Origin of the sequence: Streptomyces sp. A2-16 (assembly GCF_018128905.1) — a bacterium.
Lineage (GTDB): Bacteria > Actinomycetota > Actinomycetes > Streptomycetales > Streptomycetaceae > Streptomyces.
In genome coordinates this window covers 9,507,512-9,565,182 of the sequence record NZ_CP063808.1, presented here as the reverse complement: position 1 = coordinate 9,565,182, position 57,671 = coordinate 9,507,512, and the positions used below count along the sequence as shown (strand labels likewise).

Sequence of the window (57,671 nt, the reverse complement as noted above, 5' to 3'; positions counted from 1 at the left end):
CCGCAGCCCCAAGGTGCCGCTGCGAGCCGATCGTGGCGGCACCTATCCGCAACACAACCGGCATCCGCCACAGATCCAAGCCGCTGACCTGCAATGTTGCGGCGTGGCGGATGTTGCGGATTCCCCGGAAGGGAGCCGGGAGGCTCTCTCTTCGCGCCGCGAAGGAGTCGAGACCTTGATAGGTGACCAGACCCGCCAGCTCTCCGTAGTCCGTACCGACATCAGCCCCTCTGACGCCGACTTCGACCCCACCCTCCTCGCGGTGAGGGTGGAGGAAGCCGCCCGTCGTCTGAGCATCGGCCGAACCACGATGTACGCCCTCATCCGCGATGGCGCGGTGCAGACCGTGCCGATCGGTCGGAGCCGTCGAGTCCCAGTGCAGGCACTCAACGACTACCTCGCCCAGCGCATGCAATCGCGATCCAAGAACGCAGTCGCGTAAGGAGTCCAATGGCCAAGCGCGCCAAGCGCCCTGACGGCGCATCGTCCATCTACTTCGGCAAAGACGGTTACTGGCACGGCCGCGTCACGGTCGGCGTGTGCGACGACGGGAAGCCTGACAGGCGTCACGTCAGTAGCAAGGTCAGTGAAGCGGAGGTCATCAAAAAGGTCCGCGCGCTGGAGAAGCAGCGTGACGAGGGGAAGGTTCGTAAGCCTGGCCGGCCGTGGACCGTCAAGGCGTGGCTGTTGCACTGGGTGGAAGAGATCGCCAAGCCCTCGGTACGCGAGAACACCTATGCCGGGTACGAGGTAGCCGTGCGGGTGCACCTGATTCCTGGCGTAGGCGCTCACCGACTCGACAAGCTGGAGCCTGAGCACCTGGAGCGCTTCTACACGAAGATGCAGCTCAACGGGAGCAAGGCTGCGACGGCTCATCAGGTCCACCGCACGATGCGCACGGCCCTGAACCACGCGCTTCGCCGCGGCCACGTGACCCGGAACGTCGCCACCCTCGCAGTGCCTCCGAGGATTGAGGAAGAGGAGGTGGAGCCGTACGACATCGAGGAAGTGCAGCGCCTCCTCACAGAGGCTGCCAAGCTGCGCAACAGTGCCCGCTGGTCCATCGCTCTCGCCCTGGGGCTGCGGCAGGGCGAAGCTCTGGGCCTGCGCTGGTCGGATGTCGACCTTCACAACGGCATTCTCCGCGTGAGAAAGAACAGGCTGCGGCCGAAGTACCTGCACGGCTGTGGGGGAGACTGCGGCCGAAAGCCCGGGTACTGCAAGCAGCGTGTTCGGAAGAACGAGGACACGGCCAACACCAAGTCGCGGGCCGGGCGCCGCGTGATCGGTGTCCCTGGTGAGCTGGTCCGACTGCTTGAACTGCACCGAAAGGAGCAGGACCGGGAACGTCGGCTGGCCGCTCACGAGTGGCGTGAGACCGGTTTCGTCTTCACGTCTCCCATGGGTGAGCCGCTGGTCCCCAGCACGGACTACGACGTGTGGAAGCAGCTCCTCACCGATGCCAAGGTGCGGGACGGCCGGCTGCATGACGCCCGGCATACCGCCGCCACGATCCTGCTCATCCTCGGAGTTCCGGAACGGGTGGTGATGCAGATCATGGGGTGGTCATCGACCGCGATGGCGGCCCGCTACCAGCACGTGACGAGCGGGATCATGGCAGACGTGGCGCAGCGGGTCGGCGGTCTCATCTGGGAGGTGGCCAAGGCTGCCGACGAAGGCGGCCCGGACGGCTCCGCAGGAGCGCGTTGAGACTGTAGATGAGACTGCAACCGTCGAAGGGCCCCACCGCGAACGGTGGGGCCCTTCGACATCGTGCCCGGTGAGGCACTGGCGGAGGATACGAGATTCGAACTCGTGAGGGGTTGCCCCCAACACGCTTTCCAAGCGTGCGCCCTAGGCCTCTAGGCGAATCCTCCGCCGCAAACAATACAAGACGTTGAGGAGTGCTCGCGAACTCGTTCCCACCCCTCGCCATCGGGTACTGTTTGGGCAGCCCCTCACGCGGCGCTATCTGACTGAACTCCCCCAGGGCCGGAAGGCAGCAAGGGTAGGTTGGCTCTGGCGGGTGCGTGGGGGGCGTTCGCGTTCCCGGACCGCGGGCCCGCGCGGGGTCGGGTTGTCAGTGGGCGCCTATAACCTCGTATGCGTGTCGTCTCTCGCGTTGTACCGCCGCTACCGCCCGGAGTCCTTCGCCGAGGTCATCGGGCAGGAGCATGTCACCGACCCGCTGCAGCAGGCGCTGCGGAACAACCGGGTCAATCACGCGTACCTGTTCAGCGGTCCGCGCGGGTGCGGCAAGACGACCAGCGCGCGCATCCTGGCCCGCTGCCTGAACTGCGAGCAGGGACCCACCCCGACCCCGTGCGGCGAGTGCCAGTCCTGCCAGGACCTCGCGCGCAACGGCCCGGGTTCCATCGACGTCATCGAGATCGACGCCGCTTCCCACGGTGGTGTGGACGACGCCCGTGAGCTGCGCGAGAAGGCATTCTTCGGCCCCGCCTCCAGCCGGTACAAGATCTACATCATCGACGAGGCCCACATGGTCACGTCGGCCGGTTTCAACGCGCTGCTGAAGGTCGTCGAGGAGCCCCCGGCGCATCTGAAGTTCATCTTCGCCACCACCGAGCCCGAGAAGGTCATCGGGACGATCCGGTCGCGGACCCATCACTACCCCTTCCGGCTCGTGCCGCCCGGCACCCTGCGCGACTACCTCGGCGAGGTGTGCGGCAAGGAGAACATCCCGATCGAGGACGGCGTGCTGCCGCTCGTCGTGCGCGCCGGGCAGGGCTCCGTGCGTGACTCCATGTCCGTGATGGACCAGCTCCTCGCCGGAGCGCGGGAGGAGGGTGTGACGTATGCCATGGCCACCTCTCTCCTCGGCTACACCGAGGGCTCCCTCCTCGACGCCGTCGTCGAGGCCTTCGCCACCGGTGACGGCGCCGCCGCCTTCGAGGTCGTCGACCGAGTCATCGAGGGGGGCAACGACCCGCGCCGCTTCGTCGCCGACCTGCTGGAGCGGCTGCGGGACCTGGTGATCCTCGCCGCCGTTCCCGAAGCCGCGGAGAAGGGGCTCATCGACGCCCCCGCCGATGTCATCGAGCGCATGCAGGCCCAGGCCGGCACCTTCGGCCCGGCCGAGCTCAGCCGCGCCGCCGACCTCGTCAACGAAGGCCTCACGGAGATGCGCGGCGCCAACTCGCCCCGCCTCCAGTTGGAGCTCATCTGCGCGCGCGTGCTGCTCCCCGCGGCCTACGGGGACGAGCGCTCGGTCATGGCCCGCCTCGACCGCATCGAGCGGGGCGTGAACTTCTCGGCCGCCGGCGGCGCCCCCGCGATGGGTTACGTGCCGGGGCCGGAGGCCCACGGGGGAGTTGCCCCGGGGCCGCTGACAGGCGCCGTCCCGCCATCGGCTCCGGTGCCGTCGTCGGCCCCGGTCCCGTCCGGCGGCGGTCCGGCCGCGGCCCGGGCGGCGGTGCGGGCCACCGGCGTGGGTGCAGGCCCAACCACAGGTCCGGGCTCGGGTGCGCCTGGCGGCGGAGGACCCGGCAGCGGCATCCAGGGCGGCGGCATGCCCGGCGGCAACGCCCAGGGCGGCGCCGTTCCGGGCGGATTCCCCGGCGCTACGGCCGACTCGGCGCCGTCCGCCGATGCGGCCACGCCCGCCGGTCCGGTCCCGGGCTCCTCCAGCGGGCCGGCGCAGGGCTCTCCCGCCGGCCAGGCTCCCGGTTCTCCGGCCGGGCCGGGCTCCGACGAGTCCCCGGCCGGTCACCCGGGCCAGCCCCACACGCCCCACCAGCCGTCCGGCACACAGTCGGCACCCCCTACCTCGGCCCAGGCGCAGGCCCCTGCCTCCGCCCCCGGCGCCTGGCCCACCGCCACCCCCGCCGGTGGCGGCCGGCGTCCCGGTGGCTGGCCCACCGCGACCCCGGCGGGCGGCGGTCAGCCCCAGGCGCCCGCGGCGCACCGGCCCGCCGCCACCCCGGCACCGGCCCAGCCCGCCCCCGCGGCCTCCGCGCCGGGTCCGGCCGCCTACGCCCCGCCGGCCGGCGGACTCGACCCCCGCCAGCTCTGGCCCAACATCCTGGAAGCGGTCAAGAACCGCCGCCGCTTCACCTGGATCCTGCTCAGCCAGAACGCCCAGGTGGCCGGCTTCGACGGCACCACCCTCCAGCTCGGCTTCGTCAACGCCGGGGCCCGCGACAACTTCGCGAGCAGCGGCAGCGAGGAGGTGCTGCGGCAGGCGCTCGCCGAGCAGTTCAGCGTCCAGTGGAAGATCGAGGCCGTCGTCGACCCGTCGGGCGGCGGCGCGGCACCCCCGGCGCCCGGCGGCTTCAACGGCGGCGGTGGTGGCTACGGCGGAGGCGGGACCCCCGGCGGCTACGGCACCGGGAACACGGGAGGCTACGGCGCCCCCGCCCCCCAGGCCCCGGCCTCCCCCCAGCCGACACCCGCCCCGAGTGCCCAGCCCACGCCGACGCCCGCCCCGGCCCCCGCTCCACCACGGTCCGCGCCGGAACCCCCGCCGGTCTCCATCGAGGACGACATCCCCGAGGACGACGACCCCGACCTCAACGAGTCGGCCCTCTCGGGCCGCGAACTGATCGTGCGGGAGCTCGGGGCGACCGTGGTGGAGGAAATCTCGAACGAGTAGCGGCTGGGAAAGGGGGCGGTGGGTGAGGAAAGGGGAGAGAGCAAGGCGCCTCATCCGAAGGCGCCTTGGAGGAATCTACGACTCCGCTCCCTCCACCCCTTAGGAAGCCCCCACAAAAACCCCGTTAGGCTGACCCCCGTGAAGGTCCTCGTCATCGGTAACGGCGCCCGCGAACACGCCCTGTGCCGCTCCCTGTCCCTCGACCCCGACGTCAGCGCACTGCACTGCGCACCCGGCAACGCCGGTATCGCCGAGGTCGCCGAGCTGCACCCGGTCGACGCCCTCGACGGCGGGGCGGTGGCCGCGCTCGCGCAGCGACTCGGCGCCGACCTGGTCGTCGTAGGCCCGGAGGCCCCGCTGGTCGCGGGGGTCGCCGACGCCGTGCGCGAGGCAGGCATCCCGGTCTTCGGCCCGTCCGGGGAGGCCGCGCAGCTCGAAGGCTCCAAGGCCTTCGCCAAGGACGTCATGGCCGCGGCCGGAGTCCCGACCGCCCGCTCCTACGTCTGCACGACCCCCGAGGAGGTCGCCGAGGCCCTCGACGCCTTCGGCGCCCCGTACGTCGTCAAGGACGACGGTCTCGCCGCGGGCAAGGGCGTGGTCGTGACCAGCGACATCGAGGCCGCAGCGGCGCACGCCAACGCCTGCGACCGGGTGGTCATCGAGGAGTTCCTCGACGGCCCCGAGGTCTCCCTCTTCGCCATCACCGACGGCGACACCGTGCTCCCGCTGCAGCCCGCCCAGGACTTCAAGCGCGCCCTCGACGGCGACGAGGGGCCGAACACCGGTGGCATGGGCGCGTACTCCCCGCTGCCCTGGGCCGACCCCAAGCTGGTGGAGGAGGTCCTGGAGACGGTTCTGCAGCCGACGGTCGACGAGATGCGCCGCCGCGGCACCCCGTTCTCCGGCCTGCTGTACGCCGGTCTCGCGATCACTTCCCGGGGCGTACGGGTGATCGAGTTCAACGCCCGCTTCGGCGACCCCGAGACCCAGGTCGTCCTGGCCCGCCTGAAGACCCCGCTGGCCGGTGTCCTGCTCGCCGCCGCGAGCGGCAACCTCGAGGACCTGCCGCCGCTGCGCTGGAGCGAGGACGCCGCGGTCACCGTGGTCGTCGCCTCCCACAACTACCCCGCCACTCCGCGCACCGGCGACCCGATCACCGGCCTCGACGAGGTGGCCGAGCAGGACGCCCCGCACACGTACGTCCTGCACGCCGGGACCAGGAAGGACGGTGACGCGGTCGTCAGCGCCGGCGGCCGCGTCCTGTCGGTCACGGCGTCCGGCAAGGACCTCACGGAGGCCCGCGAGCGCGCCTACCGGGCGGTGGGCCGTATCCGGCTCGACGGCTCGCAGCACCGGACGGACATCGCGGCGAAGGCGGCGTCCGAAGCCTGAGAAGTGCTGAGAACCGGGGCGAATCACCCGCCCCGGAACAACCTGACCGGCCCCGGATCCGTCTAAGGATTCGGGGCCTGATCTTTGCTGTATGTCATCGTCCTCTCCCCAAAGCCATTCCATCGAGTGACCGGGGCTCCATACGGCTGACGGGGGCCCGGGGCCCAACTAGGGTGCGGCGCAAGCGGTCCGGCACTTGGCCCACCGGCATTGCGATGTCGGTGGTGGGTGCCACAGTGGGGGAGTGAGCAACACCAGGACAGCTGGGCATTCAGGACGGCAGGGAGGGGGTGAGGTCCGGTCATGACCGGTATCGGTGCGGAGGCGGGCGCGCAGGTCGCGCGCTCCCGGGCCCTGGCCGTGCTGCGCATCCGCAGCCGTGCGCTGGCCGTGGCGCTGTTGCCCGCGGCGGTGGCCGTGGTGCTGCTCGCCGGAGGTTCCACCAGGCATCTCGTGGGCGGGTTCTGGGACACCGCCCGGCTGGTCATGAGTGTGCTCGGGGCGGTGGTGCTGCTCGCCGCAGGGGCGGTGGCCCTGGTCGTCGCCCGCGCCCGGCCCGCCGTCAGCCCGACCGTCGCGATCGCCGAGGAGTCCGCGCCCGACCTGTACCGCATGGTGCGCGACCTCGCCGACCGCCTGGACGTCCCCGCCCCTTCCGCGATAGCGCTGACCCCGGACTGCGACAGCTGGCTGGAGGACCGCACCCACCCCGCCCACGGCCCGCCCCCGCAGGAGGGCCGCGACGACGAGATCGCGGGCGTCCGCGGCTCCCACCGCCGTGTGCCGGCCGCACCGGTGCTGGTCATCGGCTCGCCGTTCCTGTGGTGGATGCGTGTCGGCGAACTGCGCGCGGTCCTCGCCCCGGTCGTCGCCGGTACGGGCCCCTCGGCCCACCCCGACATAGCGGCGGCCCGCCGTTTCGTGCGCGGTCTTGACGCTGCGGTGGCCGTCGGCTCAGCCCCCGGCCGCTGCCCGCTCACCCGTGCGGGATGCGCGGGTGTCGCCTGGGTGGCCCGCCTCCTGCTGCGCAGCTGCCGGGAGCACGCGACCCAGATGGAGCGCGGGGTGGCCGCCGCGGCCGCCGAGCGCGCACAGGCTGTGGACTACGGCCTGCGGATCGTGGCCCAGGAGCAGGTGGGCCTGGCGTACGCGGGCTGGGACCGGCTGCTGACCCGGGTCGCGCTCCCGGCCTGGCGGATGGGTCGCTGGCCCTCCCGTCTGGACGCGGGCGTGGTGGCCGCGCTCACCGAGCTGTCGCGCCGCGACCGCCTGGCCGAGGGCTTCGCCTCACGGCTGGGGGAGCGCCCCGCGTGCGACCTGCTGGAGGAGCCCGGCACGATCGACGAGGCCGCCTCCCTCCTCGCCGCCCGCCTCTTCCACGGCGGCCCCGCGGAGACCGGCCCTGACTGGTCCCCGGTGGACTGGCAGGAGTACCCCGAAGAGGTCGTGGACCGGAAGTGGCGCCTGGACGCGGCCCGCCTCCACCGAGTCCTCGACGCACAGGGCGTCAGCCGCACCCCGGGCACCACCTCACCGGACTCCGACGCCCCCACCCTCTCCCGAGTCCTGACTCACCTCTCCGCCCCCCACCACACGGACGAGACACCCCACTCCACGGCCCCCGCGCGGCCCACCGACGTGGCGCCCCTCGGCACGCCCGCCGACGGGCCCGCCGACCAGACCTCCGCCAGGCCCACCGGCCCGACCTCCCTCACCACGGCCGACCGGCCCGCACCGGACGTGCCCGCGGTCACGCCGGACGCGGAGGCCGCCGCACCCGCGCTCTCCGACGAGGACACCACCCCGCAGGACCACACCCCCGCCGGCGAAGGCACCCCGGCCGGCACCAGCGCTGATACAGCCGCCGATACAAGCGCCGGTACAAGCGAACACCCGGAGATCCAAGGCGAAGCCGAGACGCTCGCCGCCGCTCTCACCGCCGAGCTCGCCCGTGAGGAAGCCGCCGCACCCCCGTCCCGCACCACCCCCGACGCCACCCCGTGGGACGACACCGCTCTCCCCCTCTTCCCGCTGCAGCCCCCTCGCAGCGCCCGCGAGCTCCTCACCGATCACGTCACCGCGATGGTCTGCTGCGCCGCGATCGACACCGCCGGGGCCGCCCCGGGTCTGGACTGGCTCGACGGCCCGTCACTGCTCATCAACGGCGAACGAGCCGCGGACCTCGCCCCCCGTGTCCTGAGCCTCGTGGAGGACGGCGACCCCGCTCCGCTGCGCGCCTGGCTGGTCAAGTCGGGGATACGTCCCGAGAAGCCGGTCCGTCTCGTCTGACCGAGACGGAATGCCCGCTTCCACTTTCGGCCAATTCGCAACGAATAGTGACAGCCTGAGTGCGGAATGTGATGTGCTGGGACCGATCGCGCACCTGGCAAGGGCACGCGCCATAGGACAGACGCACGACACCCGCACGACCACCCGCACGACCACGCGGGCAACCAGGCGCACGACCAGGCACACCGCACCGCACCGCGCACGACGAACAACGGGGGCACGAGGGAGGGGAGCGACCATGGGGCCAGGACCGGAGCACATCCGCCGCTGGGAGTCGGGAGCACTCGCGCACGCCGTGACGGACCCCTTCGGCCAGGGCCCCGTCCCCTGGCTGCGGGGGAGTGAGACGTACTTCGACGACACCGGCCAGGTGGTGCCCTGGTACGTCGAGACGGACCCGGCGCACACCCCGAAGCAGGGCGCCCCGCGCGTCCCCGCCCCGCGCAGCTCCCCCGGCGGCGGCCCCCGCTCCGCGGACGACGTCCGCCGCCAGATCAAGGGCTTCACCTCGACCGGCGCGGTCGCCCCCGGCGAGGCCGTCGACTTCCACATCACCGTCGACCCGCCGCAGGAGTTCGGCGTCGACATCTACCGCATCGGCCACTACGGCGGCGACGGCGCGGCGAAGATCACCACCAGCCCCCGTCTCTCCGGCATCGTCCAGCCCCCGCCTCTGACCGCCGACCGCACGGTCTCCTGTCACCACTGGTGGCTGTCCTGGCGGCTGCAGATCCCGTCGTACTGGAGCAACGGGGCGTATGTGGCCGTCCTCACCACCGTCGACGGCTACCGCTCGCACATCCCCTTCACGGTCCGGGACAATCACCCGGCGGACCTGCTGCTCCTGCTGCCCGACGTGACCTGGCAGGCGTACAACCTCTACCCGGAGGACGGCCGTACCGGCGCCAGCCTCTACCACGCCTGGGACGAGAGCGGTCGGCTCCTCGGCGAGGCCGACGCGGCGACCACGGTCTCCTTCGACCGGCCGTACGCGGGCGCGGGCCTGCCGATGCACGTGGGCCACGCCTACGACTTCATCCGCTTCGCCGAGCGCTACGGCTACGACCTCTCCTACGCCGACGCCCGCGACCTGCACGCCGGCCACCTCGACCCCACCCGCTACCGCGGCCTGGTCTTCCCCGGCCACGACGAGTACTGGTCGACGGCCATGCGCCGCACGGTCGAGCGAGCCAGGGACAGCGGCACCTCGCTGGTCTTCCTGTCCGCCAACACCATGTACTGGCAGGTCGAGTTGAGCCCCTCCCCGTCCGGCGTCCCCGACCGCCTGCTGACCTGCCGAAAACGCAGGGGGCCGGGAAAACCGGTGCTCTGGCGCGAAGTCGACCGCCCCGAACAGCAGTTGGTCGGCATCCAGTACGCGGGACGGGTGCCCGAACCCCACCCCCTGATCGTCCGCAACGCCGAGCACTGGCTGTGGGACGCGACCGGCGCGCACGAGGGCGACGAACTCGCCGGCCTGGTCGCGGGCGAGGCCGACCGCTACTTCCCGCGGGCCCCGCTCCCCGAGCACGACGACCGCATCCTGCTCGCCCACTCGCCCTACGCCGACAGCGAGGGCGCCCTGCGCCACCAGGAGACGTCGCTCTACCGTGCTCCCTCCGGCGCCCTGGTCTTCGCCGCCGGCACCTTCGCCTGGTCCCCGGCGCTGGACCGCCCGGGCCACCGTGACACCCGTGTCCAGCGCGCCACCGCCAATCTCCTGGACCGCATCTGCAAGCGTGACTGAGCTCACGCCGAGCACCCGACAAGCCGCAACAGACCCCAAGTCCAAGGTCAGCAGCCTGTACGGGACAATTGACCCGTTGGACATACCCACGGGGAGGAACCGTGTCCGGATTCGTAGAAAAGCCCGAGCCGCTCCAGGTTCCGGGCCTGGTGCATCTGCACACCGGAAAGGTGCGCGAGCTGTACCAGAACGAGGCGGGCGACCTCGTGATGGTCGCCAGCGACCGCCTGTCCGCCTATGACTGGGTGCTGCCGACCGAGATCCCCGACAAGGGCCGCGTCCTCACCCAGCTGTCGCTGTGGTGGTTCGACCAGATCGCCGACGTGATGCCGAACCACGTCCTGAGCACGGAGGTTCCGGAAGGCGCCCCCGCCGACTGGGCCGGCCGCACCCTGGTCTGCAAGTCGCTCCGGATGGTCCCCGTGGAGGCCGTCGCCCGTGGCTACCTCACCGGCTCCGGCCTGCTGGAGTACAACGAGTCCCGCACGGTGTGCGGCCTCGCCCTCCCGGAGGGCCTCACGGACGGCAGCGAGCTCCCCGCCCCGATCTTCACCCCGGCCACCAAGGCCGCTGTCGGCGAGCACGACGAGAACGTCTCCTACGAGGAGGTCGCCCGCCGGGTCGGCGCGGACACCGCCGCCCAGCTCCGCCAGGCGACCCTCGCGGTGTACTCGCGCGGCCGGGACATCGCCCGGGACCGCGGGATCATCCTCGCGGACACCAAGTTCGAGTTCGGCTTCGACGGGGACACCCTCGTCATCGCGGACGAGGTCCTCACCCCGGACTCCTCCCGCTTCTGGCCGGCCGACCAGTGGGAGCCGGGGCACGCGCAGCCGTCGTACGACAAGCAGTTCGTGCGCGACTGGCTGACCTCGGCGGAGTCCGGCTGGGACCGCAGGAGCGAGCAGCCCCCGCCGCCGCTGCCGCAGGAGGTCGTGGACCGCACCCGCGCCAAGTACGTCGAAGCGTACGAGCGACTGACGGGCACGAGCTGGTCGTAATGCGAAAGGCCCCCGGTGAGAACCGGGGGCCTTTGCCGAAACAGAGCGAACGACGAGGTTCGAACTCGCGACCTCAACCTTGGCAAGGTTGCGCTCTACCAACTGAGCTACGTTCGCATGCGCCGTGGCGCGAGAACCACTATACCCAACCTCGCTCGCGTGCGAGCCGCACGGCCGCGTGACGGTTCTCGGCCCCGAGCTTGGAGACGGCGGACGACAGGTAGTTCCGTACGGTCCCCTGCGACAGCGCGGCCCGTTCGGCGATCTCCGCGACGGGCGCGCCGTCGGCGGCGAGTTCCAGCACCTCGGCCTCCCGGGCAGTCAGCGGCGAGTCCCCGGCGGAGATCGCGTCGGCGGCCAACTCGGGGTCGACGTAACGGTTTCCCGCGTGCACCGTGCGGATGATCTCCGCGAGCCGCTGGGCGCTCACGGTCTTGGGGACGAACCCCCGCACACCGGCCGCCAGAGCCCGCTTGAGATGCCCGGGCCGTCCATGACTGGTGACGATCAGGACCTTGCACTCGGGCAGTTCGGTCCGCAGGGATGTGGCGACCTTCACACCGTCCGCGCCGGGCATCTGGAGATCCAGTACGGCGACGTCGGGTCCGTGCGCCCGGGCCATCGCCAGCGCCTCGGGGCCGGTGGCCGCCTCCGCGACGATCGCCAGGTCGTCCTCCAGCGAGAGCAGCGCGGCCAGCGCTCCCCGGATCAGATGCTCGTCATCGGCGAGCAGCACCCGCAGGGTCACGAGACCACTTCCCGCGACTCGACCCGCGCGCTCATCCGCGACTCGACCCGCGCGCTCATCCGCGACTCGACCCGCGCGCTCACGAGGTCGCCTCCGTCGCCGGCAGCGGCACCTGCGCCACCAGCCGGAACACCCCTTCGCGGGCAGGTCCCGCCTCCAGCGTCCCGGCGACGGCCGCGAGCCGTTCCCGCAGTCCGGCGAGCCCGGACCCGCCGGCACCGCCCGACGATCTCAGCACCCCGTCGTTCTCCACGGTCAGCTCCACTCGTTCCTCCTCCGTCCGTACGGCCACCGTGCACCGCTTGGCGTCCCCGTGCCGCAGGACGTTCGTGGTGGCCTCCCGGACCACCCAGCCCAGCGCCGACTGCACCTCGGCGGGCAGCTCGCCCGGCTCCCCGGTGATCTCGCAGGCGATGCCCGCGGCGATCAACACCCCGCGCGCTCCCGTGAGTTCGACCTCGAGATCGGCCTCACGGTAACCGCGCACGACATCGCGCACCTCACGCTGTGTCTCCTGCGCGATCCGCTGCACCTCGGTCATCTGGTCCACGGCCTCCTCCCGTCCGCGCCGGGCGAGCTGCACGGCCAGCTCGCTCTTGAGCGCGATCACCGCGAGGTTCCGCCCCATCACGTCGTGCAGGTCCCGCCCGAACCGCAGCCGTTCCTCGGCCACGGCGAGCCGGGCGCGGGTCTCGCGGGCCTCGTCGAGCTCGTAGACGGCGGTGAGCAGCCACACCGAGAAGACGGAGGTGAAGGCGAGGAACCCGGCACCGAGCAGGACGGCCACCATCGCCGCCAGGGTCGCAGGACCGGGCAGCCCCAGCGGGAAGGCGATGACCCCGGCGCCCGTCGCGAACCCGCCGACGAGGGCGAAGATCCGTTTCCGGTCGCGCAGCCCCAGCGCGATGACTCCGGCACCGAAGATCAGCACGACGGCGAAGATCCCCCCGGCCGCGGTGTCGACGTCCTCCCCGCGGGGCCCGTGCTCGGTGATCGCGATGGCCGTCACGGCGACGGCGACGGTGACCGCGCCGAGTGTCCACAGCATGTGGAGGGGCTGCTCGCGACGGCCGCGCGTCCAGTCCAGCGCCCGGGACGCGGTCAGGGCACAGAGTCCGGCGTGCCCGCCCAGCAACACCAGCAGCAGGACGGACAGCCAGCCCGGCATCGCACCGAACAGCGGCAGTCCGACCGCGGCGACCTCGGCCAGCGCGAAGAAGTGGAACGACCACCGCGTGTACGTCTCGATCTTCGCCGGTGTGCTCTTCCGCCGCCACCAGCCCCCCGGCTCGCGCATGTTCTCCCCGTACGTCAGCGCCTCGGCTCCCACCGGAACCACCGTCCCACAGCAAACACCGCCAGGACGGTCCAGGCCAGGGCGGTCGCGAGGGCGCCCAGTGCCTCGTACGTCGACAGGGCGCCCGTCCAGCCGCCGCGGACCAGGGTGATCACGGGGGAGAGCGGCAGCAGCTCGCACATCGACGCGAACCGGTCGGGCAGCAGCTCCAGGGGCACGGTGACGCCCGAGAGGGTCATCGAGATCAGTACGAACGGCAACGTGGTGACCTGGGCGCTCTCCACGGTCCGGGTCACGGCGGCCGTCACGGCCGCGAGGGCCGCGCACATGACCAGCCCCAACAGCAGTCCCAGGACCGCGAGATGGGGCGCGTGCGGCGCGGGCAGGTCGAGCAGGACCGTGCTTCCCGCCACCAGCACCAGGGACTGCACGATCCCGGTCGCGCCGACCGGCAGCGCGGTCCCGCACAGGATCTCGACGTCCCGCAGCTCCCCGCTGCGCAGCCGCTTCAGCACGAGTTCCTCGCGCCGGGTGGTGTAGATCCCGACGAGGGCGCTGTAGACGCCGAACAGCAGGGCGAAACCGATCGCGGCAGGCAGCAGCACCAGACCGACGCTCAGCCCGACCTCGTCGACCTCCATGCCGTCCACGAAGGTCTGCAGGCTGAAGGGCAGCACGAGCGGTATCAGAACGGCCGTGAGGAGCGTGGCCTTGCTGCGCCCGAGCAGCGTGAACTCGGCCCGGGCGAGGGAGCCCAGCCGTCCGGCGGGAGTGGTGAGGGTGCTCATGCCGCGACCTCCTCGCGCGCCGCGATCCCGAGGAACGCCTCCTCCAGCGAGGCCGAGCGCACATCGAGCCGCCGCAGCTCGACCCCGGCCCGCTCGGCCCAGATCAGCAGCCCGGTGGCCGCCCGCTGCAGCTGATGCGTCCGCAGCCGTACGACCCTCCCGGCGACCTCGTGCCCACAGATCCCGAGCTCCCCGAGCGGCGGCAGATCCCCCACGAAGTAGCCCTCCGGAAGCTCGAACGAGATCCGCGACGGCTGCGCGGCGGTCACCTCGTCCGGTGTCCCCGTGACCGCGACCCGCCCCTCGTGCAGGATCGCCAGCCGGTCGGCGAGATCCTCGGCCTCCTCCAGGTAGTGCGTGGTGAGCAGCACGGTCGTCCCGCGCTCCCGCAGTGCCCGCACCAACTCCCAGGTGTCCCGGCGTCCTTCGGCGTCGAGCCCGGTCGTCGGCTCGTCGAGGAAGAGCACCTCGGGGTCGCCGAGCAGTGCGAGCGCCAGGTCGAGCCGTCGCCGCTCGCCTCCGGACAGCTGCTTGACCCGTACGTCGGTCCGCCGGGCGAGCCCGACGAGTTCCAGCACCTCCAGGGGCGGCCGGGCCCCGCTGACGCAGCCGGCCCACATCCGCGCGGTCTCGCCCACGGTCAGCTCGGAAGGGAAGCCGCCCTCCTGGAGCATCACCCCGGTCCGCGGGCGCACGACGGCGCGCTCGGCGTACGGATCGTGTCCGAGGACACGGATGCGGCCCTCGGTCGGCCGGGCGAGCCCCTCGAGGAGTTCGACGGTGGATGTCTTGCCGGCGCCGTTGGTGCCGAGCAGGGCGAAGACCTCTCCGCGTGCCACGGAGAAGCTGATCCCGCGCACGGCCTCGAACCCGCCCCCGTACACACGCCGGAGGTCGGTGACCTCAATCACGTGTTCGCGTTCGTCGATGTTCATGAACCCAGCGTCCCGGCGGACGGGATGCGACAGCAGTGCGCGCTGTCACCACTCCGTATGACAAATGTCAGACGCCGGTGGATCATTCGGACATGAAAAAGCCCCCCGGCCGAAACCGGAGGGCTTGATTCAGAGCGGACGACGAGGCTCGAACTCGCGACCTCAACCTTGGCAAGGTTGCGCTCTACCAACTGAGCTACGTCCGCATTGCATCCGACCGGCTCTCACCGATCGGCGCGAGCACCAGCCTACCTGATCCACAAGGGTCCAGACCGGCGGTGCAGAGCGGGTGACAGGAATTGCACACTGCGCCTTCCCCCTGGAAGGGGGATGTTCTACTACTGAACTACACCCGCGTGTACTCCGTGAGCTGGGCCTTTTCGGCCTCGCCCCTCGGCGTGCTCCAGACTCTAGCTGACCAGGTGGGGTGCAACGCAAGTCGGTTGTCCCGAGGGGCGGGTGACCCGGCGTCGACGGGGACCTACTGCGCCTCGGCGAACGCCTCGTAGACCTTCTTGGGGATCCGTCCGCGGGCGGGGACGTCCATCTTGTTGGCCTGGGCCCAGGCCCGCACCGCCGCCGGGTCGGGAGCGACCTCGGTCTGCTTGTACGCCTTGCCCGACCTGGACCGCTTGCGGCCGGCCTCCACGTAGGGCTCGAGCGCCTTACGCAGTTTCTTGGCATTGGATTGATTCAGGTCGATCTCGTACGACTTGCCGTCGAGCCCGAAGGCGATCGTTTCCGCTGCTTCCGAGCCGTCGATGTCGTCAAAGAGAGTGACCACGACCTTCTGCGCCACGAATATCGGTCCCTTCGTACGGCACGTTGCCAATTCATTTGTACAGTGCCCGACAATGCATTGTGAAGCTCGACTAAATCCTTCCGCGTGTCCGAGCGCAATAGGTATCGGGTGTCGATCTGGGATCTTTCCCGGAAATTTTCGCGGACGCCCGCGTCCGTGATGCGCCGTGATGGCCGTCACGTAGATTCCTACAACTCAACGCGCGTAGAAATTTTGTGCGGGTAGTCTGAAGGAACCTGCTCAGCACCACACCACCGGGAGTGCCAGTGGCACGCGTCGTAGTCGACGTCATGCTCAAGCCGGAGATCCTCGACCCCCAGGGCCAGGCGGTCCAGCGCGCACTGCCGCGACTGGGTTTCGAAGGCATCTCCGACGTACGTCAGGGAAAGCGATTCGAACTGGAAGTTGACGGACCGGTCGACGAGGCCGCGCTCGCCCGCATCCACGATCTTGCGGAATCCTTCCTCGCCAACACCGTGATCGAGGACTTCACCGTCAAGGTGGAGGAAGTCGCGGAGGCCGCGAAGTGACCGCTCGTATTGGCGTCGTCACTTTCCCCGGCAGCCTCGACGACCGGGACACCCAGCGCGCGATCCGCCTCGCGGGTGCCGAACCGGTCGCTCTCTGGCACAAGGACAAGGACCTCCACCAGGTCGACGCGGTCGTGCTCCCCGGTGGTTTCTCCTACGGCGACTATCTGCGGGCCGGCGCCATCTCCCGCTTCTCGCCGGTGATGGAGACGGTCATCGAGCAGGCGAAGGCCGGGCTTCCGGTCCTCGGCATCTGCAACGGCTTCCAGATCCTCACCGAGGCCCACCTCCTCCCGGGCGGAATGCTCGGCAACGACCACCTCCACTTCATCTGCCGCGACCAGAAGCTGCGGGTGGAGAACGCGGAGACCGCCTGGACCGCCGACTACGAGTCCGGCCAGGAGATCCACATCCCGCTGAAGAACATGGACGGCCGGTACGTCGCCGACCAGTACACGCTGGACAAGCTGGAGGCCGAGGGCCGGGTCGCCTTCCGCTACCTGGACTTCAACCCCAACGGCTCGCTCAACGACATCGCCGGCATCACCAACGAGGCCGGGAACGTCGTAGGCCTCATGCCGCACCCGGAGCACGCCGTGGAGCCGCTCATCGGCTCCGGCCGCACCGACGGCCTCCCCTTCTTCACCTCGATCCTCAAGAAGCTGGTCAACGCATGAGCCGGACGCCTCTGGACACGGTCGAGCACGCGGCCGCGACCCCCGACGTCGAGCTGCCCTGGGCCGAACTGGGCCTGAAGAAGGACGAGTACGAGCGGGTGGTGGAGATCCTCGGCCGCCGCCCGACGGGCGCCGAGCTCGCCATGTACTCGGTCATGTGGTCCGAGCACTGCTCGTACAAGTCGTCGAAGGTGCACCTGCGCCAGTTCGGCGAGAAGGCCCCGCAGAGCGATGCCCTGCTCGTCGGCATCGGCGAGAACGCGGGCGTGGTCGACGTCGGCCAGGGCTACGCGGTCACCTTCAAGGTCGAGTCCCACAACCACCCGTCGTACGTCGAGCCCTACCAGGGCGCGGCCACCGGTGTCGGCGGCATCGTCCGCGACATCATCGCGATGGGCGCGCGCCCGGTCGCGGTCGTGGACCCGCTGCGCTTCGGCGCGGCCGACCACCCCGACACCAAGCGCGTCCTCCCCGGTGTCGTCGCCGGCATCGGCGGCTACGGCAACTGCCTCGGTCTGCCCAACATCGGCGGCGAGGTCGTCTTCGACGCCTGCTACCAGGGCAACCCGCTGGTCAACGCCGGTGCCATCGGCGTCATGCGGCACGAGGACATCCACCTCGCGAAGGCGTCCGGCGCGGGCAACAAGGTCATCCTGTACGGGGCCCGCACGGGCGGCGACGGCATCGGCGGCGCCTCGATCCTCGCCTCCGAGACCTTCGACGACGCCAAGCCGTCGAAGCGCCCCGCCGTCCAGGTCGGCGACCCCTTCCAGGAGAAGCTCCTCATCGAGTGCACCCTGGAGGCCTTCAAGGAGAAGCTGGTCGTCGGCATCCAGGACCTCGGCGCGGCCGGCCTGTCCTGCGCCACCTCCGAGCTCGCCTCCAACGGCTCCGGCGGCATGCGCGTCACTCTGGACGACGTACCGCTGCGCGACTCCACGCTCTCGCCCGAGGAAATCCTCATGAGCGAGTCGCAGGAACGCATGTGCGCGGTCGTCGAGCCGGAGAAGGTCGACCGGTTCCTCGAGATCTGCGACAAGTGGGACGTCATCGCCACCGTCATCGGTGAGGTCACCGACGGCGACCGGCTGGAGATCTACTGGCACGGCGGCAAGATCGTCGACGTCGACCCGCGCACGGTCGCCCACGACGGCCCGGTCTACGAGCGCCCCTACGCCCGCCCGTCCTGGCAGGACGAGCTCCAGGCGGACGACGCGAACAAGCTGCCCCGGCCCTCGTCCGGCGAGGAGCTGAAGGACCAGGTCCTGAAGCTCGTGTCCTCTCCCAACCAGGCCTCCAAGAAGTGGATCACCTCGCAGTACGACCACTTCGTGCAGGGCAACACGGTGCTGGCCCAGCCGGAGGACTCCGGCATGATCCGCATCGACGAGGAGACCGGCCTCGGCGTCGCCATCGCGACCGACGGCAACGGCCGTTACGCCAAGCTGGACCCGTACGCGGGCGCCCAGCTGGCGCTCTCGGAGGCCTACCGGAACGTGGCGACGACCGGCGCCAAGCCGCTCGCCGTCTCCGACTGCCTGAACTTCGGCTCGCCCGAGGACCCGGCCGTCATGTGGCAGTTCGCGGAGGCCATCCGCGGACTCGCCGACGCCTGCCAGCAGTTGGGCACTCCGGTCACCGGCGGCAATGTCTCCCTGTACAACCAGACCGGCGAGGTGGCGATCCACCCGACCCCGGTCGTGGCCGTGCTGGGCGTCATCGACGACGTCGCCCGCCGCACGCCGGTCGCCTTCCAGGAGGAGGGGCAGCTGCTCTACCTCCTCGGTGACACCCGTGAGGAGTTCGGCGGCTCGGCCTGGTCCCAGGTCGTCCACGACCACCTCGGCGGCCTGCCGCCCAAGGTCGACCTGGAGCGCGAGCGCCTGCTGGCCGAGATCCTGATCTCGGCCTCCCGCGACGGCATGATCGACTCCGCGCACGACCTGTCCGACGGCGGTCTGATCCAGGCGGTCGTGGAGTCGGCGCTGCTCGGCGGCAAGGGCGCGCGTCTGGTCGTACCGGACGGGCTGGACGCGTTCACGCTCCTCTTCTCCGAGTCGGCGGGACGCGCGGTCGTCGCCGTACCGCGCTCCGAGGAGCTCCGCTTCAACGACATGTGCGGTGCGCGCGGCCTGCCCGTCACCCGCATCGGTGTCGTGGACGGCGACACGGTCGAGCTCCAGGGCGAGTTCGAGCTGTCGCTGGAGGAGCTGCGCACGGCTCACGAGGAGACGATCCCCGCGCTGCTCAAGTAGGCGGTCGTACGACTGAGCAGGCCCCGCCCGGCACCCGACGGGCGGGGCCCGCTCGCGTTCCGGGGCCGACTAGGCTCACCGCCATGCCCACGGCCAGGAAGCGCGCCCGCACCTACGACCCCGTCAAGATCCGCACGGCCGTGCAGGCCCAGCTCGGAAACGTACGGGCAGCCGTACGCACCCTGACCCCCGAGCAACTGGAGTGCCGCACGCGGCTGGGCGAGTGGACGGTGCGCGAGCTGGTCGCGCACATCGGGATGGCGGTCACGGCCGTCCACCGGAGCCTGGACCGGCCCGCGCCCCCGCGGCAGGACGCCACGCTCCTCGACTGGCCCTTCGCCACCGCCGCGAGCGCCGCGGCCATCGACGACTTCACCCGCGGCCTCGCCGAACGGCACCCCGACCTCGACGCCTACCTCGGCGACGTCGAGCGGACCCTGGCCGAGCTGCTGGACGCACACCCCGGCACACGGCTTCTGGAGACCAACGCCGGAGCGCTGCCCCTCGCCGACTACCTCGTCACCCGCACCGTCGAACTCGTCGTCCACACCGACGACCTGAGCGCCGCCGTGCCCGGCCTCGACATCCCGCACGACCGTCAGGCCCTCGCCGCCTGCACCCGGCTTCTCGCCGACGCCCTCGCCGTCAAGGCGCCCGGCGGCTCGACCGAGGTGCGGGTGCCGCCGTACGCCGTCGTGCAGTGCGTCGAAGGGCCCAAGCACACCCGTGGCACCCCGCCGAACGTCGTGGAGACCGACCCGCTGACCTGGATCCGGCTCGCGACCGGCCGGCTCACCTGGAAGGACGCGCTCGACGAGGCCAAGGTGAGCGCCGGCGGGGAGCGGGCGGACCTCGGCGGACTGCTGCCGATCATGACCTGACGGCGAACATGACAACGGACTGATAACAACCCCGAACCCACCGCCCGCCTCATGCGTCAAAGAGTCATGAAGCGGACGACATACGCCAAGTACGCGGCCGCGGCCCTGGCCGGGACCACCGTCCTGGCCGCCTGCGGCACGGAACCGGCGGGGTCCGGGGCCAAGGACGTCGCCCCCCTCGCGGACACCATCACGGACGCCTCCTGGGTGCCCAAGAAGGTCACCGTCGACGGCAAGGACTACGTCCTGCCCGGGAAGGCCGCCCTCAAGAAGGCCCGGATCACCTTCGCGACCGGCACCCCCGATCCGGACACCGGCGGTGGTGAGTCGGGCGGTTCCGTGGGCTGCAACAACATCGGTGCCGATGTGGACATCCGCGGCGACACCGTCAGGGTCACCGACCTCGTCAGGACGCTGATCGGCTGCCCGGGTGCCCTGGGGGAGTTCGAGGAGAAGTTCGTCGGCGTCTTCGACAACGACCTCAAGGCCCGCCTGGACGGGCCCCCGGGCGCCAGGACCCTCACCCTCACCAGCCCGGAGGACGACACCATCACCCTGCGTGAGGAGAAGCCCCCCGCCCTGAAGGGCACCCGCTGGTCCCTCGGCGAGAACGCCCATCTCATCCTCACCAAGAACAACACCGTCACCGGCAGCCTCGGCTGCAACACCTTCAACGGCAAGGCCACGGTCAAGGACGGCACCATCGAGTTCGGGCGTCTCGCGACCACGCGCAAGATGTGTGCGGGCCCGGTGATGAAGACCGAGCGCGAACTCGCCGAGATCCTCTCCGGAAAGGTCTCCTACCAGCAGGAACACGATTCGCTGAAGATCACCAAGGCGCCTGGCAGGAGCGTTACGGCCCGGGCGGAGTAAGAAAGCCCACTCTCCGCGAATTCGGACCAGTGGTCGATCTCGCCTACACTCGGAGCCGTGCCACGTGGTGACGGTCGACTCAGTCATGATCTGCTCCCCGGCGAGAAAGGTCCTCAGGACGCCTGCGGCGTCTTCGGGGTCTGGGCTCCCGGTGAAGAGGTCGCCAAGCTCACTTACTTCGGGCTCTACGCCCTCCAGCATCGGGGCCAGGAATCCGCGGGAATCGCGGTCAGCAACGGCTCCCAGATCCTCGTCTTCAAGGACATGGGCCTCGTGTCCCAGGTCTTCGACGAGACCTCTCTCGGTTCGCTCCAGGGTCACATCGCGGTCGGTCACGCCCGCTACTCGACCACCGGCGCCTCCGTGTGGGAGAACGCCCAGCCGACGTTCCGTGCCACCGCGCACGGTTCCATCGCGCTCGGCCACAACGGCAACCTGGTCAACACGGCGCAGCTCGCCGAGATGGTCGCCGACCTGCCCAAGCAGGAGGGCCGCAGCCCTCGTGTGGCCGCCACCAACGACACCGACCTGCTCACCGCGCTCCTCGCGGCCCAGGTCGACGAGGACGGCAAGCCGCTGACCATCGAGGAGGGGGCCCATTCCGTCCTCCCCAAGGTGCGCGGAGCGTTCTCGCTCGTCTTCATGGACGAGCACACCCTCTACGCGGCCCGCGACCCGCAGGGCATCCGCCCGCTGGTCCTCGGCCGCCTGGAGCGCGGCTGGGTCGTCGCCTCCGAGTCCGCCGCCCTCGACATCTGCGGTGCGGCCTACGTCCGTGAGATCGAGCCGGGCGAGTTCATCGCCATCGACGAGAACGGACTGCGCAGCTCCCGATTCGCGGATGCGAAGCCCAAGGGCTGTGTCTTCGAGTACGTCTATCTGGCGCGCCCCGACACCGACATCGCCGGCCGGAACGTCTACCTCTCCCGCGTGGAGATGGGCCGCAAGCTCGCGAAGGAAGCGCCCGTAGAGGCCGACCTCGTCATAGCGACTCCGGAGTCCGGCACCCCGGCGGCCATCGGTTACGCCGAGGCGTCCGGGATCCCCTTCGGTGCGGGTCTCGTGAAGAACGCCTACGTCGGCCGTACGTTCATCCAGCCCTCGCAGACCATTCGCCAGCTCGGCATCCGCCTGAAGCTGAACCCGCTCAAGGAAGTCATCAAGGGCAAGCGTCTGGTCGTCGTCGACGACTCGATCGTCCGCGGCAACACCCAGCGCGCCCTGGTCCGCATGCTCCGCGAGGCGGGCGCCGCCGAGGTCCACATCCGGATCTCCTCGCCGCCGGTCAAGTGGCCCTGCTTCTTCGGCATCGACTTCGCCACCCGCGCCGAGCTCATCGCCAACGGCATGACCATCGACGAGATCGGCACCTCGCTGGGCGCCGACTCCCTGGCGTACATCTCCATCGACGGCATGATCGAGGCGACCACCATCGCCAAGCCGAACCTCTGCCGCGCCTGCTTCGACGGCGAGTACCCGATGGAGCTCCCGGACCCCGAGCTGCTCGGCAAGCAGCTCCTGGAGACCGAGCTGGCCGCCGGGCCCGCCGCCACGGCCGCCGCCGACGCGATCCGTCGCCCGTAGGCAGCCCGTCCCACCTGCCGTACGACACGAAAGTTCTCTACTGCCATGTCTGAGACAACTGGTGCCAGCTACGCAGCCGCGGGCGTCGACATCGAGGCGGGCGACCGCGCCGTAGAACTCATGAAGGAGTGGGTGAAGAAGACCCAGCGCCCCGAGGTCCTCGGCGGCCTCGGCGGTTTCGCCGGCCTCTTCGACGCCTCCGCCCTCAAGCGCTTCGAGCGTCCCCTGCTCGCCTCCGCCACCGACGGCGTGGGCACCAAGGTCGACATCGCGCGCCAGTTGGGCGTCTACGACACGATCGGCCACGACCTGGTCGCGATGGTCATGGACGACATCGTGGTGTGCGGTGCCGAGCCGCTGTTCATGACCGACTACATCTGCGTCGGCAAGGTCCACCCCGAGCGCGTCGCCGCGATCGTCAAGGGCATCGCCGAGGGCTGTGTGCTCGCGGGATGCGCCCTGGTGGGCGGCGAGACGGCCGAACACCCCGGTCTGCTGGGCCCGGACGACTTCGACGTCGCCGGCGCCGGTACGGGCGTGGTGGAGGCCGACCGGCTGCTCGGCGCGGATCGCATCCGTAAGGGTGACGCCGTCATCGCGATGGCCGCCTCGGGTCTTCACTCGAACGGGTACTCGCTCGTGCGGCATGTGCTCCTGAACGAGGCGGGCCTCTCCCTGGACGCCCGGATCGAGGAGCTCGGCCGCACCCTCGGCGAGGAGCTCCTGGAGCCCACCAAGATCTACTCGCTGGACTGCCTGGCCCTGATCCGCACGGCCGAGGTGCACGCCTTCTCGCACGTCACCGGCGGCGGTCTGGCGGCCAACCTGGCCCGGGTCATCCCCGACGGACTGCACGCCGTCGTCGACCGCGGCACCTGGACCCCGGACCCGATCTTCGACCTCGTCGGCAGGACGGGTCAGGTCGAGCGCCTGGAGCTGGAGAAGACCCTGAACATGGGCGTCGGCATGATCGCGATCGTCCCCGAGGAATCGGCGGACGTCGCCCTGGCCACCCTGGCCGACCGCGGGGTCGAGTCCTGGGTCGCGGGCGAGATCACCGACCGCGGCGACAAGGAGACCGGCGCCGAGATGGTGGGCGACTACAGCGCCTGAGCCTGACGGGCAGCGCAAAACCCGGTCCGGTGGTGTGGACCACTCGGACCGGGTTGAGCACAGCTAGAGCGTCAAGCGCCGCGGCGGTGTTGGGACGACGGACCGGACTCGTCGTCCTCGTCCTCGTCGTCGTTGTAGAGATCCGCGTACTGGGCGTACGGGTCGTCTTCCTCGTCGTCGTCCTCGAACGGCTCGCCATTCGGCGGCTGGCTCGAAGTCGAAGCGCCCAGCTCATTGGCCAGACGCGACAGATCAGTCCCGCCGCTGCTGTACTTCAGCTGGCGGGCGACCTTCGTCTGCTTGGCCTTTGCCCGGCCGCGCCCCATGGCTCGACCCCCTCGGATACGGGGCTCGGTGGCCCCAGAGTCTTGACACGCGTTCATGATCTGGAACGGGCTCTCCGCAGAGAGACCGGTCCGTAGGGCTTCCACGGTACCTGAGCCCACGCCCATACGGTACGTCGCCCGCAGCACGGGCCCGGCACCGGCACCCGCGGGGAGCCCCGTCCCCGCTGGTCAACCGCGATTTTAACCACTTCTTCGCGGCCGACCCGCCGACGAACGTGAGAGTTCTCTCTAAGTGTGCGCCGACGGGTACCGGTCAAACGTCAGTGCGCCCGTTCCGTGGCCGCCTCATGCATCCGCTGCTCGGCGATCCGGTCGGCCGCGGCAGCCGGCGGAATCCCGTCTTCCTTCGCACGTGCGAATATGGCGAGCGTGGTGTCGTAGATCTTCGCCGCCTTCGCCCGACACCGCTCGAAGTCGAACCCGTGCAGTTCGTCGGCGACCTGGATGACCCCGCCGGCGTTCACCACGTAGTCCGGCGCGTAGAGGATCCCGCGGTCGGCGAGGTCCTTCTCGACGCCGGGGTGCTCGAGCTGGTTGTTGGCCGCGCCGCAGACGATCCGCGCCGTCAGCACCGGCACGGACGCGTCGTTCAGGGCCCCGCCGAGCGCGCAGGGGGCGTAGACGTCGAGGCCCTCGGTCCGGATCAGCGCCTCGGTGTCGGCGACCGGGGAGACGGCCGGGTGGCGGCCGACGATCCGCTCCACGGCCTCCTGCCGTACGTCCGTGATCAGGACCTCGGCGCCCTCCTCGAGCAGGTGTTCCACCAGGTGGTGCCCGACCTTGCCGACGCCCGCGACGCCGACCTTGCGGCCGCGCAGCGAGGGGTCGCCCCACAGGTGCGCTGCGCTGGCCCGCATGCCCTGGTAGACGCCGAAGGCGGTGAGGACGGAGGAGTCGCCCGCGCCGCCGTTCTCGGGGGAGCGTCCGGTCGTCCAGCGGCACTCACGGGCCACGACGTCCATGTCGGCGACGTAGGTGCCGACATCGCACGCGGTGACGTAGCGCCCGCCCAGCGAGGCCACGAAACGGCCGTACGCGAGGAGGAGTTCCTCGCTCTTGTCGCGCTCCGGGTCGCCGATGATCACGGCCTTGCCGCCGCCGTGGTCGAGCCCGGCCATGGCGTTCTTGTACGACATCCCGCGCGCGAGGTTCAGCGCGTCGGCGACGGCCTCCTGCTCGCTCGCGTACGGGTAGAAGCGCGTCCCGCCGAGGGCGGGGCCGAGCGCGGTGGAGTGGAGGGCGATGACGGCCTTGAGGCCGCTCTTGCGGTCCTGGCAGAGCACGACCTGCTCATGACCGCCCTGGTCCGAGTGGAAGAGGGTGTGCAGCACATCGGCAGCGGCGCCGGTTACGTCGGTCACTGTGGTGACTCCTGGGTACATTGCGGCGATGGGACACAGGCGCCCGTAAGGGTGGCGGGGCCTGCTGGGCACGAGATTAGGGCTTGAGGCGGCCCCTGACCGTGCAGTGCTCAGGATCACCTTCACGCGGCGTACGGGCGTGCGACGATTTGCATAGTTTTCCCGCATGTTTGTGTGCGGGTTTCGCAGGTTTTCCCGGCAGGCGGCGGGGGAGAGAGCAGGCGTGCCCAAGGTGTCCTCGGTGATCGTCCCGTACGCGACCTATCTGCGCGTGTACGAACCGCTGGCCGCCTTCCCGGAACCCGAGCGCAGCCACTGGGCGCGCTACGCCCGCCGCCCGGACCGTCCCTCGTACCAGGACGAACTGCGCCGTTCCCTGGCCGATCTGCTGCCCGTCCCGCCCGTCCCGGTGCCGGTGCACGAGAGCAGCGACGCCTTCGTGCTCGACGTGGACGGCGTGGTGTGCGTGTGCCCGTGGCGCACCCGGCTGCGCGGCTGGCTGGCGCTGGAGGAGCTCGGGGAGGAGCTGCCGGGGCCGGTGCTGGACGCGGTGCTGCCCGAGGTCGTACGCCGCCAGACCGCGCAGGACTACGAGCGCTGGCTCGCCCGCAACCCGGACGCCCGGCCCTGGATCCGCACCGCGACCTGGCAGGTGCCGCTGAACTGGTTCGTGCTCGTCTCCGACGAGGAGCGGCGCTTCGACAAGGGTTCCGGCGAGATCCCGCCGATGCTGCGCTACCGCACGCCCATGGTGCAGGCCCGGCGGCGCGTGGCGCGGGCTCTGCGGGCCCTCAAGGACGGCGTCGACGAAGGGCCGCTCATCGACGGCCTGATCGATGTCGGACGCTGGCTGGAGGAGTTCCACCCGCGTTCGCTGGTCGAGCTCGACTACGGCGGTCTGGTGCATGTGCTGCCGACGGGCGAGCTGGAGGACGACCACTCGGCGGCGGACGTGGCCGAGGGCATCGAGGCGCTCAGGCACGGTGACGGGGTGGCGGCGGGCGAGGCCTACGGGCGGCTCGTGGAGCGCTGGCGGTCCGTCAGGGACCGGCGCTCGGCGAACTGAATGTGCGCCACGTCACGAACAGGCGTTTGACCTGACGCCCGTTTTGGGGTTTCGTCCTCGCTCAAGGTGTTCAACTTCCCCTGAAGTCTCACCGACAAGGGACGTAGGTCCCGATCCGGGCGTACGCCTCACGGAGTGTCAAGCGTGACGGACCGCACGTACCCGGCTCTTGCATCTCTTGCCCCTCCTCATGCCAAAATAGGACAAGGGGCCCGGGGGAGGTTCCGCTTTGGGGGGTCTGGTGACTCCTGATCGCCTGTGTGACTGATCGTCACAGAGGCGTGACTGTCCGCTATGGCATGGTCCATCGGCTTCCGTCGCCGATGAACACCTGGGGGGCAATTCCATCGGTTTGGCCGACGCGGCTGGACAGATGGTGTAGTTGTAGTGCCGAGGACAAGCCGTTCGTCCTATAACCGACTCGACCCGCATCCGCCATTTCGGGCAACGCGGGTCAAGGTGCAGAATTTAGAGGAAAGAACCGAGAAGGTTCGGTTCTCCCGAGGAGGCCGCTCATGACCGCTCGCACCCCTGATGCCGAGCCGCTGCTGACCCCGGCTGAGGTCGCCACGATGTTCCGCGTGGACCCGAAGACGGTCACGCGGTGGGCGAAGGCCGGCAAGCTCACGTCGATCCGTACGCTCGGCGGGCACCGCCGTTACCGCGAGGCTGAGGTCCGCGCTCTGCTCGCGGGCATCCCGCAGCAGCGCAGCGAGGCCTGAACAACTGAATAACCGGGCAAACCGGTCGGCCCCCCAGTCGGCTGCGGCGCCCGAACACCAGCTACAAGCGACGCGGGTCCTGCCCCAACAGGGCCCATTCTCAAGCTCGTCGTCGATCGCGCTGGACTCCGCCGAGTCCAGCGCGATCTTTTTTGTGCGCGCACCGTGGGTGGCCGGCGAGCCTGTGAGCGGGCTTGTCGGAGTCTGGGGAGGGGTGTCGGATCTCCTGTGAGGCGGCCCTCGGGGAGCGCCTGGCGGGGGTGCGATCCTGGGTGCAATTGCACATATTAAATTGACCTGTTGTAGGGGAGGGGTAAGTTCCACGGTTTCAAAAACTCATGCGGTGACTCCCGTCACATGCCAGAGTCCTTGTTGCCGTAGCGCCCGGTGCGCTAGAGGGAGTTACGTCGAGGAGGGGGTCTCGTCCTCCGTGACCTCCTCCGGGGCCGTGGCGGCTCCGGGGGCGGAGTCCATCGCCAGCCGCAACAGGCGGTGGCAGATCGGGCAGTGGCGGGTCAGATGCCGGTAGGACGACGCGGCCGACAGATGTGCACGGAGCAATGCCCGCGTCTCGTGCCTGACCGATGCCGCCATACGCCACCTCCGGGCTCCGCGGGGAACGGGGGCCTGGTTTCTGGGTACCGGGGCTTCGGGACGCCGTCAAGATGGCGTGGCGCGCCACGGGGCTCTCCGAGGGCTTCGGAGGGGCGCCGTGGCTCGCCTGAACTTCCGCCGTGCCGCTCCCCGGCGCTGCCGTGCCCGTCCTGGGGGCTGCCGCCCCCCAGCCCCCCCGCTTCGGCCCTGAAGGGGCCTCGTCCTCAAACGCCGGACGGGCTGGGACGCCTGGACCGGCGTCCACACATGAAGAAGGCCCGCGTCCGGTCGCCGGGAGGCGGGCCTTGGCGTCTGTTGCGGGCCTGACGGGATTTGCTGTGTCTGATTGCGGCTCCGCCGCGGGCGCGGCCTTCGGTGCATGAAGAAGGCCCGCGTCCCGTAGCCGGGAAGCGGGCCTTGCTTTTTGCTGCGGTCCTGACGGGATTTGAACCCGCGGCCTCCACCTTGACAGGGTGGCGAGCACTCCAAACTGCTCCACAGGACCAGGTTTCGCGGCGCTTATTGCTGCGTTGCGCTGCGAGAAGGACTGTACAGGAGCAGGGACGTCCTGGTCGAACTCACCCTGTGTACAGGTGCTGTCACGGTGCGAGCGTGTCGATCGCCTTCACGATCCGCTTGTCGGAGACGGGGTACGCGGTGCCGAGCGCGTGGGCGAAATAGCTGACCCGCAGTTCCTCGATCATCCAGCGGATGTCCAGGGCCTGCTGGGGCACGGGCCGGCCCTTGGGGAGCTGCTCCAGGAGCCAGGCGTACTCGTCCTGCATCTCGTGGACCTTCTCCATACGGGTCGTGTCCCGCTGGACGTTCGTCGGCATCTGCTGGAGACGCCGGTCCGCCGCGACCAGGTAGCGCATGAGGTCGGGCAGGCGCCGCAACCCCGTCGCCGTCACGAACCCCGGCTTCACCAGCGCGTCCAACTGCGCCCGTACGTCCGCCAGGTTCGCCAGCAGCACCGGGCTCCGTACGGTCTTCAGGCGCCGCTCGCAGGCCTGCCAGGCGGCGAGCACCTGCTGCACCTGCCCGACCGTACGGACCGTCGTGTCGACGATCTCGGAGCGCACCTTGTCGTACAGCTTCCGGTACGACTCCTCGTCCCACGCCGGCCCCCCGAAGTCCCCGATGAGCTTGTCCGCGGCCGCCGTCGCGCAGTCGTCGAACAGGGCCTGGACCGAACCGTGCGGATTCGCCGACAGGGCCAGCTTCTGGGGGTTGGTCAGCTTCTCGGACGCGAACTTCGCCGGGCTCACCGGGATGTTGCGCACGATCAGCCGCCGCGTGCCCTTCCACATCGCCTCGGCCTGCTCGGCCTCCGTGTCGAAGAGGCGGACCGAGACCGTGTCGCCGTCGTCCACCAGCGCCGGGTACGCCTTCACCGGCTGGCCCGCACGACGGGTCTCGAAGACGCGGGTGAGCGTGCCGATCGTCCAGTCCGTCAGCCCCTTGCGCTCCAGGGACTCGCCGCCCTCGCGGGAGGCGGTCGCGGCCGCCGCCTGCGAGAGCGCCTGGCGGGCCTTCGGCTTCAGCTGGAGCCGAAGCGCCTCCAGATCCTTGGCCTCCGCCAGCTTGCGCCGCCGCTCGTCCACGATCCGGAAGGTGATGCGCAGATGCTCGGGGACCCGGGACCAGTCGAAGTCCTCGGCCTCGAACGGCACTCCGACCATCCGCTTCAGCTCGCGGGCCATGGTCACCGGCAACGGCTCCTGCAGCGGCACCGCCGTGTCCAGGAACCGCTTCGCGAAGTTCGGGGCCGGGACGTAGTTGCGGCGGATCGGCTTGGGGAGGGAACGGATCAGCTCCGTCACCAGCTCCTCGCGCAGGCCCGGGATCTGCCAGTCGAAGCCCTCGTCCTTCACCTGGTTCAGGACCTGGAGCGGGATGTGGACCGTCACACCGTCGGCGTCCGCGCCCGGCTCGAACTGGTACGTCACCCGGAACTTGAGCGGACCCTGCCGCCACGAGTCGGGATAGTCGTCCTTGGTGACCGCCTCCGCCGACTCCCGGATGAGCATCTCCCGCTCGAAGTCCAGGAACTCCGGCTCCTCGTGCCGCTTGCGCTTCCACCAGGAGTCGAAGTGCGCACCGGAGACGACGTGTTCGGGCACCCGCTGGTCGTAGAAGTCGAACAGGGTGTCGTCGTCGACCACGATGTCCCGTCGCCGGGCGCGGTGTTCGAGCTCCTCGACCTCGCTCAGCAGCTTGCGGTTGTCGGCGAAGAACTTGTGGTGGGTGCGCCAGTCGCCCTCGACGAGGGCGTTGCGGATGAAAAGCTCCCGGGAGGACTCCGGGTCGATCCGGCCGTAGTTCACCTTCCGCTGGGCGACGATCGGTACGCCGTACAGCGTGACCTTCTCGTACGCCATCACCGCGGCCTGGTCCTTCTCCCAGTGCGGTTCGGAGTAGGTCCGCTTCAGCAGGTGCTCGGCCAGGGGCTCGACCCACTCCGGCTCGATCTTGGCGTTGACGCGGGCCCAGAGCCGCGAGGTCTCCACCAGCTCCGCCGACATGACGAACTTCGGCTGCTTCTTGAAGAGCGCCGAGCCGGGGAAGATCGCGAACTTGGCGCTGCGGGCGCCCAGGTACTCGTTCTTGTTGCCGTCCTTCACGTCCTTCATGCCGATGTGCGAGAGCAGACCGGCGAGGAGGGAGACGTGGACGGACTGGTCGGCCGCGTCCTCCTCGTTGAGATGGATGCCCATCTGCTTGGCGACCGTGCGCAGCTGGGTGTAGATGTCCTGCCATTCGCGAATGCGCAGGAAATTCAGGTACTCCTGCTTGCACATGCGCCGGAAGGAGCTGGAGCCCCGCTCCTTCTGCTGCTCGCGGACGTACCGCCACAGGTTCAGATAGGCGAGGAAGTCGCTGGTCTCGTCCTTGAAGCGGGCGTGCTGCTGGTCGGCCTGGGTCTGTTTGTCGGCCGGGCGCTCGCGCGGGTCCTGGATGGAGAGCGCGGCGGCTATGACCATGACCTCGCGGACACAGCCGTTCTTGTCGGCCTCCAGGACCATGCGGGCCAGGCGCGGGTCGACGGGCAGCTGGGCGAGCTTGCGGCCGGTGTCGGTCAGCCGCTTGCGGGAGTCCTTCTGCGCCGGGTCCAACGCGCCGAGCTCCTGCAGGAGCTGGACGCCGTCGCGGATGTTGCGGTGGTCCGGCGGGTCGATGAAGGGGAACTTCTCGATGTCGCCGAGGCCGGCCGCGGTCATCTGCAGGATGACGGAGGCGAGGTTCGTCCGCAGGATCTCGGCGTCCGTGAACTCCGGCCGGGCCTCGAAGTCCTCCTCGCTGTACAGGCGGATGCAGATGCCGTCGGACGTACGGCCGCAGCGGCCCTTGCGCTGGTTGGCACTGGCCTGGGATACCGGCTCGATGGGCAGCCGCTGGACCTTGGTGCGGTGGCTGTAGCGGGAGATACGGGCGAAGCCGGGGTCGATGACGTACTTGATGCCGGGGACGGTCAGGGAGGTCTCGGCGACGTTGGTCGCCAGAACGATCCTGCGCCCGGTGTGCGGCTGGAACACGCGGTGCTGCTCGGCGTGGGAGAGCCGGGCGTACAGGGGCAGGACTTCCGTGAAGCGGTAGTTCTTCTTCACGAGCGCGTCCGCGGTGTCCCGGATCTCCCGCTCTCCCGAGAGGAAGACCAGGATGTCGCCCTTGCCCTCGCCCTGCAGTTCCTCCACGGCGTCGCAGATCGCGGTGATCTGGTCGCGGTCGGAGTCGTCGGAGTCCTCTTCGAGGAGGGGCCGGTAGCGCACCTCCACCGGATAGGTCCGGCCGCTGACCTCGACGATCGGGGCGTCCCCGAAGTGCCGGGAGAACCGCTCGGGATCGATGGTCGCCGAGGTGATGACGACCTTGAGGTCGGGGCGCTTCGGCAGCAGCTGGGCCAGGTACCCGAGCAGGAAGTCGATGTTGAGGGACCGCTCGTGGGCCTCGTCGATGATGATCGTGTCGTAGGCGCGCAGCTCGCGGTCCGTCTGGATCTCGGCGAGCAGGATGCCGTCCGTCATCAGCTTCACGAAGGTCGCGTCCTGGTTCACCTGGTCGGTGAACCGCACCTTCCAGCCGACGGCCTCGCCGAGCGGGGTGTCCAGCTCCTCGGCGACCCGCTCGGCGACGGTGCGGGCGGCGATCCGGCGGGGCTGGGTGTGCCCGATCATGCCCTGTACGCCCCGGCCGAGCTCCAGGCAGATCTTCGGGATCTGGGTGGTCTTGCCGGAGCCGGTCTCACCGGCGACGATCACGACCTGGTGATCGCGGATGGCGGCCGCGATCTCGTCCTTCTTCTGGCTGACCGGCAGCTGCTCGGGGTACGACACGGCGGGCACCCGCGCCCGGCGCGCACCCATCCGCTCCTCGCCCTTGCCGACCTCCGCCTCGATCTCGGACAGCACGGCGGCCCGTGCCTCGGGCTTGCGGATCCTGCGCGCGCCTTCGAGCCTGCGCCCGAGCCGGTGCGCATCACGCAGGGACAGCTCGGTCAGGCGGGCGGCGAGATCTCCGAAGGAGGGGGCGCCGGGGGCGGGGGCAGGGTGCGTAGACATACGCGATCCAGGATCTCATCCCCGGGAAATTACTGGCGAACGGTTTTGTTTCCGGCGGCCGGCCGGTCACGACGTACAACCTGTCACGACATACAACAAGACCCCGATCCGAGGATCGGGGTCTGTGCTGTGGCTGGGGCCGGGGTCGAACCGGCGACCTACCGCTTTTCAGGCGGTCGCTCGTACCAACTGAGCTACCCAGCCGCGAGGCTTCCGGGGAAACCTCAGCGGTCCTGACGGGATTTGAACCCGCGGCCTCCACCTTGACAGGGTGGCGAGCACTCCAAACTGCTCCACAGGACCAAGCGTTGTGCACGAACAGTGTCGCACACGGTGTTGCGTGCCCCCAACGGGATTCGAACCCGTGCTACCGCCTTGAAAGGGCGGCGTCCTAGGCCGCTAGACGATGAGGGCTATCGGCCCGCCTGGGCGCTTCTCAGCGCGTCGGGGACGTGAGAAGCATATGGGATGCCGGGAGGTATCGCCAAAACGGTTTAGGGGGTGCCCGAGGAGGAGCCGGTCGGCGAGGGCGAGCCGGTGGGGGAGGGGGAGCCGGTGGGGGAGGGTGTCGCTCCCGGCTGGTTGTCCTCCGGGAGGTGGCGGCTGACCTCCGCCGTCGTCAGACCGAGGCCGCCGAGCCTGATCTCGTCCCAGGCCTGGAGGCGGCGGGTGTCCCGGTCCAGGTAGAGGATCGAGGCCTCGATGGGGTCGGGGTACTTGCCCTCCACGGCCCGCAGACCGCTGCCGCCGGTCGAGCCCTCGACGCGCAGCCGGGTGCCCTTCTTCATGACCTCCATCTCCTGGTGGTGGAGGTGCCCGGACAGGACCATCGGGACCTCGCCGTCGACCTCTCGGGCCGCCGAGGGTTCGTGGACGATCGCGAGGTCGGCGGGGGTGCCCGCGGCCCGCTGTGCGCGCAGGGCCGCGGCCAGACGGTCGCCCGCCGCCTCCTGGGACTCGTCCGCGCCCGGGTTCGTGGAGCGGTCGGGGGTGAACTGGGGGTCGCCCATGCCGGCGAACCGCAGCCCGGCGATCGTCTCCGCCGTGCCGTTGTCGAGGACGTGGACACCCTTCAGGCGCTCCATGTAGCGCTGGGTGGTCAGGGAGTCGTGGTTGCCGCGGACCCAGACGTACGGCGCCCCGAGGTCCGGGATCGGGTCGAGGAAGCCGTTCTCCGCCGCCGTGCCGTGGTCCATGGTGTCGCCCGAGTCGACGATGACGTCGACCTTGTACTGCTCCACCAGCGAGGCGATGATCTTCCAGCTCGCCGGGTTCAGGTGGATGTCGGAGACGTGCAGGACCCGGATGGTGGTGGGGTCCGGCTGGTAGGCGGGGAGCGTGGACGTGACGTCGTAGAGCTTCGTCACGTTCGTCACCAGGCGGGCCAACTCCTTCTGGTAGACGTCGAACTCGGTGACGATGTTGCGCGCGTTGCCGACCAGGGAGGGCGCCGAGGAGAGCAGGCCCGAGAACTTCGGCTCCAGGACGGATTCCGGGTTCCAGGTGGCGTACGCCGTGCCGCCCGAGGCCGCCAGGAGGGTGAGGGCGAGTCCGCCGGCCGCGAGAGCCCGCCGGGGGCGGCGGTAGACCGCGAGACCGAGCGCCGTGGCGCCCGACACCACGGCGACGCAGGAGCGCAGGGCCAGGTCGAGGGTGCCGTGCTCGACGTCCGTCGCGACCTCGTCCTGGAGGCCCGAGAGGCGTTCGGGGTGGTCGACGAGGGCCTGGGAGCGCTCCGGGTCGAGCTGGTCGACGTTGACGTCGAGGCGGACCGGGGCCTGGTGGCTGTCCAGCTGGAGCGCGCCCAGCGGGGAGACGTTGATCTTCGTGCCGCCGGTCAGGGACGGGCGCAGGGTCATCGTCGTGTTCATGGGGCCGACCGGGACCCGGACGTTGCCGACGATCAGCAGTCCGAGCCATGCGCCCATGAGGACGACGGCGACCAGGCCGAGGGCGCGGGTCCAGGGATGCGGCTGGTGGACGAGCTCGACGGACGGGTGGGAGCGGCGCCTGCCGTACTGGCGGGCGAGGGCTCGAGGAGGCTTGCACAGGACGTTCAGGATGCTCCGGACGGTCAGGGCTGCGGCGGGGACGCGGGCCATTGGTCCCGTATGCCCAAGTCCGCGCGCGGATATGCGGGCGTGCTCATGACTCTCGTACGGCGGGGTCGTACCGGAGAATGGGCTTTGTGCTGGAGATGACGCGCGAGGAGTTCGAGGAACTGGTCGCCGAGGCGCTGGACCGGATTCCGCCGGAGTTGACGCGGCTGATGGACAACGTCGCGGTGTTCGTCGAGGACGAACCGCCGGCGGACGATCCCGAGCTGCTCGGGCTGTACGAGGGCACTCCGCTGACCGACCGGGGCGAGTGGTACGCCGGGGTGCTGCCGGACCGCATCACGATCTACCGGGGGCCGACGCTGAGGATGTGCGACACGCGGGACGACGTCGTCGCGGAGACCGAGGTGACGGTGGTGCACGAGATCGCCCACCACTTCGGGATCGACGACGAGCGGCTGCATGCACTCGGGTACGGGTGAGGGTGTTTCGAACGGGGCGCGTGTCCTCTTGTGGGCGGCGGGAGTTGGGCAGGTTGACTCTTTGACGACCGCCCTCGGAGGTGGCTGCTCGTGCGCCCCTTGTACGTACCCGTCCGTCTGGCCGCCACGGTCATGGCCGTCGCCGCCGCAGCGGGCTGCATGAGCGTGGGCGGGGACGACGGAGGCGGCAGCGCGAAGCCGTCGCACTCCGCCGGTGAGCGGGGCGGCAAGGCACCCGACGGGGGATCGGCGGACTCGGGCGGGTCCAGGGGGCTCGGCGGCACGGGTTCGGACGGCAAGCACGGCAGGCACGGCAAGGGGAAGGACGGCAAGGAGTCCGCCTCCCCGTCGGCGTCCGCCTCGGCGAGCGCGCCCGCCTCCCCGGGGGCGAAGCCGGGTGCCTCGGTGAAGCCGGTGCCCTCGGCGACGAAGGACGATCCGGTGCCCACGCACACGCCCGATCCCGAGCCGCCCGCACCGAGCGAGCCGCCCGCGTCCCCGACGCCGTCCCCGCCGCCCGCGGAGCCCTCGTCGTCCGCGCAGCCGGAGACGGGGCCGCAGTTGAGCCAGCGGGAGCCGGCGCCGACAGCCGGATCGCCGGTGTGAGTCGGCGGTAGCCACGTGACCTCCGCTACACCGGCAGGTTCTGGTTTGCCTCGGGAGGTGGGGGGTGCGTATGGTGGTAGATCGTTTGATCCCATTGCCCGGCGCCATTGCAGAGAGCGCCGTGTGGCGCGTTCTCTCCCTTGCCGTGGCTGACCGCATAGAGGCGGTCGTATTGCGAATCACGGAGTTGACGGGCGCGTGCCGACGAGACTCCGGAAGGTTTCGCATACGCATGTCCATTTCCAGTACTGATCACGTCGTCGTGCCCGAGAACGAGGGCACCGAGGACGTCACCGAGGCCACTCCCGAAGTCACCTTCGCGAGCCTCGGTCTCCCCGAGGGCGTCGTGCGCAAGCTCGCCCAGAACGGCGTGACCACCCCCTTCCCGATCCAGGCCGCGACCATCCCGGACGCCCTGGCCGGCAAGGACATCCTCGGCCGCGGCCGCACCGGCTCCGGCAAGACCCTCTCCTTCGGTCTGCCGACGATGGCCCGCCTCTCCGGCGGCCGCACCGAGAAGCACAAGCCGCGCGCCGTCATCCTCACCCCGACCCGCGAGCTCGCCATGCAGGTCGCGGACGCCCTCCAGCCCTACGGCGACGTCCTCGGCCTCAAGATGAAGGTCGTCTGCGGCGGCACGTCGATGGGCAACCAGATCTACGCCCTGGAGCGCGGCGTCGACATCCTCGTCGCCACCCCGGGCCGCCTGCGCGACATCATCAACCGCGGCGCCTGCTCCCTGGAGAACGTCGAGGTCGCCGTCCTCGACGAGGCCGACCAGATGTCCGACCTGGGCTTCCTGCCCGAGGTCACCGAGCTGCTCGACCAGATCCCGGCCGGCGGCCAGCGGATGCTGTTCTCGGCCACGATGGAGAACGAGATCTCCACGCTGGTCAAGCGCTACCTGAGCAACCCCGTCACGCACGAGGTCGACAGCGCCCAGGGCAACGTCACGACCATGTCGCACCACATCCTGATCGTGAAGCCCAAGGACAAGGCGCCGGTCACCGCGGCCATCGCCTCCCGCAAGGGCCGCACCATCATCTTCGTCCGCACCCAGCTGGGCGCGGACCGCATCGCCGAGCAGCTGCGCGAGGCCGGTGTGAAGGCCGACGCGCTGCACGGCGGCATGACCCAGGGCGCCCGCACCCGGACGCTGGCCGACTTCAAGGACGGTTACGTCAACGCGCTCGTCGCGACCGACGTCGCCGCCCGCGGCATCCACGTCGACGGCATCGACCTCGTCCTGAACGTCGACCCCGCCGGTGACCACAAGGACTACCTGCACCGCGCAGGGCGTACCGCTCGCGCGGGCCGCACCGGCACGGTCGTCTCGCTGTCCCTGCCGCACCAGCGCCGGCAGATCTTCCGGCTGATGGAGGACGCGGGCGTCGACGCCGGGCGTCACATCATCAACTCCGGTACGGCCTTCGAGCCCGAGGTCGCCGAGATCACCGGTGCCCGTTCGATGACCGAGGTCCAGTCCGAGTCCGCGGCCAACGCGGCTCAGCAGGCCGAGCGCGAGGTCGCCCACCTCACCAAGGAGCTGGAGCGGGCGCAGCGGCGCGCGACCGAGCTGCGCGAGGAGGCCGACCGCCTGGTCGCCCGGGCCGCCCGCGAGCGCGGCGAGGACCCGGAGGCAGCGGTCGCCGCGGCCGCCGACGCGGTCGTCGTGGCCCAGGAGGCCGAGACCGTGGTCGCTGAGCAGCCCGCCGAGCGTCCCGCGTACGAGCAGCCGCGTCAGCGCCGTGACGAGCGGGGCAACTACGAGCGTCGTGACGACCGTCGGGACGACCGTGGTGGCCGTTCCTTCGAGCGCCGTGACGACCGCGGTGGCTTCAACCGCGACCGTCGTGACGGCGAGCGTGGCGGCTTCCGCCGTGACAACGACCGTCGGGACGACCGTGGTGGCCGCACCTTCGAGCGTCGCGACGACCGTGGTGGCTTCCGACGCGACAACGACCGCCGTGACGACCGCCGTGACGACCGTGGTGGCCGCACCTTCGAGCGTCGTGACGACCGTCGGGACGACCGTGGTGGCCGTTCCTTCGAGCGTCGTGACGACCGTGGTGGCTTCCGCCGCGACAACGAGCGTCGGGACAACGACCGCCCCGGGTTCCGCCGTGACGACCGTCCGGCCGGCCGCTCCTTCGAGCGCCGTGACGAGCGGAGCGGCCACCGTGGCAGCGACCGCCCGTTCAACCGTGACCGTCAGGGCGACCGCCCGGGCTTCCGCTCCGGCGGCCACGACCGCCCGAGCCACGACCGCCCCTACGGCCGTCGTGACGACCACCGTGGCACCGGCACCGGCACCGGCTCCTTCGGCCGCCGCGACGACAAGCCGCGCTGGAAGCGCAACGGCTGACACAGTGTGAGCTGAGAAGGGCCCGTACGACTTCGGTCGTGCGGGCCCTTTCGCTTGCGCCATCGACTACCGAAGCCTGTGTGGCGGTTGTTAACATCTGTTCGATTGCGTGGCGGAGAGTGGCCGAGGGGGAGTACAAGGCCTGCCGCCGCGCCTTTTCTGACTTCCCTGGGGAGGGACCCTTGACCCGGCATGCCCGGATCGCACTCACTCTTGCCTCGCTGGCCGCTCTGAGCGCCGGCACCCTGACGACCGCGGGCCCGGCGGCCGCGGACACCACCCCGACGCCGATCGCCACGGACGGCGTGTGGGGCATCGACTACGCGGGCGGCTATCTGACCAGCGTCGAGTACCGGCCCGACGGTGAGCAGTACGTGGTCGGCCGGCAGCTCTCGGCCGACGGCTCCACCGTGCTGGAGCAGGCCACCCGCGGATTCGCCGGCGTCTACGCCGACGGCACCCATCTGCAGCGGGTGCCCTGCGACGCGGGTGACTGCGTGCCGCTGCGCTCCCTCGGCACGCAGAGCGTCGGCTATTTCCGGGTCGACGAGTACGGCAAGGAGCGCGCCCAGATCTGGGTCGAGCCCAACGGCTACCGCTCGGACGAACCGGACGTCACCGGCGGCCGTTTCGTGGACGCCACCGGCCGCTACTACGTCTACAACGCCGCCTCCACCGGCAAGCAGTACGTCGACGCGGTGAACCGGTACCGCGCCGACGACGTCCGGCTGACCCGCTCCGTCACCGCCGCCTCCGTGTGGGGTTCGGCGCTGTGGACGCCGGGCTCCGGCAACGGCGTCGTCACCCAGTACGACCTGGAGGGGAGGAAGACGGTCGCGACGGTGTCCACCGGCGCCCCCTGCACGGTCAAGGAGCTCCAGGTCATCGGGCGCTGGATCTACTGGAACTGCGGTCCGACGGGCGCCGCCGGGGTGTACGACCGTACGGCGAAGAAGAACATCAAGGTGCCCTCCGGCCCGGCGCTCGTCGGCGACGGCTACCTCGTCCAGCACGACCGCGCCGCCGGAAAGCTGATGCTGACGGACTACCACTCCGGTACGGCCGCCGCCGCGCGCGCCGTCGCCGACCTGCCGGCCGGGAGCACCGCCGACCAGCGGCGGCTGACCTGGTCGGTGGACAAGCTCGGCGGGGGCATCGCCTACGTCGGCACCGACCACGCGATCCGGACCGTGCCGAGCGGGGTGCCCGCCCAGTCCCTCTCGAAGATCGAGTCGGACCTGGACGACAACCTCTTCGACGCCGCCGGACGCAACAGCGGCAACATGGAGTGGAACAGCACCTTCCAGCTGAACAAGCCGGCAGCCTGGACCTTCACGGTCAAGGACGCCCAGGGCCGCACCGACCGCACCCTCAAGGGCAGCGGTACGGCGGTCACCGTCGCCTGGGACGGGAAGACGGCGTCGGGTGCGTACGCGTACAACGGCCCGAAGAACTGGACGCTGACCGCCACCGCCGCCGACGGCGTGGGCACGTACACGACGAGCGGCAAGCTCTCCCTCACCGGCGGCCGCCAGGGCCACCACGACCAGGGCGGCTACGCCTACGGCGAGCTGGCCACCCTCAACTCCTCGGGCACGCTGAGCCTGCAGTACACCAACGGCGGCGGTACGTTCGACTGGAAGCAGAACGCGTCCGGCTGGCCCGCCGGGACCGTCGCCGTCCCCTTCGGCGACATGGGCAAGGACCGCTGCGCCGAGATGCTGGTCCGTATGCCGAACGGCGAGCTGCGCCGCTACGCGGGCAAGTGCGGGGAGGGGTCGTACGCCCCGGCGAGCAGTCACACCTCGCTGGGCACCGGCTGGAACGCGTACAACGTCCTGACCGCCCCCGGCGATCTGACCGGCGACGGCCGTGTCGACCTGCTGGCCCGCAAGGCGTCCACCGGTGACGTCTACCTGTTCGCCAACGACGGCGCGAGCAAGCTCAAGCCGGGCGTGAAGATCCGCAGCTGGGCCACGTACAAGAAGATCGTCGGCGCCGGTGACCTCAACGGCGACGGCTTCGGGGACGTGCTGGTGCAGGACCGGGCCGGGACGCTGTGGCGCTACGACGGCACCGGCGCCGGACAGGTCAGGGAGCGGGTGAAGGTCTTCTCCAACTGGGGGACCTCCTACAACGTGGTCGTCGGCGTCGGTGACATCACCGGCGACGGCAGGAACGACCTGGTCTCCCGGGACACCGCCGGCAACCTGTACCGCAACAACGGCGACGGCAAGGGGTCGTTCGGGGCGCGGGTGAAGATCGCGAGCGGCTGGCAGGTCTACAAGGGCCTTTTCTAGAGGGGCACTTCTCGGCCAAGTTGTGACGTGTGTCACGCCCCCGGTGTGGGAATCGCTGGGGGCATGACAGATGACGACATAGCGAGTGGGCGGACGGGTCCTTCCGGCCTGTCGGACGAAGAACGGCTTGCCCAGCTCGGCTACACGCAGGTCCTGGCCCGCCGCATGTCGGCGTTCTCCAACTACGCGGTCTCCTTCACCATCATCTCGGTGCTGTCGGGCTGCCTGACCCTCTACCTCTTCGGCATGAACACCGGCGGCCCCGCGGTCATCACCTGGGGCTGGGTCGCCGTGGGTCTGATGACGCTGTTCGTCGGCCTGTCGATGGCCGAGATCTGTTCGGCGTACCCGACCTCGGCCGGCCTGTACTTCTGGGCGCACAAGCTGGCCCCCGCGCGGACCGCGGCCGCCTGGGCGTGGTTCACGGGCTGGTTCAACGTGCTGGGCCAGGTCGCGGTGACCGCGGGCATCGACTTCGGCGCCGCCTCCTTCCTCGGCGCCTACCTCAACCTCCAGTTCGACTTCGAGGTGACCCCGGGCCGCACGATCCTCCTCTTCGCGGCGATCCTGCTGCTGCACGGCCTGCTGAACACCTTCGGCGTGCGGATCGTCGCGCTGCTGAACAGCGTGAGCGTGTGGTGGCACGTGATCGGCGTGGCGGTCATCGTCGGCGCCCTCACCTTCGCCCCCGACAAACACCAGTCGGCGTCCTTCGTCTTCGGCGAGTTCGTGAACAACACGGGCTGGGGCAGCGGGGTCTACGTCGTCCTCATCGGCCTCCTGATGGCGCAGTACACCTTCACCGGCTACGACGCCTCCGCCCATATGACCGAGGAGACCCACGACGCGTCCACCGCGGGCCCGAAGGGCATCGTCCAGTCGATCTGGACGTCGTGGATAGCGGGCTTCGTGCTCCTGCTCGGCTTCACCTTCGCGATCCAGTCCTACGACGGCGCCCTGAACTCCCCGACGGGCGCGCCCCCGGCCCAGATCCTCCTGGACGCCCTGGGCGCCACGGCGGGCAAGCTGCTCCTGCTGGTCGTGATCGGCGCCCAGCTGTTCTGCGGAATGGCCTCGGTGACCGCCAACAGCCGCATGATCTACGCCTTTTCGCGCGACGGCGCACTGCCGTTCTCGCACGTCTGGCACACGGTGAGCCCGCGCACGAGGACCCCGGTGGCGGCGGTGTGGCTGGCGGCGGGCGGCGCCCTGGTCCTGGGCCTGCCGTACCTGATCAATGTGACGGCGTACGCGGCCGTGACGTCCATCGCCGTCATCGGCCTCTACATCGCCTACGTCATCCCGACCCTGCTGCGGCTGCGCAGGGGTGAGGACTTCGACCGGGGGCCCTGGCACCTGGGCCGTTGGTCGCGCGCGATCGGCGTGGTCTCGGTGGCGTGGGTCGCCGTCATCACGGTCCTGTTCATGCTTCCGCAGGTCTCCCCGGTCACCTGGGAGACCTTCAACTACGCCCCGGTCGCCGTCCTCGTCGTCCTCGGCTTCGCCTGGACCTGGTGGGCGGCCTCGGCCCGGCACTGGTTCCTCAACCCCGAGCACGAGCGCACCAAGGCCCGCGAGGCGGCCCGCGCGAACGCCCCCGAACCGGTCGATCCCTGACCTTCCGTCCCGTTCCGTCCGCCCGACGCGGCCGTGTCCCCGATACCCGATCGGAGACACGGCCACGTCCGGCTATGCTCGGGGAGGCAACATCGCCTGGGCCCTTAGCTCAATTGGCAGAGCAGTGGACTTTTAATCCATTGGTTGTGGGTTCGAGTCCCACAGGGCCTACGGTTCGCGGGCGGGGGATACCCCATCTGACCTGCGGTGCAGCGCTCGGGTCGGCTTCGGCTGGCTCGGGCGTTGCGGTGTTTTCGGGTCACTGCGTGAGCGATGCGTGAGCGGATGTTCGATCAGGGCCGCACGTTGGGTGATGCTGACAAGATCCCTTGCGGGCGTGTCTGCGAGGCGTCGCAGCGGCGCGGTGCCTCTCGCCCCGCGCTGCGATAGACGATGGACCGGCCGCAGTTGAAGCCAACTAGCTCATCCGTCGTTTTCTCAGCCTGCGAAGTCAGAGCAGTGGCCCACACCTTCCAACTGATCTGCCATGACTGACGGCAGCCACCTCAACATCGAACTTCAGTGCTACTGCGTGCGGGACAGCGGAATCCCACGCCGCTCTAGGCTTGGGCACGCACACAACGCTTAATCACGGAGGGCTCCTGCTGATGGCCAAAGAGATCACCGGTGCTGTGACACGCTGGGACATCTCAGCGGCAGATCTGCCCGATGTGGTGCTGGCTGCCCCCACCGGCAACCGCGTGCTTCTGCTCCCCGACTCAAGCATCGACGGGATGGCCGTCTACCGGGACGATGTGGCCGGCTTGATCAAGACGCTGCGGCACCGTGGCGTGGACATCGACTTCGCATACGCGCGAGAAGACCGCCGCTATCTCAGCGAGTACGGGGCCACCGAGGTGGTGGCCACCATTGGAATCGCTGTCGCCACCACGCTCACCACCGACCTGGTCAAGAGCATCGTTCTGACTGCCTGGCAGCGGGCACGCTCCTCACTGGGGCCCAGCTGCCCTGACGATGAGGTTAACGAGGCGCATGTGACGGTCAAGATCGCTGAGATCGTCCGGACCGAGAATGAAACGGCCATCCGGGGTCTGGAGATCACCAGCCGGCTGGCAGACGTCGAGAGGCTCATCCAAGCGGCCGTTTCCGACCCGGCTCGTACCGAGCTTCCCCCGGAAGACCCGGGCGATGCCGCTCCGGAGGACACGACCGGATGAGATTCGCCGGCCTCGTCATCCGCACCGGGGTACCTCTGCCCCCGGCATCAGGCCCTGTGCGCCTGGCCATGATGCACCAGGACGGCGTGACGGCCCTGCGGGAATCCATGAGCCTGTACGGGCAGTGCTGTCGCAGCATCTCCCTCACCTGGGGTCTGTCCTCGGCCCACCTTCCGTCCTGGACATCCACGACAGAGGAGATCTACCGTCGCGGACTGTGGACGATGAGCGCACAACGGGACTTCCTTATCCGCGTGTGGTCGCAGGCCCGACGCCAACTGCGAGCCAACATCGCAGCACTTACCTCGCCGTCTCCGTGGTCTATCGGTCCACCCACTTCCGACCGGTGGAGCCACCGCCAGTACATGGCGATGGCGCGTTCTCTGCACATACCGCACGACACGCGCCAGCTCGTCGATCCGTGGCGCGATCTGGAAACGGCGGCACGCACCTCGCTGGCCCGTGCCGTTGACGCCTACAACTTTCTCGAAGACAGCGAGCTTTCCGAACTCGCCCACCGACACGCCCACCACGTCGCAGCCCTCGTAGGTGGGCTGTTCGACTGCAACATCGAGTACTCCGACGACACCTACTGGGACGTCTGCCGCCTCACGCTTATGCACAGCAGATGGGGCATGTCCGCCGGCTTCACCGCGACTCGAAACTGCTCTTTGTGCGGGCAGGACATCGATTATTGCCCGCACCTGCTCGATACCCGATACGACGTCACCGTGCGGCATGACGCTGACGGAGCATGCAACGTGTGCGGCTCGCGCAGCTGTTCACACACCGTTGGTGAGACCGTCTCCGCCTTTCCCCGATCCGTCATGTCCGAGGTGCAGCTCCACGAAGTGAGTTGGGTGTCCCGGCCCAGAGACCCCTTGGCCCGCTTTACCAAGATTGAGTTGAGCCAGGAGGTCCTCCGGCACGGCTTGGGAGAAGACCCGACGGGAAGAGACGTCTGTTGCTACCGGTGCCTTCACCCCTGCAGCGGATTTGACCACCTGCCAAACCGAGACTAGTGCCACCCGTCAGCCAAGATCGGGGAGATAGACTCAAAGCTACTGCGCGTGATTGACAGCGGAGGAAGGCGCTTCCAGAAGCTCCTCGATAGCCGCTACAGCGTCAGTAAGCCGACGGTAGACCTGTGTTGAGAGTCCCATGCGCTTCAATCCGCGCTGCAATGGGTCACGCATGTGCTTCTCGCACACGACGAAGTCCGCGTATCCGGCTGCGCAGGACAGGTACAGCATGTCTGTCAAGTCATTGCGGCGCCAAGTCGTGCCCTTGTTGAGGTGCCGACTATGAAGCATCTCCCGGAATAGGCCGGTGGCCGGGGACTCGCCGATCGCTCGCACCCATCCCTTGAAGCCCCACTGCCGGAACAGCTCTGTGGGAACTCCCGCTGCAGCCGCCTCCTCAGCCAACTCCTGCTGAAGATCCGTAACGATGTGGATGTCGACAGCCCTCCGCTTCTGCTGTGAATCCTGATCCAGTTCGTCCAGCCAGTCGCTGAATCGCTGACTCACCGTCGTCCAGCCGGTATCTGGTCCCTCACCGACCCGTTCGGTGTCGAGCATGGTGTCGATGGAAGCAGAGGCAGCGACAAGCGCGTCGGGGTGGAACTCAAACTGACTCAGCAAGGTCGGCGGCAGTCCGGAGCCAGTCCCTCGAATTGGAGAGAAGAGGGCATCCGGATCGAGGGTGAAGATCGGGGCGGAGCGTATGTCCTTGGGGCGGCCCAGTCGATGGCAGAAGGCATCGTGCAGCTCGTTTCGCCGGACCTGGAGGGGGTCACGCATCTGCCAGCCCCGGCTGCACTGCAAGACCGTGAGCCCAAGGGCATAACGCTTTTCCGTACTGAACCGCTTGCCGGTCTCGAAGTAGTGGCTGGAAGAGGCCGGCAGGATGATCCGACGCTGGTCCACCCAATCCCTGAGCTTCCGACCAGCGGCTTGATCTTCCTCGCTACTCTTCTGCGGGTCATGGCAGGCGTTGCTCAAAGTGCTCCATTGATTCTGGTCGAGATACACCACGAGCCGTCCTTCGAGCTGATCAGCGGCGCTTCGGAGCGGCAACTCGAAGAGAATCTGGTCCCCCGCCAGGGTGGTAACGAGGAGCGCTGGTAGCGCTGGGCTGAACTCCAGTTTGGCCACGACGCTCGTGTTCTCGAACAGGGACGGGGCTGGAACCAGCCATGCCCCGTTCCCGTCCAGGCGGGAGACGACCATGCTCGACGATGCACGGTCGACCGTTATGAGAGTGAGGGGAAGATTGCTCTCGTTCTCCACGACAGCATTCTCTCGGTGCTCTCCTCAGGCTGCGCCCTGATTTTTCTCCTCAACCTTCCGCCCGCGGACGCGGGGTACCAGCTTTACTGCGGCCTCGGCGATCTCGCGATCCAGCTCAGGGAGCAGGCTCGTGTACGTGTCAGAGGTCAGCGTGATGGTGGAGTGCCGCAGGGTCTCCTTCACGGCGTGGATGTCGCCGCCGCCTCCGTGCGTGAGCGTGGCGGCGACGTGGCGCAGGTCCCGCAGGGTGATGGGCGGCAGGTCAGTCGTGGCGAGGATGCGGCGGAAGGTCTCGGAGACCGTCCCGGGGTGGAGCCACGAGCCGTCTTCCTTCGTGAAGACCTTGCCAGTGTCCTGCCAGGCTTCGCCCCACTGCGCGCGCTCCTTCTCCTGGCGGGCTTTGTGGTCGCGCAGTTCGGAGATGGTCGTGCTGTCGAGCGCGATCGTGTTGGCGCTGCCGTCCGTCTTGGGTTCCGACTCGTAGGGGTCCCAGCCGTCCACCACGATCTCCTTGGCGGGAGTGATGAGGCCGGCCTCAAGGTCGATCTCGTGCCAGTCCTGGCCGACCGCCTCGCCGCGACGGAGGCCGCGAGTACCCATGAGGTGGAAGATCGCGTACAGGCGGTCGCCCTCGGCTGCGTCCAGGAAGGCGCCGAACTGCTGCGGGGTCCACACCATCACAGGGCCGGGGATCTCGCCCGTCTCGCGCCAGCGCCGGACTCGTTCATCGGTCCAGAGGAGCGGCTTGGGCCGCTTGCCGGACTCCAACTCGACGTGGGACGCCGGGTTGAAGGTGATGAGCTGCTGGGCGATCGCTGAGTTCAGGGCCGCGCGCAGGGTGCGGCGGATCGCCTGGCGGGATGCCGGACCGGTGATCTTCCGGAACGGCTTCATCTCCGCCAGCTGGGCCCGCTCGGCCGCGAGCAGCTTCCGCTCGGCTCCCACGGGGCGGCCGGGCTTGCTCGGCTTGCAGTGGGCGATCTGCTCGCGGCGGGCCTCGTTCTCGGCCGCGATGACCTCGTTGTCGTCGGCTATCCCGTCGAACATCTCCACCAGGTGGCCGACGTTGAGGCGGTCGAGGCGTACGTGGCCGATGCGCGGCTTCAGATGGACGCGGATGTGGGAGGCGTAGCCGTTGAGCGTGGTCTTGCGGCGCTTCTTCGCGGCGAACCACTGGTCGAGCCACTCACCGACGGTGAGGCTGCCACGGAGGGCCAGGCCCGCCCTCAGGCGGCGTCGGGTCTCCTCGATGGCCGGGAGTGGAGCCTTCTCGACCGCGACCTCCTCCAGCATGTCGACGAGGCGCTGAAGGCTGTCGGGGTCGTCCTTCTCCGCCAGGGCGAGCAGGGAGCGGACGTGGTCGAGGTCGGCCTGCGCGTCCTTGAGGGACTCGTAGCCGGCGCGGCTGAAGGAACGGCGGGTGCCGTCTTCGCGGGGCGGGAGTTCCTGGCGTATGGAGTACGAGCCGTGCTTGCGGCTGGAGAGCTTGGGGCACTTCTTGCCGAGCGGCTTGCCGGTGTGGGGGTCGCGGCAGTAGCAGCGGCGGTGGGTGGAACCCTTCAAAGATCGTTCTCCTCGGTGGTGTCCGGGTCGGTTTCGGGTGGGTCGATGTCGGCGAGTTCTGGCGGCAGGGTTGGTGGCGTGCCGCCGTCTTCGCGGATGAAGGCGCGGGCGCTGCGGAGCCGGTACTTGGCTTCCAACGCCCTTTCTGCGTAGTCGGCTTGGGCGAGTACGGCTTCCTCGCGTTCAGCCTGGTTGGGTGCTGTCTCGGCTTTCCAGCGCTCGTGCCTCTCGCCCTTCAGGGCGGCCAGGGCGGCGCGCTGATGGCGGACGTGGGCGCGGAAGGAGCGGAGCATGTCGTCTTCCATGCCGAGCTCCTCCCTGTCGCCGGTGAACCAACGCATGGCATCCCAGGTCGGCTCGGAGTACTGCAGAGGAAGGCGCTGGACTCGGTCGACGTAGCCGACGGGGTAGAGCAGGCAGATGGGGTAGGTCCGCAGGGCTTCGGCGAGGACGAGGACGTCGACCAGGGGCAGGTTGGCGCGGCGGCCGGACTCCATGTTGGCGATCACGTTGCGAGGGATCGGATGGCCGATCTCCTCACAGCGGTCGGCCAGGTCCTGGGCGCTCATGCGCAGCTCCTTCCTCCGTCTGCGGACCTCGGCGGCCACCGTGGCCATCACCTGGTCCACCCACTCCGGGACGTCGTCCTCGTCCCTGTCCCTACCAGCATCCGAACCGCGTTGTGTCATGCAGACACATTAGCTTCCCTACCGTTGATTCCATGGCCTGGAGACGAGCGCGATCGCCGTGTTCGCCGAGGGCTCAGTCATGGATGGAGCGCGTATGCGCGAGAACGAACTCGCCGGCCGAGTGAAGGGCATGAGCCGAGAGGAGCTGCTGGAGCTTCCCGCTGCCGTTGACCTGGAGACAGGTAACCGGGCGTTGGGGCTGGGGCGGAGCAAGGGGTATGAGCTGGCGAAGCGTGGTCAGTACCCGTGCAGGGTGCTGCGGCTGGGTAACGCCTACCGGGTGGTGACCGCAGATCTGTTGGCCCTGCTGGGCCTGGCTGCATGAAAGCGGCGAGCCGTAGCAGACCGTTCTGCGCTGAGCTGACACAGAAATGCTGGACTGTTGCCGGGTGTGGACGTACGGTCCGTGTTCCCTCGCGATGGCCTGGTGCCCGCGAGAAAGGGGTGGGCCCCCGGCGGTGCAACGCCGGAGGCCCGAGCAACCCCGAACGGCCCTGGAAGAACCAACCCGGCGGCAAGGGCGTGCGAGCCCGCCACCGCCAGACGAGGAGCTGCCGAGTGCAACCCGAGAACCCCGAGTCCTATTCCGCCCCCGCCCACGCTGTTTGGCCCGCGGCGGCCATCCCCGGCCGACCCGGCGCCCACCTGCGCGCCACGCAGACTGACCGCGCCGACGAGGCGGAGACGCCGAGCGGCCTGGAGGCGATACCCGACGCGGAACCGACCTGTGGCTCCAAACTGCTGGATGAACTGCGGGCGCAGATCGCCCAGTTCGTGATCCCACCCTCGCCAGAGGCCCTGGACGCGATCACCCTGTGGGTGGTGGCGACGCACCTACAGCCCGCGTGGCAGCACGCCCCGCGCCTGGCGGTGGTGGGTCCGGCGAAGCGGTGCGGCAAGTCGCGTCTTCTCGACGTGTTGACCGAGACGGTCCACGAACCGATGCTCACCATCAACACCACACCGGCGGCCATCTTCCGGTCGATCACCGAGGAGAACCCGCCCACGCTTCTGGTGGACGAGGCGGACACCATCTTCGGCACACCGAAGATGGCCGAGAAGAACGAGGAGATGCGCGGCCTGCTCAACGCCGGCCACCAGCGCAACCGCTACGTCACCCGGGTCGTCGGCAACGACCACACCCCGCACCGCTTCGCGACGTTCGCCATGGCGGCCATCGCGGGGATCGGTGACCTGCCCGACACGGTCATGGACCGGGCGGTGGTGATCCGTATGCGGCGCCGGGCTGAGGGCGAGAAGGTCAAGCCCTTCCGCTCGCGCCGTGACATCCCGGCCCTGCACGATCTGCGCGACCGCATCGCCGCGTGGGCCAGGCCACTGCTGGACGAGGCGGCGAACCTGGAGCCGGAGATGCCGGTCGAGGACCGTGCCGCGGACACCTGGGAACCCCTGGTCATCGTCGCCGACCTGGCCGGCGGGCACTGGCCCCGCCTGGCGCGAGTGGCGTGTGCGCGGATGGTCGCCGCCGAAGCGGCAACCGAGGAGGACCACCCCAGCGGGGCGCGGATCCTCGCCGACATCGGCCGGGTCTTCTACGCCCAGCGCGAGGTTGACAGCCTGTCCACCGAGGAACTTCTCCACCACCTGCGCCAGGACCCCGAGGCCCCGTGGGCCGAGTGGGGACGCGGCGGGCTGACTCCCCGCGAGCTGAGCAGGATGCTCCGCGAGTTCGAGATCAAGCCCGGCAACGTGCGCATGGCCGACCGGACCCAGCGCAAGGGCTACATGCGCAACAAGTTCCTCGACGCCTGGCGCCGGTACTGCCCCGCCGTCCACCCCGTCGACACCGACCCCGGCTCCGGCTCCGGCTTCAGCGAGGGCTGAGCCCCGCGTCCCTGGTTGCCGTCCTTGCCGTCCCTGGCGTGATCTCGCAGGTCACACGGCATGCGGTCAAGACGGCAACCGGGGCCAAGACGGAAACGCGATCATCAATCGCGCCCTGCAGCCAAGACCCCGCCCGCATCCGTCTTGCGCCGTCCACCGCCGTCCTGCCGTATCGCCGCAGGTCACAGCCCTAACCACCGGGACGGAAGACGCAATGCCCCCGTCTCGACCCGGGGTACGGCCATACCGACACCGGGCCGCCAGGACGTCCCGCGCTTGTTCCGACTCGGAACAGTACGCCGGCAGCACCCGCCAGTACGGAGAGCTGAGGCGGTTGCCGTACCCGCTGTGACCTGCGCCTGCAACGGCCAAGACGCCAAAGACGCACCACACCACTACCCCAGGAGTATCCCGCTTGAGGATCCCGCTCATGTCCCGTCGCCGAGACCGCGACCGCCCGCCGCTGGACGACCAGCCCGGTCACGAGCCACCAACGAAGACGAAGCTCACTGCGGAGCAGTACGTGCTCCGCACGGCCGGCATCGTCATCGTGGCCCTGACCGCCGGTGCGTTCTGGCTCTCCTACGCGCACCTGGCCGAGGTCGCCGCCCAGCACGGGCTCCGCGACTCGCCGACCCGTCGCTGGGCGTGGCCCGCAACGCTGGACGCGTTCATCGTCGCAGGCGAGCTGCTCATGCTCCGTGCGGGCCTGCGCCGAGTCACCGACCCATGGGCCATCGGCGTCACCGCCATCGGATCGGTCGGCTCCATCGGGCTCAACGTGGCCGGGGTGACCGGCACGCGCGAAGTCGGCAGCGTGCCGTTGCTCGACTACGTGGTCGCTGCGGTGCCTCCGGCTGCCGCGATGGTGGCCTTCGGCGTGCTGATGCGGCAGATCCACGAACTCGTCGCACAGCCCGTTGTCGACCCTTCGGCCCCCGATTCCGTGCAGGTACCGGAACCACCGGCCACCACATCCGTCGGCCCTACCGAGGCGTCGGCCACCGCAGTCGGCCAGTGGGCCGAGGCTCCGGTCGAGCGTGTTCGGCCTGCCGACCTGCTGGTTGAGACCGGCCAGATCACTGAGCTGCCGGCTGCCGTTTCCGTACAGTCGCCGCAATCGCCTTCCGAGGCTGTGGAGGGCAAGCCGCGCGGCGGCCGACCGCCAGGCGCCCCGCTTGAGGTACTCGTGGAGATCGGCCGGGCTGCTGCCGCTGAGCAGGGAAAGCTCACCCGCGCCGTCGTCCGAACGGCAGTTGAGGGCAAAGGGCTGACGATCGGCAGCCAGCGGCTGACCGAGGTGATGGACATCCTCCGGGCCGAACCCGAAGCCCCAGCCGACACCGATCGGGCCGACGGCTGACCGAAACCGCCGCCGGGTGACCGGAACCCTTCCGGTCACCCGGCCCGCCGGTCACGCCCCGCGCAACGCGCGAGCGTCCACACCTGCGGGCGAGGCAACAGCAGCCCGAACTCCATCTGATCTCCGCGGTGCCCCGCACCCCCTCCCCACCCCTTCTCCGGAGAACCGTCCATGACGCACGACCCACTCCACCCCGACAACGCCCCCGACGAGCCATCGCCGTTGGCAAAGTCGCCTACGCTGACGGACCGTTGGCGCCGCGCATTTGGACGACCTGCCCCGGGCGGAGCCAGTAGTACCCCGAGTCCGACTCATGGCCGGGCTTCGGGGGGCTCCGCCCCGGGGGTGGCGGAGGAGGCCCAGCGCCAGGGGGCGCCAGGCCAGGACGTCGGGGCCGAGGGCGGCCCCGACGAGGACACGCTCCACACCGTCCAGCGCGAGACCCTGCGCTCCGTGCGCGCCACCGACGCCGCCGAGAGCGTCGGCGGTGAGCCTGTCGTGAAGAGCGTCCAGCCGACGATCCGCCGGTTCACCGGAGACAAACGCAAGGAGCGTGTCGGCCCCCTGCGCTTCACGACCGATCAGCTCGCCCTCCTCCAGGAGGCCACTGCCGAGCACGGCTACAAGGGCGCGGGCGGCTTCGCCGCCGACGTCGTCGTCGCTTTCGTCACCGGCCGGTTCACCGCGAACCTGCCGCTGTCCGAGGACCGCCGCCGCACCCACCACTTCCGCGCTCAGGTGCTGCGTCAGCTCAACCGGATCGGCGTGAACGTCAACCAGATCGCTCGCGCCCTCAACAGCGACTACACACCCCTCGACATCCGCCAGCATCTGACCGAACTTCAACAACTCCTGGAGCTGATCGCCGAGGCCCTGCGCCAGCCCGCCGAACCGGCTGAGCCGGAAGGGGAGCTGTCTGCGTGATCGCCGCCATCAAACCCGCCGGGTCCAACACCCGCGGCCTGCTCGCCTACCTCTATGGCCCCGGCCGCCAGGACGAGCACCTCGACCCGCACATCGTCGCGGGATTCGCGATGCTCGGCATGCCCGACCCCGGTCGCGACGAGAACGCCACCCTCACCGAACTCGCCCGCTACCTCGATGAGCCCGTGCGGCTGCGCAACAGCGAGTTCGGCCAGAAGGTCACTGACCACGTGTGGCACTGCCCCGTGCGCGCAGCGCCCGAGGACCGCTACCTCTCCGACCCCGAGTGGGGCGACATCGCGCAACGCATCGTCCAGTCCGCCGGCATCGCCCCCGCCGGCGATGACCTGGCTTGCCGCTGGGTCGCCGTACGCCACGCGGATGACCACATCCACATCCTCGCCACCACCGTCCGCGAAGACGGCCGCCGTCCCAAACTCCACGACAGCGGCCTGCGCGTCGGTGACGCTTGCCGCGAGATCGAGCGGGACTACGGGCTGCGCCAACTCAAGAAGGGTGACCGCACCGGCGCCCGCCGCCCCACCCAGGCCGAGATGCACAAGGCCGACCGCCTCGGCTGGGATCAGCCCAGCCGCGAGTGGCTCCAGGACCGCATCCGCGCCGCCATCCCTCACGTGACAGGCGCCGAGGAATTCATCGCCTATCTCGAAGCCAGCGGCGTCGAGGTTTAGGTCCGGCGCGGCCCGTCAGGCGACCTCCTCGGCTACGCCGCCGGCCGACCCGGCGACCTCAACAAGAACGGCGAGCAGGTCTTCCACCCCGGAGGCAAGATCGCTCCCGACCTCTCCCTGCCCAAGATCAAGGCCCGCCTCGAATCCAGCTGGCCCGAAGAACACCCCACCGCCCGCCGCAACCACCCCAGCACCCCCTGGCATCAAGCCACCGAGGCCCTCGACACCCTCCACACCGGCTCCGCCGACGACACCCACGCCCAGGCCCACATCACCGCCCTCGGCGAACTGATCGAAGCCACCGCCCAGAAGGCACCCGCCCACCTGCGCGCCGAACTCCAAGCCGCCGCCAAGACGTTCGCCCGCGCCCAGCGCTCCCAGATCCGGGCCGAGGACCGAGCCGCCCACGCGCTGCGCAGCGCGGCCCGCGACATCGTTCACACCGCCACAGGCCCCGACGGCAGCGCACTCGCCGCCCTGGTCGCGGCCCTCGTCTGGGCCACCATCATCGCTGGGTGCTGGCACGAAGCGAAGCACCACGCCCACCAGGCCGACGCCGCCCGCCAGGCCGTCCAGCACCTCCAGACAGCCGCCGACCGCGCCCTCGCCCCGACGCTCGCCGAACTCACAGCCCGACCACCCAGGGAGCAAGCCCGCCGCGTTCTCGCCAGCGACGTACGAGCAGCCGTCCCCGAGCACGCCGAGCGCATCCTCACCGACCCGGCCTGGGCCGCGCTCGCCACCGCCCTCGCCGACGCCGAAGCCCGAGGGCACCAACCCCACCAGCTCCTCAAGGAAGCCGCCGCTCAGCGCGAACTGGACACTGCACGACAGCCCGCCCGTGTCCTGATCACCCGCATCCAGCACACCGCCCGGAACCCAGCACCCAACCGCCGAGCCGAAGCCGCCCGCCGACGCTCGACCATCACAGCCTCGGTCCGCGTCCAGCAGACCGGAAACGGTCAGCTTCCATCAGCGACCACGACGCCTACAGAACAACAGCACCGACGGCGCCGATAGACACCGTCACAACCTCAGCGGTTGCGTCCCTCCGGGATCGGAGGAACGTGCGAGGCTTCCCCTGATCACGCGGTCGCTGGCGCGCAGAGCCGCCGCCAGTTCTCCTCGCAGCTCGTCCGGGAGGCTCCCTGAGCCGAGGGCGCAGGCGCGCACCAGCGCGCGACAGTCCTGCACTTGCCGGTCCGTGGCGATCTCGGTGAACAGAGGGTGAGCCAAGTTCTCGCGGGCCGCGTAGCCGTCCTCGGCGTCCGTCGTCGTGCGGTGGAGGTCCTCGACGATGCGGTGCGCGGCGAGCGCCTCGGCGGAACCGATCGCGTCGAGGACGGTAAGTCCGAGGCGGGTGTCGAAGACGGTCATCCCCGGTTCGGTCTTCCGTCCGGAGTAGGTCGTGAGCAGTTCGGCCAGGTGGCTGTCGATCGGCTGCCCGGCGTCGCGGCGGCACAGGACGGTCAGGCATGCCGTGACGGCTTGCTCCCACGGGTCGCCGGGCATCGTGTCGGCGAGGAGACCAGCTGCCCTTGCCGTGTCGTTCGCAACGAGGGCGGTGAGTACGGCGACCTGCCGACCGTCGAGCATCCGCTGTCCGATGCCATGGTGGGCTTCGGTGTGCGCCAGGGCCTCGGCCCATCGCCCCTCGGTGGTGAGGGTGCGCGTGCCGTCGGCGAGGAGGACGCGCCACAGCCACGCGCGAACCTCCTGACGGTCTTCGGCGGTCGCAGTGAGGTCCGCAGGTACCTTGACGTCCTCGAACCGGGCGGCTGTGCCCGCCTCGACGGCCTTGTACAGGTTGAGTAGTCGCTGGCGGCCCTCATCGGCGTGGCCGGCGCGGATCTGGAGGCGAGCGAGATTGACGACCGGTTCCAGTCCTCGGATCGCGCTCATGCCGGGCAGGGGGCAGGAATGAAGGTAGGCGGCGGCGTGCTGGTGGCACATCTCGCGGGCGAGATCGGGGAGGTCGAGGTCGGAGGCGATGAGCGCGGCCTGGTTGTAGACGGCCGATGCGAGCCCCTGATCGGTCTCTTTGACTGCGGTGTCGGCCAGGTCGACGAGTGCGCGCACGCGTTCAGGCAGGGGCAGGCAGGCGGGGCGGAATCGGGCGATGAGCGGGAAACGCTGGGCTATGGGGCCGTGTGGGTCCATGGATTCCCCGGGTCGAGAGTGAGGACTGCTGAGGCGACGGTGCCCGCCGGTCGTGTGCCGACGGGCACCGTCCGCTACACGAGCGGTGTTATCGCCAGTCGACGACGATGCGGTTCAGCGGCGTGTCGAGGGCGAAGAGACCCGGGCGCCGCTCGATCTCGGGGGCGTCGAGGGGCTGGATCTCGAACGTGGCCTCACGGCCTCGGTACTCCCTGTCCCAGGTGCGGATAGTGTCGGCGACCTCCGCGGCCAGCTCGTCGCTGCCGGGGCCGTGGCCAATGACGCCGAACTCCCAGAGCTTGTCGCCCTCGGAGGTCGTCTCCTTGGACACGCGCCGGGCGAGGTAGGTGACGGCACCCTTGTCGACGACCGCAGTTGACGAGGGGTAAGGATCCTCCGTCAGCAGGGTGCCCTTGGCGCTCCGGGGGAACAGCATCCGGATCAGGCCGGAAGGGAGGGAGCAGGTGAGGAACAGTTCCATCCACTCCGGCGACTCCATGGCGCGGACCGTCATGCCGGTCCACTCCTCGGTGCGCGGCTGGTCAAGTACGCCTGCGAGGGCATCGGCGTCGATGCTGAGCCCGGCGGGGGCCTGGAGTCGTACGGTGCCGTCCGTACTGAGTGGGATCACTCGGCGGTCGTCGTCGGCGATGCCCCGCCGAAGCGGCATGAAGGTGTTCATCTCGCTGCCGAGGGACACCCACCGGCCGTCACGCTGCTCGTAGGCGATGGAGCGGGACACCGTGCCCTTGAGGCGCTGGGGGACTAGGAGCCGACCGCCGGGGGCGAGTTGTTGCAGCCACGCGTGCGGTACGCCGTGCGCGCCGACGGTGGCGATGATCCGGTCGTACGGCGCTGCCTCGGCGTAGCCGAGTGCCCCGTCGCGGGTCACGGCCTCGACGTTGGTGATCCCGGCGGCGGCGAGGTGCGTGCGGGCACCCTCCACGAGGTCGTCGTCGACGTCGAGGGTGGTCACGTGTCCGTTCTCGCCGACCAGGTGGGCGAGCAGACCGGCGTTGTAACCGGTGCCGGCGCCGAGTTCGAGAATGCGCTCGCCGGGCTGGGCGTCGAGCTGGTCCAGCATGAGGGCGACGACGCCCGGCTGGGAGGCGCAGGAGATGGACGTGCCGTCGGTGTCGTACTTGATGTGCACCGGTGCGTTGGCGTAGGCGTCTTCGAGGGACGCGTCGGGCACGAACACGTGGCGGGGCACGGTCCGCAACGCGGTTTCGACGGCGGACGTGCGGGCGTGTCCGTCCGCGCGGAGCCGGTCGACCAAGGCGTTGCGGAGACGCTCGGCGTCCGCCGTGGTGGTGGTGATCGTGTCGGTGTTCACCGCGCTGACGCTATCGATGTCGGCCGTTGCCTCGGTGGGCGACTCGGTGTGGTCACTCGTTCCCATGACTACCTCTCGTGCGATGTGGGACAGGGCGCTCTGGTCGTCCCGGAGGAGACCGGCGCGGTTGGCGTGGAAGATCACGTGGTGGGTGATGACGGCTCGCAGGCCGCGGGTGAGGGCGCCGCGGCCTGAGAGGTCGGCGAGTGTGGCGCCGGCCCGTTGGAAGGCGGTCACCCATTCCTCGTGAGGGTGGAGTGGGCCACCCGGGCGGCAGAGGCTGTGGGCATCGGCGGTCATGAGCTTCCGAATGGGCGGAGCCAGTTCGGCTGCTCGTTCGGGTGGTGGTGGATTGTCGGCCGGGCGAAGGACCGCGACCTTCGCCCATACGTCGCCCTGTTCGAACCAGTCGAGTCCAGCGCCGCGCATCATGACGCTCGCCAGCAGGACGGCGGTCTCCCGGCGTCCCAAGTGCTGCGAGCTCGGCTGGTAGGTGAGCAGGTGGCGGGAGTCGCTGTGGAAGAGTTCGTGGGCTGCGTCCATGGCCTCCGGGCCGCCGAATGCGTCAGTCTCGGGCTCGTAGACGCAGGGCAGGCACGACACGGCCACGCCGTCGCCGATGAGATCGCTCAGGAGCGACTCGATGGCTGGTGAGGGCTTGTCCGCGCGGTAACGCAGCGGCCAGGGCTGCTTGTTCATGAACCACCAGTCGGTGAGCTGCCCATCGGCCTCTGCCTCGATCAGGGTGGGGCCGAGGCGTTCGGCGATCTCGCGGTGGACGAAGGTGATGTTGTGCTGCTGCCAGCGGTCGGGAGGCATTGAGGTCCTTCGGTCGGTGGATCAGGCGATGAGGAGGCATGCATCCCAGGGGGACCGGGGTGGTGCGGCGGTGCTGGGCGCGAGGAGGGCCAGGGCTATGCCGGCGGCGCCGTCGAGTAGGCCGGGGCCGCTTTCCTCCTCCTGGATGAGCGCCGTGGCCATGAGTTCGGGGTCGATGCCCGGTGGGATGACCGCAGTCAGGAGGGCCGGGATCGCGGCGCGGAGTTTCTCCGCGGTCGAGGGGTGGGCGTCGTCTGCCGTACGTGCGGCGATGTGGGCGAGGCCGGCGAACCCGTGGCAGAGGCCGTTGTCCGTCGTGGCCTTCAGCTGCTCGGGGTCGGTGAGGGCGGCCACGAGCGCGTTCTCCGCGTCGATCTGGCGGCCGGTATCGCCGAGGGCCAGTGCGGCAAATTGCTGGGCGCGGGCGAGGCCGGCGGTGCCGTAGCACCAGGAGGGCCGCCGGGGCGCGGACGGGGAGAGACGCCCGCTTCGCAGCTCGCCGTGAGTGACCCAGTACGGCCAGGCCGGTCCACCGTCGGCCTCCTCCTTCCAGCGGTCCAGCCAGGTCAGGATGGAGTGCAGTGCTGCGTGGTGCCCGTCGGTGACGGAGCCGTTCCGAGCGGCGATGGCCAGGAGCGCGAGGACGCCGCCGATGCCGTGGGCCATGCCGGTGTTGGCGTGTCCGCCCGGGAATCGGTCGTCCGGGCTGCCCGAGGGACCGGTCTCCGTCCACCAGCCCGGAAGGGTCTCGCCGTGGTGGGTGATCGGTTCGGTGAGGCGTACGCAGTAGTCGAGAACGGCGCGCGTCGTGGAGCTGCCGGGGTTTCGGCGCAGTAGGTAGGCGCCGTATCCGGTGAGGCCCCGGATGGCGTCGAACTCGGCGAGATGCGGCAGGCGTCCGGCGTCGATGCGGCGGTGTGCGGCGTCGAGACGGCGTCCGGCGTCGACTGCGATCTGTCCGTCCGACGCGTCGAGGGCGCGCTGGTAGGAGCCGGGAAGGTGGTCGGCCGCGCAGGTCAGGGCGTGGGCGAGCGCGGGCACTCCGTAGAAGGGGTGGCTGTCCGGGCCGCTGGTGAGCGGCTGCCGGGAGGCGGCGGCGAGCCAGTCGTGGGCGCGGTGCCACGGACCGAGGCCGTTCGCGGCCTGCTCGATGTGCAGGAGCGCGATGCCCGGTGGCCCGTAAGCAAGATGCTGGCGGTCCGAGCACAGCG

43 protein-coding genes, 9 tRNA genes, 1 other RNA gene and 1 pseudogene (1 of these 54 cut by a window edge) are annotated in these 57,671 nt (G+C 69.8%); 30 read left to right on the top strand and 24 right to left on the bottom strand.

Features of this window, described 5'->3' with window-relative positions; genetic code table 11:
* Window positions 1-103 precede the first annotated feature (103 nt).
* Window positions 104-442 carry a helix-turn-helix domain-containing protein gene (locus IOD14_RS42925; RefSeq protein WP_249126216.1) on the top strand — a complete coding sequence of 113 codons (339 nt, stop codon included), beginning with the start codon at window positions 104-106 and terminating at the stop codon, window positions 440-442.
* An 8-nt stretch (window positions 443-450) separates the two neighbouring features.
* Window positions 451-1,710, top strand: a complete 1,260-nt coding sequence (locus IOD14_RS42920) for a site-specific integrase (RefSeq protein ID WP_212673067.1) — start codon at window positions 451-453, stop codon at window positions 1,708-1,710.
* A 79-nt stretch (window positions 1,711-1,789) separates the two neighbouring features.
* Here IOD14_RS42920 and IOD14_RS42915 read toward each other — a convergent pair.
* Window positions 1,790-1,877 (bottom strand) — tRNA-Ser (locus tag IOD14_RS42915).
* Window positions 1,878-1,949: 72 nt separating this feature from the next.
* Between IOD14_RS42915 and ffs the strand changes: the two genes are divergently transcribed.
* The 6 genes from ffs (at window position 1,950) to IOD14_RS42885 (ending at window position 11,041) form a co-directional block, all read left to right on the top strand.
* An RNA gene (ffs, locus tag IOD14_RS42910) (signal recognition particle sRNA small type) lies at window positions 1,950-2,048 on the top strand.
* Between the two features lie 59 nt (window positions 2,049-2,107).
* Window positions 2,108-4,612: a DNA polymerase III subunit gamma and tau gene (locus tag IOD14_RS42905; RefSeq protein ID WP_212673066.1), complete on the top strand. Its 2,505-nt coding sequence runs from the start codon at window positions 2,108-2,110 to the stop codon at window positions 4,610-4,612.
* 138 nt (window positions 4,613-4,750) lie between these two features.
* Window positions 4,751-6,004: a phosphoribosylamine--glycine ligase gene (purD, locus tag IOD14_RS42900; RefSeq protein WP_123990250.1), complete on the top strand. Its 1,254-nt coding sequence runs from the start codon at window positions 4,751-4,753 to the stop codon at window positions 6,002-6,004.
* A gap of 303 nt (window positions 6,005-6,307) precedes the next feature.
* Entirely contained in the window at window positions 6,308-8,293 is a 1,986-nt protein-coding gene (locus tag IOD14_RS42895; RefSeq protein ID WP_212673065.1) for a hypothetical protein, read from the top strand.
* Between the two features lie 238 nt (window positions 8,294-8,531).
* Window positions 8,532-10,040 carry a N,N-dimethylformamidase beta subunit family domain-containing protein gene (locus tag IOD14_RS42890; protein ID WP_123990248.1) on the top strand — a complete coding sequence of 503 codons (1,509 nt, stop codon included), beginning with the start codon at window positions 8,532-8,534 and terminating at the stop codon, window positions 10,038-10,040.
* Between the two features lie 101 nt (window positions 10,041-10,141).
* On the top strand, window positions 10,142-11,041 hold the full coding sequence (locus tag IOD14_RS42885) for a phosphoribosylaminoimidazolesuccinocarboxamide synthase (RefSeq protein ID WP_123990247.1): 900 nt from the start codon (window positions 10,142-10,144) through the stop codon (window positions 11,039-11,041).
* A 44-nt stretch (window positions 11,042-11,085) separates the two neighbouring features.
* On the opposite strand, the gene IOD14_RS42880 is transcribed toward IOD14_RS42885, so the two are convergent.
* From IOD14_RS42880 to IOD14_RS42845, 8 genes are all read right to left on the bottom strand, one after another.
* Window positions 11,086-11,158, bottom strand: a tRNA-Gly gene (locus IOD14_RS42880).
* Between the two features lie 22 nt (window positions 11,159-11,180).
* The gene (locus IOD14_RS42875; protein ID WP_174269172.1) at window positions 11,181-11,789 is read right to left on the bottom strand and encodes a response regulator transcription factor; all 609 of its coding nucleotides are present in this window, start codon (window positions 11,787-11,789) and stop codon (window positions 11,181-11,183) included.
* Between the two features lie 79 nt (window positions 11,790-11,868).
* Entirely contained in the window at window positions 11,869-13,086 is a 1,218-nt protein-coding gene (locus IOD14_RS42870; RefSeq protein WP_212673517.1) for a histidine kinase, read from the bottom strand.
* Between the two features lie 14 nt (window positions 13,087-13,100).
* On the bottom strand, window positions 13,101-13,874 hold the full coding sequence (locus IOD14_RS42865; protein ID WP_123990246.1) for an ABC transporter permease: 774 nt from the start codon (window positions 13,872-13,874) through the stop codon (window positions 13,101-13,103).
* On the bottom strand, window positions 13,871-14,809 hold the full coding sequence (locus IOD14_RS42860; protein WP_212673064.1) for an ABC transporter ATP-binding protein: 939 nt from the start codon (window positions 14,807-14,809) through the stop codon (window positions 13,871-13,873). Before IOD14_RS42860 ends, IOD14_RS42865 begins: the two co-directional genes overlap by 4 nt.
* 133 nt (window positions 14,810-14,942) lie before the next feature.
* Window positions 14,943-15,015, bottom strand: a tRNA-Gly gene (locus tag IOD14_RS42855).
* Window positions 15,016-15,093: 78 nt separating this feature from the next.
* Window positions 15,094-15,165: transfer RNA gene (locus IOD14_RS42850), tRNA-Gly, on the bottom strand.
* A 125-nt stretch (window positions 15,166-15,290) separates the two neighbouring features.
* On the bottom strand, window positions 15,291-15,608 hold the full coding sequence (locus IOD14_RS42845) for an Lsr2 family protein (protein WP_123990244.1): 318 nt from the start codon (window positions 15,606-15,608) through the stop codon (window positions 15,291-15,293).
* Window positions 15,609-15,877: 269 nt separating this feature from the next.
* On the opposite strand from IOD14_RS42845, the gene purS reads away from it, so the two are divergent.
* The 7 genes from purS to purM all read left to right on the top strand — a co-directional run bounded on the left by purS (window position 15,878) and on the right by purM (window position 23,524).
* On the top strand, window positions 15,878-16,141 hold the full coding sequence (gene purS, locus IOD14_RS42840; protein WP_015659417.1) for a phosphoribosylformylglycinamidine synthase subunit PurS: 264 nt from the start codon (window positions 15,878-15,880) through the stop codon (window positions 16,139-16,141).
* A complete protein-coding gene (gene purQ / locus IOD14_RS42835) occupies window positions 16,138-16,818 on the top strand; it encodes a phosphoribosylformylglycinamidine synthase subunit PurQ (protein ID WP_123990243.1) in 681 nt (226 codons plus the stop codon). The genes purS and purQ overlap by 4 nt, the downstream gene beginning before the upstream one ends.
* On the top strand, window positions 16,815-19,073 hold the full coding sequence (gene purL, locus IOD14_RS42830; RefSeq protein ID WP_123990242.1) for a phosphoribosylformylglycinamidine synthase subunit PurL: 2,259 nt from the start codon (window positions 16,815-16,817) through the stop codon (window positions 19,071-19,073). The genes purQ and purL overlap by 4 nt, the downstream gene beginning before the upstream one ends.
* 83 nt (window positions 19,074-19,156) lie before the next feature.
* A complete protein-coding gene (locus IOD14_RS42825) occupies window positions 19,157-19,954 on the top strand; it encodes a maleylpyruvate isomerase family mycothiol-dependent enzyme (RefSeq protein WP_212673063.1) in 798 nt (265 codons plus the stop codon).
* Window positions 19,955-20,020: 66 nt separating this feature from the next.
* Window positions 20,021-20,827, top strand: a complete 807-nt coding sequence (locus IOD14_RS42820; protein WP_123990240.1) for an META domain-containing protein — start codon at window positions 20,021-20,023, stop codon at window positions 20,825-20,827.
* 57 nt (window positions 20,828-20,884) lie between these two features.
* Window positions 20,885-22,411, top strand: coding sequence for an amidophosphoribosyltransferase (gene purF / locus IOD14_RS42815; RefSeq protein ID WP_123990239.1), 1,527 nt, complete (start codon window positions 20,885-20,887; stop codon window positions 22,409-22,411).
* A 45-nt stretch (window positions 22,412-22,456) separates the two neighbouring features.
* On the top strand, window positions 22,457-23,524 hold the full coding sequence (gene purM / locus IOD14_RS42810; protein WP_123990238.1) for a phosphoribosylformylglycinamidine cyclo-ligase: 1,068 nt from the start codon (window positions 22,457-22,459) through the stop codon (window positions 23,522-23,524).
* A 71-nt stretch (window positions 23,525-23,595) separates the two neighbouring features.
* Here the strand turns inward: purM and IOD14_RS42805 are convergent, their stop codons facing one another.
* Entirely contained in the window at window positions 23,596-23,850 is a 255-nt protein-coding gene (locus IOD14_RS42805; protein ID WP_123990237.1) for a DUF3073 domain-containing protein, read from the bottom strand.
* A 281-nt stretch (window positions 23,851-24,131) separates the two neighbouring features.
* Window positions 24,132-25,232, bottom strand: a complete 1,101-nt coding sequence (locus IOD14_RS42800) for a Glu/Leu/Phe/Val dehydrogenase dimerization domain-containing protein (protein WP_212673062.1) — start codon at window positions 25,230-25,232, stop codon at window positions 24,132-24,134.
* Window positions 25,233-25,455: 223 nt separating this feature from the next.
* Between IOD14_RS42800 and IOD14_RS42795 the strand changes: the two genes are divergently transcribed.
* Window positions 25,456-26,298, top strand: a complete 843-nt coding sequence (locus IOD14_RS42795) for a hypothetical protein (RefSeq protein ID WP_123990235.1) — start codon at window positions 25,456-25,458, stop codon at window positions 26,296-26,298.
* A 515-nt stretch (window positions 26,299-26,813) separates the two neighbouring features.
* Entirely contained in the window at window positions 26,814-27,020 is a 207-nt protein-coding gene (gene bldC, locus IOD14_RS42790) for a developmental transcriptional regulator BldC (protein WP_003949541.1), read from the top strand.
* Window positions 27,021-27,422: 402 nt separating this feature from the next.
* Here bldC and IOD14_RS42785 read toward each other — a convergent pair whose 3' ends face one another.
* From IOD14_RS42785 to IOD14_RS42755, 7 genes are all read right to left on the bottom strand, one after another.
* The gene (locus IOD14_RS42785) at window positions 27,423-27,614 is read right to left on the bottom strand and encodes a DUF6274 family protein (protein WP_212673061.1); all 192 of its coding nucleotides are present in this window, start codon (window positions 27,612-27,614) and stop codon (window positions 27,423-27,425) included.
* A 430-nt stretch (window positions 27,615-28,044) separates the two neighbouring features.
* A tRNA-Asp gene (locus IOD14_RS42780) sits at window positions 28,045-28,119 on the bottom strand.
* 94 nt (window positions 28,120-28,213) lie between these two features.
* Window positions 28,214-32,173 carry an ATP-dependent RNA helicase HrpA gene (gene hrpA / locus IOD14_RS42775; protein ID WP_123990233.1) on the bottom strand — a complete coding sequence of 1,320 codons (3,960 nt, stop codon included), beginning with the start codon at window positions 32,171-32,173 and terminating at the stop codon, window positions 28,214-28,216.
* Between the two features lie 130 nt (window positions 32,174-32,303).
* Window positions 32,304-32,377: transfer RNA gene (locus tag IOD14_RS42770), tRNA-Phe, on the bottom strand.
* Window positions 32,378-32,401: 24 nt separating this feature from the next.
* Window positions 32,402-32,476: transfer RNA gene (locus IOD14_RS42765), tRNA-Asp, on the bottom strand.
* Between the two features lie 38 nt (window positions 32,477-32,514).
* A tRNA-Glu gene (locus IOD14_RS42760) sits at window positions 32,515-32,587 on the bottom strand.
* 80 nt (window positions 32,588-32,667) lie between these two features.
* Window positions 32,668-34,275, bottom strand: coding sequence for a metallophosphoesterase (locus IOD14_RS42755; RefSeq protein WP_212673060.1), 1,608 nt, complete (start codon window positions 34,273-34,275; stop codon window positions 32,668-32,670).
* Between the two features lie 86 nt (window positions 34,276-34,361).
* Here IOD14_RS42755 and IOD14_RS42750 point away from each other — a divergent pair, with 86 nt between their 5' ends.
* From IOD14_RS42750 to IOD14_RS42715, 8 genes are all read left to right on the top strand, one after another.
* A complete protein-coding gene (locus tag IOD14_RS42750) occupies window positions 34,362-34,712 on the top strand; it encodes a metallopeptidase family protein (RefSeq protein WP_123990231.1) in 351 nt (116 codons plus the stop codon).
* 90 nt (window positions 34,713-34,802) lie between these two features.
* The gene (locus IOD14_RS42745) at window positions 34,803-35,318 is read left to right on the top strand and encodes a hypothetical protein (RefSeq protein ID WP_212673059.1); all 516 of its coding nucleotides are present in this window, start codon (window positions 34,803-34,805) and stop codon (window positions 35,316-35,318) included.
* A 232-nt stretch (window positions 35,319-35,550) separates the two neighbouring features.
* On the top strand, window positions 35,551-37,683 hold the full coding sequence (locus IOD14_RS42740) for a DEAD/DEAH box helicase (protein WP_212673058.1): 2,133 nt from the start codon (window positions 35,551-35,553) through the stop codon (window positions 37,681-37,683).
* 182 nt (window positions 37,684-37,865) lie between these two features.
* Entirely contained in the window at window positions 37,866-39,983 is a 2,118-nt protein-coding gene (locus IOD14_RS42735; protein ID WP_212673057.1) for an FG-GAP-like repeat-containing protein, read from the top strand.
* A gap of 63 nt (window positions 39,984-40,046) precedes the next feature.
* Window positions 40,047-41,600, top strand: coding sequence for an amino acid permease (locus tag IOD14_RS42730; protein ID WP_123990227.1), 1,554 nt, complete (start codon window positions 40,047-40,049; stop codon window positions 41,598-41,600).
* A gap of 98 nt (window positions 41,601-41,698) precedes the next feature.
* Window positions 41,699-41,771 (top strand) — tRNA-Lys (locus IOD14_RS42725).
* A gap of 437 nt (window positions 41,772-42,208) precedes the next feature.
* Window positions 42,209-42,778: a hypothetical protein gene (locus IOD14_RS42720; RefSeq protein ID WP_212673056.1), complete on the top strand. Its 570-nt coding sequence runs from the start codon at window positions 42,209-42,211 to the stop codon at window positions 42,776-42,778.
* Window positions 42,775-43,800: a hypothetical protein gene (locus IOD14_RS42715; RefSeq protein ID WP_249126215.1), complete on the top strand. Its 1,026-nt coding sequence runs from the start codon at window positions 42,775-42,777 to the stop codon at window positions 43,798-43,800. The genes IOD14_RS42720 and IOD14_RS42715 overlap by 4 nt, the downstream gene beginning before the upstream one ends.
* Before the next feature lie 39 nt (window positions 43,801-43,839).
* On the opposite strand, the gene IOD14_RS42710 is transcribed toward IOD14_RS42715, so the two are convergent.
* Genes IOD14_RS42710 through IOD14_RS42700 form a run of 3 tightly spaced genes read right to left on the bottom strand, consistent with a single transcriptional unit; the run spans window position 43,840 to window position 47,321 of the window.
* Complete coding sequence (locus IOD14_RS42710; RefSeq protein WP_212673055.1) at window positions 43,840-45,069, bottom strand: hypothetical protein; 1,230 nt, start codon at window positions 45,067-45,069, stop codon at window positions 43,840-43,842.
* 24 nt (window positions 45,070-45,093) lie between these two features.
* Entirely contained in the window at window positions 45,094-46,632 is a 1,539-nt protein-coding gene (locus IOD14_RS42705) for a site-specific integrase (RefSeq protein WP_212673054.1), read from the bottom strand.
* The gene (locus IOD14_RS42700) at window positions 46,629-47,321 is read right to left on the bottom strand and encodes a transcriptional regulator (protein WP_212673053.1); all 693 of its coding nucleotides are present in this window, start codon (window positions 47,319-47,321) and stop codon (window positions 46,629-46,631) included. Before IOD14_RS42700 ends, IOD14_RS42705 begins: the two co-directional genes overlap by 4 nt.
* 94 nt (window positions 47,322-47,415) lie before the next feature.
* Between IOD14_RS42700 and IOD14_RS42695 the strand changes: the two genes are divergently transcribed.
* From IOD14_RS42695 to IOD14_RS42675, 5 genes and pseudogenes are all read left to right on the top strand, one after another.
* Window positions 47,416-47,646: a hypothetical protein gene (locus IOD14_RS42695; protein ID WP_039650326.1), complete on the top strand. Its 231-nt coding sequence runs from the start codon at window positions 47,416-47,418 to the stop codon at window positions 47,644-47,646.
* A gap of 233 nt (window positions 47,647-47,879) precedes the next feature.
* On the top strand, window positions 47,880-49,166 hold the full coding sequence (locus IOD14_RS42690; protein ID WP_212673052.1) for a DUF3631 domain-containing protein: 1,287 nt from the start codon (window positions 47,880-47,882) through the stop codon (window positions 49,164-49,166).
* Window positions 49,167-49,596: 430 nt separating this feature from the next.
* Window positions 49,597-50,529, top strand: a complete 933-nt coding sequence (locus IOD14_RS42685; protein ID WP_212673051.1) for a DUF2637 domain-containing protein — start codon at window positions 49,597-49,599, stop codon at window positions 50,527-50,529.
* A 345-nt stretch (window positions 50,530-50,874) separates the two neighbouring features.
* Window positions 50,875-51,453, top strand: a complete 579-nt coding sequence (locus IOD14_RS42680) for a MobC family plasmid mobilization relaxosome protein (protein ID WP_212673050.1) — start codon at window positions 50,875-50,877, stop codon at window positions 51,451-51,453.
* Window positions 51,450-53,165: pseudogene (locus IOD14_RS42675) on the top strand (mobilization protein). The gene IOD14_RS42680 and the pseudogene IOD14_RS42675 overlap by 4 nt, the downstream one beginning before the upstream one ends.
* 6 nt (window positions 53,166-53,171) lie before the next feature.
* Here the strand turns inward: IOD14_RS42675 and IOD14_RS42670 are convergent.
* The 3 genes from IOD14_RS42670 to IOD14_RS42660 form a co-directional block, all read right to left on the bottom strand.
* On the bottom strand, window positions 53,172-54,305 hold the full coding sequence (locus IOD14_RS42670) for a hypothetical protein (protein WP_212673049.1): 1,134 nt from the start codon (window positions 54,303-54,305) through the stop codon (window positions 53,172-53,174).
* A gap of 88 nt (window positions 54,306-54,393) precedes the next feature.
* Window positions 54,394-56,460: a methyltransferase, FxLD system gene (fxlM, locus tag IOD14_RS42665; protein WP_212673048.1), complete on the bottom strand. Its 2,067-nt coding sequence runs from the start codon at window positions 56,458-56,460 to the stop codon at window positions 54,394-54,396.
* Window positions 56,461-56,481: 21 nt separating this feature from the next.
* Window positions 56,482-57,671, bottom strand: partial view of a lanthionine synthetase C family protein gene (locus IOD14_RS42660; RefSeq protein WP_212673047.1) — the 3' portion only. It continues 85 nt past the right edge of the window; the window shows 1,190 of its 1,275 coding nt (coding positions 86-1,275); its start codon lies beyond the right edge, outside the window; the stop codon is at window positions 56,482-56,484.

Excerpts from the sequence above, each read along its gene's own strand:
- IOD14_RS42920 (WP_212673067.1), top strand. The coding sequence starts at position 451 with ATGGCCAAGCGCGCCAAGCGCCCTGACGGCGCATCGTCCATCTACTTC.
- IOD14_RS42895 (WP_212673065.1), top strand. The coding sequence starts at position 6,308 with ATGACCGGTATCGGTGCGGAGGCGGGCGCGCAGGTCGCGCGCTCCCGG.
- IOD14_RS42890 (WP_123990248.1), top strand. The coding sequence starts at position 8,532 with ATGGGGCCAGGACCGGAGCACATCCGCCGCTGGGAGTCGGGAGCACTC.
- IOD14_RS42870 (WP_212673517.1), bottom strand. The coding sequence starts at position 13,086 with ATGCGCGAGCCGGGGGGCTGGTGGCGGCGGAAGAGCACACCGGCGAAG.
- IOD14_RS42865 (WP_123990246.1), bottom strand. The coding sequence starts at position 13,874 with ATGAGCACCCTCACCACTCCCGCCGGACGGCTGGGCTCCCTCGCCCGG.
- IOD14_RS42860 (WP_212673064.1), bottom strand. The coding sequence starts at position 14,809 with ATGAACATCGACGAACGCGAACACGTGATTGAGGTCACCGACCTCCGG.
- purL (WP_123990242.1), top strand. The coding sequence starts at position 16,815 with ATGAGCCGGACGCCTCTGGACACGGTCGAGCACGCGGCCGCGACCCCC.
- IOD14_RS42825 (WP_212673063.1), top strand. The coding sequence starts at position 19,157 with ATGCCCACGGCCAGGAAGCGCGCCCGCACCTACGACCCCGTCAAGATC.
- IOD14_RS42820 (WP_123990240.1), top strand. The coding sequence starts at position 20,021 with ATGAAGCGGACGACATACGCCAAGTACGCGGCCGCGGCCCTGGCCGGG.
- purM (WP_123990238.1), top strand. The coding sequence starts at position 22,457 with ATGTCTGAGACAACTGGTGCCAGCTACGCAGCCGCGGGCGTCGACATC.
- IOD14_RS42805 (WP_123990237.1), bottom strand. The coding sequence starts at position 23,850 with ATGGGGCGCGGCCGGGCAAAGGCCAAGCAGACGAAGGTCGCCCGCCAG.
- bldC (WP_003949541.1), top strand. The coding sequence starts at position 26,814 with ATGACCGCTCGCACCCCTGATGCCGAGCCGCTGCTGACCCCGGCTGAG.
- IOD14_RS42785 (WP_212673061.1), bottom strand. The coding sequence starts at position 27,614 with ATGGCGGCATCGGTCAGGCACGAGACGCGGGCATTGCTCCGTGCACAT.
- hrpA (WP_123990233.1), bottom strand. The coding sequence starts at position 32,173 with ATGTCTACGCACCCTGCCCCCGCCCCCGGCGCCCCCTCCTTCGGAGAT.
- IOD14_RS42755 (WP_212673060.1), bottom strand. The coding sequence starts at position 34,275 with ATGGCCCGCGTCCCCGCCGCAGCCCTGACCGTCCGGAGCATCCTGAAC.
- IOD14_RS42740 (WP_212673058.1), top strand. The coding sequence starts at position 35,551 with ATGTCCATTTCCAGTACTGATCACGTCGTCGTGCCCGAGAACGAGGGC.
- IOD14_RS42730 (WP_123990227.1), top strand. The coding sequence starts at position 40,047 with ATGACAGATGACGACATAGCGAGTGGGCGGACGGGTCCTTCCGGCCTG.
- IOD14_RS42720 (WP_212673056.1), top strand. The coding sequence starts at position 42,209 with ATGGCCAAAGAGATCACCGGTGCTGTGACACGCTGGGACATCTCAGCG.
- IOD14_RS42715 (WP_249126215.1), top strand. The coding sequence starts at position 42,775 with ATGAGATTCGCCGGCCTCGTCATCCGCACCGGGGTACCTCTGCCCCCG.
- IOD14_RS42700 (WP_212673053.1), bottom strand. The coding sequence starts at position 47,321 with ATGACACAACGCGGTTCGGATGCTGGTAGGGACAGGGACGAGGACGAC.
- IOD14_RS42695 (WP_039650326.1), top strand. The coding sequence starts at position 47,416 with ATGCGCGAGAACGAACTCGCCGGCCGAGTGAAGGGCATGAGCCGAGAG.
- IOD14_RS42685 (WP_212673051.1), top strand. The coding sequence starts at position 49,597 with ATGTCCCGTCGCCGAGACCGCGACCGCCCGCCGCTGGACGACCAGCCC.
- IOD14_RS42670 (WP_212673049.1), bottom strand. The coding sequence starts at position 54,305 with ATGGACCCACACGGCCCCATAGCCCAGCGTTTCCCGCTCATCGCCCGA.
- fxlM (WP_212673048.1), bottom strand. The coding sequence starts at position 56,460 with ATGCCTCCCGACCGCTGGCAGCAGCACAACATCACCTTCGTCCACCGC.